Genomic DNA, 54658 nt, shown 5'->3' with positions numbered 1-54658 from the left:
TTCGATTCTTTCGTGGATGACGTTGGGGCCGCGCTTGTATCTCGTTGCGGGGATCGATAGTGGACACCCCTATCTGCTGCACCATATCGCCTGACGGCCAGACCAAGACATATTTGCATTAAACATGGGGGAATGCGCGCCATGAAGATTGGAACACCAAAAGAAACCTATGCCGGAGAGCGTCGGGTCGCGATGACCCCTGATAGCGCCGCCGCACTGCAAAAGCTGGGCCACACCTGTGTGGTCGAGACGGGCGCGGGCGAGGAGGCAGGATTTCTGGATGCCGATTACAAGGCTGCGGGCGTCGAGGTGGTCAAGACCGCTGCCGCCCTGTGGAAGGCTGCGGATGTGTTGGCCAAGGTGCGCGCCCCCGATGCGACCGAAATGAAACGGCTGCGCGAAGGGCAGACCCTGATTTCGTTCTTCAGCCCCGTGGCAGACGAAGCCAAGATGGCAAGCGCCGCCAAGAAAGGCGCGACCGTGGTGGCGATGGAGATGATCCCCCGCATCAGCCGCGCTCAGAAAATGGATGCGCTGTCGTCCATGGCCAATATCGCGGGCTACCGTGCGGTAATCGAGGCGGGCAACAACTTCGGCCGCTTCTTTACCGGGCAAATCACTGCTGCGGGCAAGGTGCCCCCGGCCAAGGTGCTGGTTGTCGGTGCGGGTGTGGCCGGACTGGCCGCCATCGGCACGTCCACATCGCTTGGCGCGATCACATATGCGTTCGATGTGCGTCCCGAAGTGGCCGAACAGGTCGAATCGATGGGGGCCGAGTTCGTCTACCTCGATTTTGAGGAAGAACAGACTGACGGGGCCGCCACGGGCGGATACGCCTCCGTCTCGTCCCCCGAGTTCCGCGAGGCCCAACTGGCCAAGTTCCGCGAATTGGCCCCCGAGGTCGATATCGTGATCACCACCGCCCTGATCCCCAACCGCGAAGCCCCCGAGTTGTGGACCGAGGACATGGTCGCGGCCATGAAGCCCGGGTCGGTCATCGTCGACCTTGCCGCCGAAAAGGGTGGTAACTGCAAGCTGACGGTCATGGACGAAAAGATCGTGACCGACAATGGCGTCACCATCATCGGCTACACCGACTTCCCGAGCCGGATGGCGACCCAGTCCTCGTCGCTTTATGCGACCAACATCCGCCACCTGATGACGGACCTGACGCCCGAAAAAGACGGCGTTATCAATCACAACATGGAAGATGACGTGATCCGGGGGGCAACCATCGCCCATGCAAGCGAGGTCACATTCCCGCCGCCGCCCCCCAAGGTGGCCGCCATCGCTGCTGCTCCGAAAAAGGAAGCGCCCAAGGACCTGACGCCCGAGGAAAAACGTGCCGCCGAGACGGCTGCCTTTCAGGCCCAGACCAAGAACCAGGTCATTCTGCTGGCCGTAGGCGCGGCTGTCGTCCTTGGCATCGGGATGATCCCCGGCATGCCGGCCAGCTTCATGCAGCACTTTATCGTGTTCGTTTTGTCGGTGTTCATCGGTTTCCAGGTGATCTGGAACGTGGCGCATTCGCTGCATACGCCGCTGATGGCGGTGACCAACGCGATCTCAAGCATCATTATCCTGGGCGCGCTGATTCAGATCGGATCGACCAGCGCTTTGATCACGCTGCTTGGGGGGCTCGGTATCTTCATGGCCGCCATCAACATCTTTGGCGGCTTCCTCGTCACCCGGCGCATGCTCGCCATGTTCCAGAAATCCTGAGGGGGCGCACTTCATGGAAAACGCATTCACCATTGCGGCCTATGTTGTCGCGGCCATTCTGTTCATCCTGTCACTTGGCGGTCTGTCGGGCCAGGAAAGCGCAAAGCGTGCCGTGTGGTACGGCATCGCGGGCATGGCCATCGCGGTTCTTGCCACGCTCATCGGTCCGGGTTCGGGTCTGTGGTTCGCATCGCTGGTCCTGATCGGGGGCGGCGCGGCGGTGGGCTATCAGCTCGCCACCAAGGTCGAGATGACGCAGATGCCCGAACTCGTGGCCATCATGCACTCGCTTGTCGGTCTGGCGGCGGTGTTCGTCGGCTTCAACGCGGATCTGATGATCAACTATATCGACGGGATCTATCAGGCCGAGGGGCTGGTGCTGGGCGCGGTGGCCGAGGACGGGCTGACCGTGGTCGGGCTGCCCAAGGAAGCCTATGAGGGGTTGTCCGTCTTTGGCCAGTTGATTGCCAAGAAGTCGGGCGTCGAGATCGGCATTCTACGCGTCGAACTGGTGCTGGGCATCTGGATTGGCGCGGTGACATTCACCGGGTCGGTGATCGCCTATGCCAAACTGGCGGGCGGGTCCTCGCTGTTGCCGTTCCAGGTGGACACCAGCGCGCAGAAGCTGCCGGGCGGGCACTACCTGAACGCCGGGGCGGCGGGTCTGTCGCTTTTGTTGACCTTCATGTATCTCGGGTCCGGCGGGACGTTCACGCTGGTTTTGTTGACGCTGTTGGGGCTGTTCATCGGCTATCACCTGATCATGGGGATCGGCGGGGCGGACATGCCTGTGGTTGTGTCGATGCTGAACTCCTATTCGGGGTGGGCGGCGGCAGCCATTGGCTTCAGCCTTGGCAATGACCTGCTGATCGTGGTGGGTGCGCTGGTCGGCTCGAGCGGCGCAATCCTGTCCTACATCATGTGCAAGGCGATGAACCGGTCCTTTGTGTCGGTTATTCTGGGTGGTTTTGGCGGCCCCGCGGGCGAGCAGATGGCGGTCGAGGGTGAACAGATTGCCATCGACGCGGATGGGGTTGCAACGGCGCTGAATGAGGCTGACAGTATCGTCATCATCCCCGGTTACGGCATGGCCGTGGCGCAGGCGCAGCAGGGCGTGGCCGAGTTGACGCGCAAGCTGCGCGCCAAGGGCAAGACCGTGCGCTTTGCGATCCACCCCGTGGCGGGGCGTCTGCCGGGGCACATGAATGTGCTCTTGGCCGAGGCCAAGGTGCCTTACGACATCGTGCTGGAAATGGACGAGATCAACGATGACTTCCCGGATACGGATGTGGCCATCGTGATCGGCTCCAATGACATCGTGAACCCGGCGGCCCAAGACGATCCGAACTCGCCCATCGCGGGCATGCCGGTGCTGGAATGCTGGAAGGCCAAACAGGTCTTTGTGTCCAAGCGCGGGCAGGGGACGGGATACTCGGGCATCGAGAACCCGCTGTTCTTCAAGGACAACACGCGGATGTTCTATGGCGATGCAAAGGCGTCCATCGACACACTGCTGCCTCTCATTGACTGACGCAGCTCTGATGCTCGCATAGCATTGGCGCAGTGGCGTCTCAGGGATGGCGGCCTTCGGGGCGCCATTCGCTGAGTCTGTTGCGCAACATTTACCGAGAAAACAGCGCATGGCCCGCCCCACGTCTTGCCCCATGCGCGCCAGATGCCAAACAAAACCCTTATGAGGATCAAGCACCGACATCGCATCGCAGCCAAGGCGACAGAGCCGGACGGCTTTGTGCACGCCATGGCACGCCATGTCGCGATGTATTTCCCCCGCTCGACCAAGCGGCTGGTGGTGTCGTTTGACAACGTGATGAGCCGGGCCGCCCCGCGCCCGCACTTCCCCTGGGGGGCCAATTTCGTGGACCGCATGGGGGCCTCGCATCTGGGGCTGATGATGGCAAGCCCGGATGATTGGTTTCGCCATGCGGATGTCTGGGCCTTCTTTGACAGGCTGCGCGACGATGCCTTCTTTGAAAAGTTCGACGAGGTTATATTCTATGGCAGTTCGATGGGGGGCTATGGCGCGCTGACATTTGCGCAGGCCGCGCCGGGTGCCCGTGTGGTTGCGATGGTGCCGCAAACACATCTGGACCCAGGCGTGGTGCCGTTCGAGACGCGATATGATGCAGGGTTCGAGCGGGGGAAGTGGTCTGGGCCTTACCTTGATGGGGTTGACGGCGCGCGGGCAGCATCGGTGGTCTATGTGCTGTTTGATCCGCATTTTGGCCCTGACGCGGCGCATGTTGCGCGGCTTGATCCGTCTAATCTGGTCGAGTTGCGGCTGCCGTGGAGCTTGCATCACTCTGGGCCGATCCTGAGCAAGACAGGGCGCATGAACGACGTGCTGGAGGCGGCCTTTGACGGCACACTGACGGCGACCTCGTTTCGCGCCATGGTCCGCGCGGGGGAACGCTGTGAAATGGGCGCGCGGCAAAGCCTGCGGGCGGGGCTGTCAAAGGGGCATCCCAAGCTTGTGATGCGTGCCCTGACCGGGCTCGCGCAATCGCATCCCGAATGGGAATTTCCCAAGATCAAAGAGCGGGCGCAGCGTCTTGTGGCGCATGCAGCGCGGACCCCAGAGACCCCGTAACACACCACATCTGTGGGGATTGTGAGGGGTCAGTATACAATTGTACCCCGTTAACATATTGAAAGTAGACATAAAAAGAGTTGGATTTAAACCCGCTTCAAGCTAGGTCTAAGCCGAACAGGCTTGGAGCAGACATGGCACCCGTCGAAGATCACCCTTTGCGCTATCAATTGGCCAACGAGCTGCATGCCCGCCCGTTTCCGTCGATGCATGCGCCATGTGCGGCGGCCTATGTGGCCTTCAAGCAGCCTGAGATGGCGGCCAGCCGGGATCGCGCTGCGGATCTGGATCACCTCCACAAGCTGCTGGATCGCCACGGTGTTGCGCATCCCCAACCCGGTGCGACCCACTATTACGGGCAGATCGGGCGCTATTGGCTGAAATGGGAACAGCACACTGAATTCGTGACCTACACCATCTTTTCCGATGGGGTGGAGGAGCGCGCCTTTGATCCGCGCGCCTTTGATCCGTTCCCCGAGGATTGGCTGGTAGACGCGCCGGGTCAGCGCGTGACCTCGATTCTGGTGCGGGTGGAGCCCCGGATGGAGGCAGAAACGATGCGCGCACGCCTGCGCGAGTGGTTTGTGCCCGAAAGCCTTGCGGTAAGTTCGGTGCTCGAGGATGCGGCGGTGATGGCAGGAGATTTCCGCATCGATCAGAACGGGCATATGCGCTTTGCCGTGTTCACCTCCGAAGGAACAGGTCAGCGCCGTGTGGGCCGCATCGTGCAGCGCCTGTGCGAGATCGAAACCTACAAATCCATGTCGATGCTGGGCTTTGCCCGTGTGCGCAGTCTGGGCGCGCAATTGGGCGCGCTGGATACGCGCGTGACCGAGTTGGTGGAAAGCATGTCGGTCGAAGGATCACGCGCCGAGGAAACCTTGCAGGCACTCCTTGCGATCTCGGCCGAGTTGGAAACGGTGTCCGCACAATCCTCGTTCCGCTTCGGGGCCACTTGGGCCTATGAGGCGATTGTGAACGAGCGGATTGCCGCCCTGCGCGAGGACCGGTTTGAGGGTCGCCAGACGTTTCGGGAGTTCATGGTGCGCCGTTATCAGCCCGCGATGCGCACGGTCCGGTCAGCGCAGGATCGGTTGGAGGCCATGAGTGCGCGCGGCGTGCGCGCCGCCAACCTGTTGCGCACGCGGGTAGATGTGGAACGCTCGGCGCAGAACCAGGCCTTGCTTGAGAGCATGGACAAGCGGTCGGACTTGCAGCTGCGGTTGCAGCGCACGGTTGAGGGTCTGTCTGTTGTGGCCATCAGCTATTACGCGGTCTCGCTGGCGGGTTACCTGTTATATCCGCTGGAGGGGCCGACGGGTCTGTCCAAGAACCTGCTGACGGCGCTGGTCACCGTGCCGGTGGTTCTGGGGGTCTGGTGGCTGGTGCGCCGATTGCGCCGCTCGGTCGAGAAATAGCGTCGGCGGGCTGGTCTGTTCCGGCTTTGCCGAAATGCACCCACCCGCCGACCCTTCGTACCCTATCGCTATCGTGCTGTGTGGGGCATCCGTGGATTCAGGTATTTTTGGCGAAAGGAAGGGGCAGGCGTGCCGCGCCCTATCGCCCTCTGATCCGTGGATCGAGCGCGTCGCGCAGACCGTCGCCGAGGTAGTTCACTCCAAGCACAGTGAGCGAGATCAGGATGCCGGGCAGGATCACCCGTTCGGGGTATTGTTCCATCCGTTGCACGGAGTCCGCCAGCAGTTTGCCCCATGTGGGAAAGTCGGACGGAAAGCCGACGCCAAGAAAGGACAGCGCGCTTTCGGTGATGATTGCGGTGGCGAGTCCCAGGGTGGCCGACACCATGATGGGCGACACCACGTTGGGCAGCAGATGCCGCCGGATGATCGCGCCGGACGTGGTCCCGATTGAGCGTGCGGCGAGGATGAATTCCCGTTCTTTCAGCGCCAGAATGTCGCCGCGTACGATCCGCGCGGTCTGCATCCAACTGGTCAGCCCAATGACCGAGACGATCAGGATGAACATGCCACCTTCGGGGCCGAAATTGGCCCGTAGTGGTTCGCGGAACAGTGTCACCGCCACCAGCAGCAGCGGCAGGATCGGCAAGGACAGCACCAGATCGGTGAACCGCATCAGCCAGAAGTCCGCCTTTTTGAAATAGCCTGATACCACGCCCACAAGCGTGCCGATCACCAGTGCCAGCACCATGGCGGCCCAGCCCACCGCCATGGACGCCCGCCCACCGGCGATCAGATTCGCAAGCATGTCGCGCCCCAGATTGTCGGTGCCCAGTGGGTTGCCCCAACCGACCTTGGCCGTGCTGTCCCAGAGTGCTGTGTAAATGGGGCGCATGTCCTTGTTTCGAATGTCCAGCTTTTGTGGGTCCAGCGTCCAGATGTAGGGTCCAAGCAGGACCGCCAGCGTGATAAAGATCAGGAAACCGCCGCCAAACAGCGCGCCTTTGTGGTGTTTGAACTGGTCCCACACGTCCTTCCACTGGCTGCGTGGTTCTTTGGGCGGTTCCTTGTCCTGAAGGGCCGCCAGCGTGTCGATTTCAAGGTCGGAACCTGCGGGGATGGGGTGATCAGTCATAGCGGATCCTCGGGTCGAGCACGCCGTAAAGCACATCGGCAATCAGGTTGAAGAGCACGATCAGGATCGCGAAGATAAAGGTCAGCGTCATTACCATTGGGATGTCATTGGCAAACAGCGCGGTGAGCAAAAGCTGCCCGATCCCGTTCACCTTGAACACGTTCTCAGTGATGATCGCCCCGCCAAAGATCGCAGGGACCCCAAGTGCTATGACGGTGATCACCGGGATCATCGAGTTGCGCAACACGTGCACCATCACGACTACGCCCTCTTTCAGCCCCTTGGCGCGGGCGGTGCGCACATAGTCCTGGCCAAGGTTGTCCAGCATGGAGGAGCGCATGTAGCGGCTGAGTTGGGCCGTGGTTTGCAGGGCCAGCACCATGACGGGCATGACCATCTGCATGAACTGGACCTTGAAGCTTTCCCAATCGGTCACGACATGCGTGGTGTCATAGATCGAGGGCAGCCACCCAAGCTGGACCGAGAACAGCACGATCAGCAGCGGGCCGGTAAAGAAGGGCGGGATCGAAAAGCCGATCATCGTGATGAACGTACCCGTTTGGTCGAACACCGAATATTGTCTGTAGGCCGAATAGATGCCGATGGGCAGGGCGATCAGGATGCCTACCACGTAGGACAGGCCCACCACCCACAGGGTTTGCGGAATGCGCTGGACCACGATGTCCATGACGGGGCTGCGGGTCTGCCACGAGATCACCCGCTGCTTGCCCTCGGCAAAGGAGGTGCCAAACCAGTGATCCACCAGCACCTGCGGTTCGATCCAGAAGAATTGTATGATCCACTTGAGGTACTGGATGTGGATCGGCTGGCCAAGACCAAGCGCCTCGCGCATCTTTTCCTTCACCTCGGGGGGCACGGTCAGTGGGACCTGCGCCATCGGATCACCGGGGGCGAGCTGCAGCAGCAGGAAAATAACAAGGCTGATGAACAAAAGCGTCGGGATCGACAGGATCAACCGGCGGATTGTGAAGGTCAGCATATATAGCCAGTCCTTTGTCGGAGGTCTTGATTATTGGTCGAGAGGGTAGGGTGGGCGATGTCGCCCACCCCAAAGTCGTTACTTGACGCGGTGCCAGTCGGCCACGTTCCACAGCTCGCTGTCCCAGACGTTCAGCTTCACGCCACCAAGTGAGTTGGCATGGGCCGACACCCGCCCACGGTGCACGAGCGGCACGATGGTATAGGTGTTCTTGGTCAGCATGTTGTTCATCTTGATCGCGATTTCGGCGCGCTTTTCGATGTCGCCTGTGCGGGCCAGCTCATCGATCAGCGCGTCATAGGCGGGATCACAGAAGCGGTTGATGTTCTCACCCTGCCACTGCGACGCGGGGCGGGGTTCGTTGCCGCACCGGTACTGCGCCAGATACTGCTGCGGATCCGTGCCGTTGAAGGTGTTGGCGTACATCTCCACATCTGCATAGAACTTCTGGAACGTGTCGGGCGAACCTGGGTCACCGCCGAAGAACACCGACGCATCAAGGTTGCGCAACTCGGTTTCAACACCGATCTCGCTCCACCACTGTTTGATCAGGGCCTGGAAGTCCTGACGCACGGCGTTGGTTGAGGTCTGGTAGAGCAGTTCCAGCTTCATGCCGTCCTTGTCACGGATGCCGTCACCGTCGGTGTCGGTCCAGCCGGCCTCTTCCAAGAGCGCCTTGGCACCTTCGAGGTCCTGTGCATAGCAGTGCTGGTCGCCACCGGCGAACATTTCGGGCGCGGGGACGAGGTCACAGGTGACCTTGCCTGCCTGACCATAGCCCACTTCGACCAGCAGTTCACGGTCGATGGCCTTGGACAGCGCCTCGCGCACGCGAATGTCGCTCAGGATCGGGTGCGGATGGGCGATGGTTGACCGCTCGCCTTCGGCCAGGTTGGGCGAGGGATCGGTCATGTTCATCTCGAGCCGCTCGACCAGCGGGCCGAAGCCTGCGATCGCCTTGCCCTTGCCCGCGCTTTCCATGCGCGCAATGACGTCGGGGGCCAGTTGCAGGTTCCAGGCATAGTCGAATTCGCCGGTTTCCAGCACCGAACGGCCCGCCGCTGCCGCATCACCGCCACCTTTGAAGGTCACGCTTGCAAAGGCAGGTTTGGCCGGATCGCGGTAGTTGTCGTTGGCCGAGAACTGGATCACGTCATTGGGACGGAAATCATCGACCACAAAGGGGCCGGTCCCGATGGGGTTGAAGTTCGCTTCGGTGCATTCAGGTGCCTTGGCCCCGAGGCAGTCGGCGAACTGTGCAGCCTGAATGATCGGGGACTGGCCGCCGACAAAGGGGCCGTAGGGGTTGGGTTTGGGCTGGTTGAAGGTGACCTTGATGGTCATGTCATCCACAGCCTCGACGTTTTCGACACCGTCAAAGAAGGCCGCCTGTGCGCAGCCGCCTTCGGGGTGCATGCAGTAGTCGGCGGTAAATTTCACATCAGCGGATGTGACGGGTGTGCCGTCAGACCATACCATGCCTTCGGCGATTTTCCATGTGATGGAGGTCAGGTCTTCGCTGACGCCGCCATTGCCTACGGTCGGGATTTCAGAGGCGAGGAAGGGGACCATCACGCCGGTCTCGTCATAGCGGGCCAGCGGTTCAAGCACGAGCGAAGCCGATTCAATATCCTTAGTGCCGCCTGACAGATAGGGGTTCAGGATCGAAGGCGCTTGCCAATAGATGATGCTGACTTCGCCGTCGGCTCCGCGCTCGGCAAAGGCTGCCGGCGCAAGCGCGGCGCTTGCCACTGCACCCATGAGAAGGGTTTTTATTGTCATGTCATACTCCTTGTTGGACGGCGGGCGCGCCCGCACATCAAATACGCCCCGTTGGTCGGGACGTCGGTTTAGACCGGAGGGGCACGCGTCATCTGACATCAGGTAACCCACGGTTTATCCGTGGTTTTTACGCTCGGCCCCCCAAGTGCATTGCCATATCGAAACAGAAGTTGCTGAAAATGCAAGCCTTGCGTGCGGTCAATCGGGAATTTCGGGTGTCTTATGTTTGACAGTGCCCGGACCTTCGCCCACTCTTTGGCTTGTTGGGCCGTTCTGGCTCAAAAACCGGGGAAATACTGCATGCTTGATCAACCGGGCCACGCGCCAATTGCCAATATCCAGGGTTTGCGGGTCGAATTTCAGACCAAGGACGGCCCTGTGCTGGGTGTCGAGGATGTCTCGTTCGAGGTTAATCCGGGCGAAACCGTCTGCATCGTGGGTGAGTCGGGATCGGGCAAATCGGTCTCTTCGCTCTCGCTCATGCGCCTTGTCGAATTTGGCGGGGGCAAGATCGCGGGGGGGCGCCTGATTTTTAATCGCAAGGATGCGGACGCGGTTGATCTGGCCGACACCGAACAGGAGTTGATGCGCACCATCCGCGGCAACGAAATCGGGATGATCTTTCAGGAACCAATGACCGCGCTGAACCCCGTCTTTACAGTTGGCAAACAGCTGACCGAAGGGGTGCGCCTGCACAAGGGCCTGAGCAAATCCGCGGCTGAAGCCCGCGCGCTGGAACTGATGAAACAGGTGCGCATTCCCGAACCCGAGCGCCGCCTCAAGCAATACCCTCACGAGTTGTCCGGTGGCATGCGCCAGCGCGTGGTGATCGCGATGGCATTGGCTTGCGAGCCGCGCCTGCTGATCGCGGATGAACCCACGACCGCGCTGGACGTGACCATTCAGGCCGAAATTCTGGCCCTGATGGACCGCCTCAAGCGCGAGACGGGCACAGCCGTGATGTTCATCACGCATGACATGGCGGTGGTTGCCCAGATGGCGGACCGCGTGGTTGTGATGTTCCGGGGCAACAAGGTCGAAGAGGGGCCTGTCGAACAGATTTTCGAGAACCCGCAACATGCCTATACCAAATCGCTGCTTGCCGCCGTCCCCAAGCTGGGCGAGATGCAGGGCACACAGTACCCCGAACCGATGAAGTTGATGGGGCGTGATCAAAAATCCATCGCCCCCATTTCCGGCACCAACGAGCCGCTGCTGAAGGTCACAGGGCTTACCACCCGCTTTCCGGTGCGCGGCGGCTTTTTCCGCCGTCTCGTGGCTAATGTGCATGCGGTCGAGGATTTGTCCTTTACCATCAACAAGGGTCAGACCCTCAGCCTTGTGGGCGAGTCGGGCTGTGGCAAATCCTCGGCGGGGCGGTCGATCCTGCGGCTGGTGGAGCCGCAGGCGGGCCATATCATGTTGGGTGATGTGGACGTGATGGAGCTGAATGACCGAGGTCTGCGCGAGGCGCGACGCGACATGCAGATGATCTTTCAGGACCCGTTTGCATCCCTGAACCCCCAAATGCAGCTGGCCGATCAGGTGGCCGAGCCGATGCACAATTTCGGCATGTTCAAGGGTGATGAGGGGCGCAAACGCGTCGAGATGCTGTTTGACCGGGTCGAGTTGCCGCGCAGCTTCATGCGTCGCTATCCCCACGAGTTGTCGGGCGGTCAGCGCCAGCGGGTCGCGATCGCGCGCGCCCTCGCGCTGAACCCCAAGCTGATTATCGCGGACGAGGCGGTGTCGGCGCTGGATGTGTCGGTGCAGGCCCAGGTGTTGAATCTGATGATGGAGTTGCAGGCCGATATGGGGCTGTCGTTCCTGTTTATCAGTCACGACATGGCCGTGGTGGAACGTGTCAGCCACCATGTGGGCGTGATGTATCTGGGCCGGATCGTGGAAATGGGACCACGCGCGCGCGTCTTTGAAAACCCCCAGCATCCTTATACCCAGGCCTTGATGAAGGCCGTGCCCATTGCCGATCCGCGCCAGCGCAAGGCCGAGAAAGACCTCAATTTCAAACCGATCCCGTCGCCTATTCATCCGGTCGATTATCAGCCCGCCCCCTCGGAATATGACGAGGTCGAACCGGGCCATTTCGTACTGACCACCGACAGCGGATATTGATGCGGGCCGCTCGCAAATTGTTACGGTTATTGGGGTTTGACGCGGTCCTTCTTAGTGGGATCAACGGACTGTTGCGTTCTTTTTGGATTTCAGCGCGGGTCTTGCTTGTGGCGGCACCGATAGTCGCTGGGTTGATCTATTTGGATGTCACAAGGAACGCCAATTGAGGTGGTGGAAATAGCACATTTGACCCAGATCACCCCGTTTGTGCCCTGCACCTCAATGGACAGGCAGATCGGGTTCTATCGTAACGTGCTTGGCTTTGGGCTGGGATTTCAGGCTGAAAACTACGCCTTTCTACGCCGCGATGCGGTAGCTGTTCGGCTGGTCGAAGTTGACGGCACTGTGGACCTGAGCGTAAGGGATCGTCAGGGATCGTTCTATGTCGATGTTGAAGGCCTTGATGCGGTCTATGCCGATATGCGGCCCACCCTTGCCACATTGCCCGAGGGCCGGGTGCGCGCGCCGTTTGATCAGCCATATGGGCAGCGCGAGTTCCACGTCGCGGACGAGGATTGCACGCTCATTTTTTTCGGAGAAGCGATATGAGTGCTCGACTGACCCCGCTGGAGTTGATGACCAAGCTGATCAGCTTTCCTACCGTCAGCCGCGACACGAACCTGCCATTGGTCGACTGGGTCGAGGGCTATCTGAGTGATCACGGGATCACGGCCCACAGATATTACCACCCCGATCAGCTCAAGGCGGCCCTGTTTGCGCATGTCGGCCCCGAGGTCGAGGGCGCGGTGGTCCTGTCGGGGCACACGGATGTGGTGCCTGTGGATGGCCAGCCGTGGGACACCGACCCCTTTGTCGTGACCCAAGTCGATGGCAAGTATTTCGGGCGCGGCACCTGCGATATGAAAGGCTATGACGCCCTTGCGATCTGGGCACTGGTCGAGGCGCATCATGCGGGCGTCACCACGCCGATGCAGCTTGCCCTGAGTTTCGATGAAGAGATTGGCTGCCTTGGTGCGCCACCCATGATCGAGGCGATGCAGGGCGTTGTGCCCAAGGGCGGCCCGGTTATCGTGGGCGAGCCGTCGATGATGAAGGCGGTCACCGGCCACAAGGGGGGGCAGGGCTTTGACACCCATGTGATCGGCTTCGAGGTCCATTCCTCGCTGCTGAACACCGGGGTCAGCGCGATCCTTGAGGGGGCCAGGATCATCGACTTTGCCAATCATCGCAATGCCGAGAATTTCGCCGCCACCCCGTCGCCGCTGGCGGCAATGTTCGACCCGCCCTGTACCACGTGGCATGTGGGGCAGGTCGAGGGCGGTACGGCCCATAATATCACCGCCAAGTCTTGCCGGTTCTCGATGGATTTCCGCGCGGTGCCCGGGGATGACACCACCGCCCTGAAAGAGGCATATCTTTCCCATGTGGCAGAGATCGAGCGTGGGATGCAGGCGATCCGCCCCGAGACGCGGGTGGAGGTCGATATCCGCTTTGATGTGCCGCCCTTGCAGCCCGAGACCGATGGCGTGGCCGAAGGTCTGGTGCGCGCCATTACGGGTGACAATGCGGGCCATGTGGTCAGCTACGGCACCGAAGCCGGGCAGTTTCAGGCGGCAGGCTATTCCGCTGTCGTCTGTGGTCCCGGCGATATCGCGCAGGCCCATCAACCCAATGAGTTCATCACCGTGGCCCAGTTCGAGGCGGGCCACGCGTTTATGCGCGATCTGGTGGCGCGGCTGGCGTGAGGTCGGGACCGGTCTGTTTTGGCCCGGGGCCAAAAGGCACCCGCCCACCGACCCTTGATGGGGCTAGCTGATGCGCTTTGCAATCCATGGTGACAGCCCCGTGACATGGGGTGGCCCGCAGCCTGTCGAGGCCGATGTGATCGTGATCGGCGGCGGTGTAATTGGTGTGTGCACGGCCTTGTTCCTGGCCCGTGATGGCCTGCGCGTTGTCTTGCTGGAAAAGGGGCGGATCGCGGGCGAGCAATCCTCGCGCAACTGGGGATGGATTCGGCAGCAGGGCCGCGACCCGGACGAATTGGGCATTATGGTCGAGTCCAACGCATTGTGGCGCGAGCTGGCAGGTGAAACCAATGTCGATATCGGTCTGCACACCGGCGGTGTGACCTATCTGGCGCGCACCCCCAAAAAGATGGCGGAATATGAGGCGTGGTTGCCTCATGCGCAGGCGCATGGTGTGGACAGCCGGGTGTTGTCGGCGGCTGAGGTGGTGGAGCTGATCCCGGGCATGTCGCGCCGTTATGCGGGCGCGCTTTATACCGCATCCGACATGCGCGCCGAACCTTGGGTGGCGGTGCCTGCGCTGGCCGGTGTTGCGGTGCGCGCGGGCGTGCGGATTGTCGAAAGCTGTGCGGTGCGTGCGCTGGATATGGCGGACGGCAAAGTGGCTGGTGTGATCACCGAACAGGGCCGGATCGCCGCACCCGAGGTTGTGCTGGCGGGGGGCGCGTGGTCATCCCTGTTCCTGCGCCGTCACGGGGTTGTCCTGCCGCAACTGTCCGTGCGTGCCACCGTGGCCGCGACCGCGCCCTTGCCGATGGTCTATCCTGGTGGCGCGGCAGATGAGGGTATCGCGTTTCGACCTCGTGCGGATGGGGGCTATTCTCTGGCGGCGGGGGGCTTTCACGAGCTGTTCATAGGCCCCGATGCGTTCCGATCCTTACCAAAATTCCTTGCGCAACTGCGCGCCGACCCATTCGGCACCCGGTTTCTGCCCGGCGCACCCAACGGGTTCCCGGATGCCTGGGGCACCCCGCGCACATGGTCCGAAGACGCGCAAAGCCCGTTCGAGCGGATGCGCATCCTTGACCCCCAGCCCAATGCGAGGAAGGTCGCCGACCTGACGCGTGATTTCGCGGCTCTGTTCCCCGACCTTGGCCGTGTGCGGATCAAGGCGGCGTGGGCGGGCATGATCGACACCATGCCCGATGTCGTTCCGGTCGTGGACCGGGTCGTGGCCCTGCCTGGCCTGACGGTGGGCACCGGCATGAGCGGTCACGGCTTTGGCATCGGCCCAGGCATGGGAAAGGTGCTTGCCGCTCTGGTCACGGGGGGCGAGGTGGGCCATGATCTGACACGGTTCCGTCTGAGCCGCTTTACCGATGGGACGCGGATGCGCATCGGCCCCTCTGTCTGATATCCGGAAAGGACACCCCATGCCGATCAAGAACCGTCTGGCCGAAACCCATGCCGAGATCACCGGATGGCGGCGGCATCTGCATGCCCATCCCGAGCTGGGATTCGCCGAACATCAGACATCCGCCTTCGTTGCGGACAAACTGCGCGAGATCGGTGTGGATGCGATTGAAACCGGCATTGCGCAGACGGGTGTGGTTGCCGTGATCAAGGGACGCACCGACACCAAGGGCCGCGTCATTGGTCTGCGTGCGGACATGGACGCGCTGCCGATCCTTGAGGCCTCTGGCGTCGACTATGCCTCGACCAATCCGGGCACCATGCACGCCTGCGGGCATGACGGGCACACCTCGATCCTGTTGGGGGTGGCGCAGTATCTGGCCGAAACCCGCAATTTTGACGGCACCGCTGTGTTGTTGTTCCAACCCGCCGAGGAGGGTGGCGGTGGTGGCCGCGAGATGGTGAATGAGGGCGTGATGGACCGCTTTGGCGTGCAGGAGGTCTATGGGCTGCACAACATGCCGGGTCTGCCCACGGGGCAATTTGCGATCCGATCCGGGGCGCTGATGGGCAGTGCGGATGAGTTCTATATCACAGTGACGGGCAAGGGCGGGCATGCCGCAGCACCTCATCAATCCATCGACCCCAACGTCACGGCGGCCCATATCATTCTGGGCCTGCAAAGCATCACCAGCCGCAATGTGGACCCGCTGCATGCCGCCGTCGTGTCGGTCTGCGCGCTCCATTCGGATGTGGATACACATAACGTGATCCCGCAGCAGACGCGAATGACGGGCACGGTCCGTGCACTGGAGGCAGAGGTGCGCGACATGGTCGAGGCGCGGGTCAAGGCCATCGCCAAGGCCACCGCCGAGGCCTATGATTGCGAGGTCGAGGTGGATTACCGTTTGGGCTATCCCGTCACCGTCAACCACCCCGATCACACCGAATATGCAATCGCCGCCGCCCGCGCTGTGGCGGGTGATGTGATCACCGACACGCCTCCGATCATGGCAGCCGAGGACTTTTCCTTTATGCTCAATGTACGACCCGGGGCATATATCTTCCTTGGCAACGGGGACGGGCCGATGGTCCACCACCCCGCCTATATTTTCGATGACGATGCGATCCCGGCGGGATGCAGCTGGTTCGTCGAACTCGTCGAACAGCGGATGCCCGCGCAATAACCCCTGCAGCAGGAGAGAGCCCATGCCGATCAAGAACCGCTTTGCCGAAATGCATGCCGACATCACCACCTGGCGGCGTGACATGCACGAACATCCCGAAATCCTGTTCGACACTCACCGCACCAGCGCGCTGGTTGCCGAAAAGCTGCGCGCCTTTGGCTGTGACGAGGTGGTCGAGGGGATCGGGCGCACCGGCGTGGTCGGCGTGATCAAGGGCAAATCCGACAGCGCGGGCAAGGTTGTTGGCCTGCGCGCCGACATGGACGCGCTGCCGATCCACGAGCAGACGGGCCTCGAGTATGCCTCGAAAACCCCGGACGCAATGCACGCCTGCGGCCATGACGGGCATACGGCGATGCTGCTTGGGGCGGCGCAATACCTGGCCGAGACGCGCAATTTCGACGGCACGGTCGTGGTGATCTTCCAGCCCGCCGAAGAGGGCGGCGGGGGCGGTCGCGAGATGTGCAAGGACGGGATGATGGACCGGTGGGGCATTCAGGAGGTTTACGGCATGCACAACTGGCCGGGCCGCCCCGTGGGTGAATTCGCGATCCGGCCGGGGCCGTTCTTTGCCGCCACCGACCTGTTGCAGATCGAGTTCGAGGGACTGGGCGGGCACGCGGCCAAGCCACAGGACACCATCGACACGACGCTTATGGCCTCTCACGCGGTGACCGCCCTGCAATCCATCGTCAGTCGCAATGCCGACCCGATCGAACGCATCGTGGTGTCGATCACCTCGTTCGAGACATCCTCCAAAGCCTTCAATGTCATTCCGCAAAGGGTTTCGATCATGGGCACGGTGCGCACGATGAGCGCCGAGATGCGCGATCTGGCTGAAAAGCGGGTGCTGGAGATTTGCGAGGGCATCGCGACCACTTTCGGGGGCGTGGCGCGCGTCGATTATCAGCGCAACTATCCGGTGATGGTGAACCATGACGATCAAACCGCATTCGCGGCTGATGTGGCGCGTTTGGTCTCGGGGCAATGCGACGAGGCTCCGCTGGTGATGGGGGGCGAGGATTTCGCCTTTATGCTCGAAGAGCGGCCCGGCGCCTATATTCTGGTGGGCAATGGCGACACGGCGATGGTCCATCACCCTGAATACAACTTCAACGACGAGGCGATCCCGGCGGGCTGTTCGTGGTGGGCCGAGATCGTGGAGCAGCGGATGCCGCTGGCGTCCTAAGCGGTGTCGAGCAGGGCGCGATAGATCGCGATGATGGCGTCCGCTTCCTGCTGAAGCTGGAAGTGGTCGACCATGTGGGCGCGGGCCTGGGCGCTCCATGTCGTCAGCGCCGCAGGGTCCGCCAGCAGCGCGTCGGTGGCCGCAACCATTTCGCCCACGTTCCCCGGCGCGATCAGGGTGCCGGTCTGCCCGTCTGCGATCAGCTCCTCGAAGGCGCCGACCCGTGTGCAGATCGCAGGTGCGCCGCAGGCCATCGCCTCAAGCGGGGTCAGCCCGAACCCTTCCCACCGCTGCGGCGCGATGTAGATATCAAGCGCCTGATAGAATTTCGGCGTCTCCCAAACCGGCACTTCTGGCAGGAACAGCAACCGCTCGGTCAGGCCCGCCGCGCGCACGCGCGCCTTGAGGTCGCCCAGAAACGCCTGATCCTTGTCCACGGCGCGGCCCATCACGATGGCGCAGGCGTCGGGGTGCCGGCCCAACACGTCGATCATCGCGTCCACAAAGACATCCGTGCCCTTTTGCGCGCGAATGCGGCCAAAACAGCCCATCAACGGACCCATGGGCAGGCCCAGTTCGGCGCGCAGAGCGGCTTTGTCGGGGCTGGGGGCAAAGACCTCGGTGTCGATGCCGTGATGGATCACGGTATTGGGCACGCTCAGATAGCTCGCAGTCTTGGCCGAGGTCGCAATGACTGCGTCCATGCGTGCCACGAGCGCCTTGGTCAGCCCGGTATGATTGCGCTGGCTGGCCGAGGTGAAAAGCAGCTTCAGCCGCTTGCCCAGCACCCGTTTGAGGGCGATCCCCGCGATCATCTCGACATTGCGCCGCGCGTGCCAGACCCGCGCACCCGACGGGCCGCGGTGCCCCATGGTGACCAGCTTTGACCAATGCACATTGGGCACATGGTCGGGCACTTCGGGCGCACAGGCGGTGATGGCGATCTGGCGCGCCTGCAAGGGCACCAGCCGGATCACTGTCGAGGTCACGCCCGACAGGCGCCGTTTGAAATTCGGCGCTATCACATCGATTTGGGACAGGTCAGTCATGCAGATCCTTAGCGTGGGTGTCGGCCAGAGAGAAGAGGCGCGCGGCCAGTTCCCCAAGCGGCGCATCGCCCGACTGCACCAGCGGGCGGGCGTTGACGGCCAGCGTGGCGGCGCGATCGGGGTCGCGCAGCAGCGCATGGACGGCTGGTGTCAGCGCCGCTCCGTCTGCGACCTCCACACTCGCATCCGCGGCGAGAAAACGTGCGTAAGCCTCGGTGAAATTCGTGTAGTGTGGCCCGTGCAGGATGGCGCAATCGGCAGCCGCGGGTTCAAAGGGTGTGTGCCCGCCCACATCGGTGAACGAGCCGCCCAGAAATACTATGGGCGATAGCGTGTACCACAGGTCGGTCTCGCCGATGGTGTCGGCCAGATAGATCTGAGCGGTGGCGGCATCGCCGTCCCCGGTGCTGCGTTGGGCCAGCGTCAGCCCGGCCTTGGCCACCAGCGCGCGGACCGCAGCGGCCCGGTGGGGATGGCGCGGCACGAGGATCAGGCACAGATCGGGATCGTCCGCCAAGAGGCGGGCATGGCTGGCAAGCACGACCTCTTCCTCGCCCGGATGGGTCGAGGCGGCGACCCACAGGGGGCGGTTGCCAAGGTCCGCATGCGCGCGCGCGCGCGTCACCGCATCGATCATCGGCGGACCCATCATGGATTTGAGGTTCGCGCCCTGTTGGGCATTCTTCAGCCCCATGGCGCGCAGGTGATCGCGGCTGCGCGCGTCCTGACAATGGGCCATCACGATCCCGCGCAGCACATAAGCGGCGGTGCCGGGAAAGCGTTGCCAGCCTTGCGCGCTGCCGTCGGACAGCCGTGCATTCAGCAAGGCGACGGGAATGTCGGCCTCCGCACACATATCGAGTAGATTGGGCCACAGTTCGGATTCCACCAGCACGCACAGATCGGGGCGCCAGTTGCGCAGGAACCGCGCCATCGGCCCACGCCCGTCCAGCGGGCTGAACTGGTGTATCGCGCCTTGGGGCATGCGGCCTGCGACGGCTTCAGCCGAGGTGGCGGTGCCCGAGGTCAGCAACAGGCGCGGGTCGGGGTGATCCCGTGTGATGCGGTGCAGGACAGGCAGCACCGACTTGGCCTCGCCCACACTGGCCCCATGAAACCAGATCAGCGGCCCGTTGGGGCGCAATTGGGTGGCATGGCCCAGACGTTCGTGGGCCCGTTCGGCACTGACACCGCCCGCACGCAACTTGGCCACCGCCCGGCGCGTCGCAAAGGGCAGTGCGAGGGCGCTCAGTGCGCGGTAAAGCCGAAACAGGGCCGTGGGCCGCATGGGGCTCAGCCGCCCGTGTGGCTCATGTGCCGTGGCATCTGACCATCCAGTCGCTGCCGGGAATAATCAAAATCGTGGCCCTTGGGTTTCATGCCAATGGCCGCGCGGATCGCATCCTGCAATGGCGCGTCATCGTCGGGATGGGCGCGTAGCGGCGCGCGCAGATCGGCCATGTCCTCCTGGCCCAGACACAGGTAAATCTCGCCCGTGCAGGTCAGGCGGACCCGGTTGCAGCTTTCACAGAAATTGTGGGACAGGGGCGTGATAAAGCCGATCTTCTGGCCCGTCTCCTCAAGACGCACATAACGCGCAGGCCCGCCGGTATTTTCGGCCAGATCGGTGACGGTGTAGTGATCGGCGTAGCGGGCGCGCACGTCCTTGAGGGACCAGTACTGGCCAAGGCGGTCCTCGTTGCCCAGATCGCCCATCGGCATGACCTCGATCCAGGTCAGGTCCATCTCGCGCTCGGCGCACCAGCGGGTGATGGTCTCAAGCTCGTTTTCGTTGAAATCCTTCAGGGCAACGGCATTGATCTTGACCTTGAGGCCCGCAGCCAGCGCCGCATCCACACCGCGCAACACCTGGGGCAGGCGGCCCCACCGTGTGATCTCGGCGAATTTGGTCTCGTCAATGGTGTCGAGCGAGATGTTCACCCGGCGCACCCCGGCGGCATAAAGATCGGTCGCAAAGCGCTCCAGCTGGCTGCCATTGGTGGTCAGCGTCAACTCCTTGAGCGTGCCCGCCTCAAGATGGCGGCCCATGGCGTTGAAGAACGTCATTATATCGCGGCGCACCAGCGGCTCGCCACCCGTAATCCGCAGCTTTTGCACGCCCAGACCGATGAACGCCGAACACATGCGGTCCAGCTCTTCGAGGGTCAGCAGCTCTTTCTTGGGCAGAAAGGTCATGTTTTCCGACATGCAATAGACACAGCGGAAATCGCAGCGGTCGGTGACGGAGACGCGCAGATAGGTAATCGCACGCGCAAAGGGGTCAATCAAAGGAGCGGTCATAAGTTAAGTGGTATGTGCGCACGGCCCCGCCTGCAAGGGCCATTGCGTGTCAATCTGGGCAGAGTATGGTGGATCCATGAGATGGATCTTGGTGAGTTTGGTCTGCATGGCAGGCTGCGGGATACTGCCTGAACAGGGCCGGGATGCGCCTGCGGGGGGTGTGGTTGGCGTCGACGATGCCGCCGTGCGCCCGCAATCACGTCCCGATGACCTGGACGTGGTGGAGGCGGTGCCGGATGAGGCCCCCACGCCCGTGCGTCGCGGGAAACTGGGTACGACTGTCGCATCCCTTGGTGATGCGGCGCAGCCCGGTTTGTGGTTGAAAACACCACTTGTCCGCGCCGAACAGCCGGGCCGCATCCGCTCGGTCGAGACGGGGCAAAGCGTGGCTGTAACCCTGATCCCGATTGAAGGGCCCGAGACCGCCGGCAGTCGTTTGTCATTGGCGGCGATGCAGGCGATCGGGGCGTCGCTTACCGGATTGCCCGAAGTCGAAGTGACCGCAGACGGCTGATTTATCCGTTTGTAGGCAGATACTTGGCCGCCTCTTTGGCCGCGAACGGTTTCATCGCATCCCCATGCGCGTCAAGAAAGGTGCGGGCGCGCGCCGCGTCATGTTTGCCCAACTCGCGCACCCACCATGCAATCGCTTTCTGAATAAACCATTGCTGGTCGGGGACATAGCCCGCGGCCCATCCCAACACCCGCTCGCGCACTTCAACCTCATGCGGCTTGGGAAAGTTCTGCTTGGTCCATGGCAGGGTCATCACAAGTGCTGCGCGCCGGGTCCACAGGTGGTCCGAGGTGGTCCATGCCTCGACCTCCTCGATACGGGTCGGGTCGGCCACAAGCCGCTTTTGCCCCGCCATGCAGGCGTGATCGGCAATGGCCCAACTGTCGAATTCGGGCACCCATGATGAGATCAGTGCCCAGGCATCGTCATCGGGCCGAATACGGGCCTGGGTCAGCAATTTGGCGGCGGCCAATCGCGCCTCGTAGAGATTCGTGCGCCACAACCCGTCCGCCAGCGCAACACGGGCAGGAAGGTCCAGGGCCTGACGCCACGCTTTTGTCAGGTCATTCAGGATCGGATTTGGCACGCCCAGATGGTCGCGTTTCGATTTGTGATAGGCTTTGGCATCTGCGGCGCGTTGCGCATCTGCGTGGGCCGATATCTCGGCCAATGCGTCATCTGGCGTCATGGCTTGGGCCCGTCGATATGGGTGTCAAATCCGTCGATGGTTTGCGTGTTGCGTGTTGCCCAATAGGCCTTGATACCCTCCGGGCCTTTGTCGTCCGCCCATTTGGCCAGCACGTCCCGTTCGCCCGCATAGTCCATGAAGGGCACCGCATACCCACAGGAGGTTTGGACGAGATCAATGCTCAGATCATAAATCTGGCGCGCGCCATGTGAGGGCGGGAAGTGGGTATTGAGATCGGCAAACTCCGCATCGCGCGGATGCAGCGTGTGCGCACTGCCATAGGTGCGCAGGACCATGGGCCGCACCTCAAATCCGCACCACATCAGCGTCATGCGATTGACCGAAGCCAGATGCCCCGCCGTTTCATTGCCCGACCCGGTCAGGTTACGCCAGATGATCCGGTTGGGGCCAAGCACGCGCAGACTGTCCATGCCCTTGGGTGAGATGTTGACGCGTCCATCCTGCGCGGCAGAGCCCACGAAAAACATGTGCTGCGCCGCGATAAAGGCCGCCAGATCGTCGCTGATCTGATCAAATTGCTTGGCCATTATTCCACCGTCACGGATTTGGCGAGGTTGCGGGGTTGGTCTACATCCGTGCCTTTGGCCACCGCTGTGTGATAGGCCAGCAATTGGGCAGGCACGGCATAGACGATGGGGGCGATGATGTCGGGGCAATCGGGCATTGTGATATCAGCCCACACGCCGTCTCCGGCTTCTTTCAAACCGTCATTATCGGTGATCAACACGACCTTGCCCTTGCGCGCCATGACTTCCTGCATGTTCGACACGGTCTTGTCGAACAACGTGTCCTTGGGGGCCATCACCACGACGGGCACGTGTTTGTCGATCAGGGCGATGGGGCCATGCTTGAGTTCACCTGACGCATAAGCTTCGGCGTGTATATAGCTGATTTCCTTTAATTTCAGCGCACCTTCAAGGGCGAGCGGGTACATTTGCCCGCGGCCCAGAAACAGGATATCGCGCGCTTCGGACAGTTTGCGGGCCGTTTTGGCCATCGCATCGTTCTGCGCAATCGCGAGGTTGATCATGGCGGGGATCGCGCGCAATGCTGCAACATGCCCGGACATTTGCGCCGCACTGATGGTACCGCGCGCCTGCGCCGCTTTCAGCACCAGCATCAGCAGAACGGTCAACTGGCAGGTGAACGCCTTGGTGGAGGCCACGCCCACTTCGACCCCGGCAAAGATCGGCAGGGCCAGATCGCTTTCGCGCGCAATCGAGCTTTCGGGGACGTTGATGACCGACACGATCTTGTCGGCCTTGCCCTCGCAATAGCGCAGCGCGGCCAGCGTGTCCGCGGTTTCGCCCGACTGGCTGACGAACAGCGCCAGCGTGCGCCCCGGAATGGGTGGCTCACGGTAGCGGAATTCAGAGGCCACATCGACCTCGACCGGCAGCCGCGCGATCTGTTCAAACCAGTATTTCGCCGTCAGGCACGCATAATAGGCAGTGCCGCAGGCCACCATGGTCAGCCGGTCGATGGACGTGAAATCTATGCCAGGATCGGGCAGGGTGATCTGATCATCCGACCCCAGATAGTTGGCAAGTGTCGCGCTCAGCACTGTGGGCTGTTCGGCGATTTCCTTGGCCATGAAGTGTTTGTGTCCGGCCTTGTCGATGCGGGCATCGTCGATCTGGATCTGACGGACCTCACGATTTGCGAGAGCACCATGCGCGTCGCGGATTTCGACGCCTGCGCGGGTCACGACGGCGCGGTCGCCTTCCTCAAGATAGGTGATCCGGTCGGTCAGTGGCGCAAGCGCGATGGCATCCGAGCCGACAAACATCTCGCCCGCGCCATGCCCGATGGCGAGAGGGGAGCCCTTGCGCGCCGCCACGATCAGGTCACTTTCGCCATCGAAAAGAAACGCCAGCGCAAAGGCCCCTTCGAGCCGGTCAATCGTCTTGAATGCCGCCTCCACCGGGGACAGCCCCTTGTTCAGATGGTGTTGCGCCAGCATGGCGACGGTTTCGGTGTCTGTCTCGGTCTCGAACTGCAACCCGACCTCGGCCATCTCGGCCCGCAACTCGCGGAAGTTTTCGATGATCCCATTGTGGACAACCGCCACAGACCCCGCGCGATGGGGGTGGGCGTTGGTCTCGCTTGGGCCGCCATGGGTGGCCCACCGCGTGTGGCCGATCCCGGACTTGCCTGCCAGCGGGTCATGCACCAGCCGATCGCTCAGATTGACCAGCTTGCCCACTGCGCGGCGGCGGTCCAGCACCCCATCATTGATAGTCGCAATGCCAGCACTGTCATAACCGCGATATTCGAGCCGTTTCAGCGCCTCAACAAGGATTGGCGCGACTTCGTGGCTGCCCAGAACACCTACAATTCCACACATTTTCAGCTGCCTCTGCTTTGCTTGGCCTTTTGAGCCTTTAACATGTCGAACAATTTGCGTGCCATGCCGGGTTTTTCCACCTGCGGCGCACGGCCCAATGCCAGCGCGCCATCTTCCACGTCAGAGGTGATCACCGAGCCTGATGCGGTCATCGCCTCGGCCCCGATAGAGACGGGCGCGACCAGCATGGTATTGGACCCGATAAAGGCGCGCGCGCCAATCTCGGTCCGGTGCTTCATCACGCCGTCATAATTGCAGGTGATCGCCCCGGCCCCGACATTCGCCCCGGCCCCGACAAAAGCGTCGCCGATATAGCTGAGGTGGTTGATCTTGGCCCCGCTATCCAACGTGGCGTTTTTCACCTCGACAAAGTTGCCCACGCGCACGCCCTCGGCCAGTTCGGCACCCGGGCGCAGGCGGGCATAGGGGCCCACGATGGCGTCGCGCGACACATGACACCCCTCCAGATGCGAAAAGGCGCGGACGGTGGCGCCGGTTTCGACCGTGACGCCGGGACCAAAGACCACATTGGGTTCGATTACCGCGTCCCGCCCGATGGTGGTGTCCAGCGACAAAAAGACAGTGTCGGGGGCCATGAAGGCAACCCCGTCTTCGATCAACTGCGCGCGTGCCTTTGCCTGAAACAGCGCATTGGCGGCGGCCAGTTCGGCGCGGCTGTTGATGCCAAGGGTCTCGGCTTCGGCACATTCGACTACACCCACCCTGCGCCCCTGAGCGCGGGCGAGGGCGGGCAGGTCGGTCAGGTAATATTCGCCTTGGGCGTTGTCATTGCTGACCTGCGACAGCAACTCCAGCAGCAACGGTGCCGGGGCTGCCAGCACACCAGAGTTGCACAGGGTCACCGCGCGTTCGTCCTCGGTGGCGTCCTTGAATTCGACGATGCGCGCAAGCTGATCGCCGTCCATGATCAAACGGCCATAGCGACCCGGATCCGCAGCCTCGAACCCCAGCACCGTGACATCCGCCTCGGAGGCGACCAGCGTTTCCAGTGTTTCGGGGCTGATGAAGGGGGTGTCGCCGAACAGGACAATGGCGAGCCCCTCAAAGCCCGCCAAAGCATCACGGGCCTGCGCCGCGGCATGCCCGGTGCCTAACTGTTCGGCCTGCAACACCACCTGTGCTTCGGCGTCAAAATCCAACGCGGCAGCCCGCACCTGATCCACGCCATGCCCGGCGACAACGATTGTGCGCTCGGGTTCCAGCACGGCCCCCGCGCGCATCGCGTGATGCAGCATCGGTGCGCCCGCAATGGGATGCAGCACCTTGGGCAGATCCGACTTCATCCGTGTGCCCTTGCCTGCGGCCAGAATGACTAATGCAACGCTCATAGAATGCCTCTTTGGCCAAATCTCTTTGTCTTTTTGTTGCGCCCTGTTTATCCGCTGGACGCGCACACGCAAGCGCAGGCCCCATCAAACAAGATTGCGGGTTGCAACATCACGGCGGCAACCATCCGCCGAAGGGAGACGGGCATGACAGCGGTGATTTTCGATCTGGACGGGACGTTGGCGGATACAAGCGGGGATTTGCTGGCCGCTGCGAACGTGTGTTTCCGCGATATGGGGTTGGGGGATGTGCTGGGACCAACGGATGCGGGTGTGGCCTTGCGCGGGGGGCGTGCGATGTTGCGCGCCGGTCTGATGCGCGTCGGTCAGATGGAGGAGGCGACAATTGATCGCTACTACCACATGTTGCTTGAGGCGTATGGGGCCGACATTTCCACCCACACCGTGATCTATCCCGGTGCGATGGCCGCCGTCGAGACGTTGAAATCCCAGGGCCACGCAGTGGGCATTTGCACCAACAAACCCGAAGGGTTGGCAGAACAGCTGCTGCGCGACCTTGGCGTGCGGGATGCCTTTGGCAGTCTGGTCGGGGCTGATACGCTGCCGGTGCGCAAACCCGACCCCGAACCGCTGTTCGAGGCGACCCGCCGTCTTGGCGTTGATCCGCGCGCCTGCCTTCTGGTGGGTGACAGCGATACGGATCGCAACACCGCGCGTGCTGCCGGAGTCCCGTCGGTGCTGGTGACATTTGGCCCCTCGGGCGAGGATATGGTGGCGCTTGAGCCCGAAGCCTTGCTAGAGGATTTTGCAGCCCTGCCATCCGTCGCCGCTGCCCTTTTGGGTCGCTAGGAAACGACAGCCCCGATTTCAAAGCCTCAAATCGCGCGCCTTTGCCTTGACGCACCCCCGCGATCTCCAGCAGACATAAGCCATGACAGAACGATTTACCGGCAGCTTCACACAGCAAGACCCCATCCCCGAGGCCGGGATTGCAGCAGCACTTGCTGTCCTGCGCCATGGGCGTTTGCACCGCTACAACACGGCCCCTGACGAGCTGTCCGAAACCGCGCTGCTGGAACAGGAATTTGCGGCCACCGTGGGGGCGAAATACTGCCTTGCCGTTGCCTCGGGTGGCTATGCGATGGGGACCGCCCTGCGGGCCCTTGGCGTGGGTCCGGGTGACAGGGTGTTGTCCAATGCGTTCACGCTTGCGCCGGTGCCGGGTGCGATTGCGTCCGTGGGCGCGACCCCGGTCTTCGTGGGCGTGACCGAAGGGCTGACCATCGACCTTGATGATCTCGCAGCCAAGCTGGACCAAGCCCGCGTCCTGCTGCTCAGTCATATGCGCGGGCACATTTGTGACATGGATCGGTTGATGGCGATGTGTGACGCGGCAGGTGTGCAAGTGGTCGAGGATTGCGCACACACCATGGGAGCGGCCTGGCACGGGGTGCCATCTGGGCGACATGGTGTGATCGGCTGCTATTCCTGTCAGACCTACAAACACGTCAATTCGGGCGAGGGCGGATTTCTGGTGACGGACGATCCGCATCTGGCTGCAAAATCCGTCATGTTATCCGGCAGCTACATGCTGTTCGAACGCCACCTCGCGGCCCCCCCGCCCGAGGCCTTTGCCGATCTGAAATACACCACGCCCAATATCTCGGGGCGGATGGATAACCTGCGCGCCGCCATCCTGCGTCCGCAAGTGGCCGACCTGGCAACGCAATGCGCCCGCTGGAACGAACGATACTATGCGCTTGAAGCCGGATTGCGCAACACGCCCGGTCTGCACATCGTTGAACGACACGAGAAGGAAACCATCGTCGGCTCTTCCATTCAGTTTCTGTTGCTGGACTGGGCGGCGGATCGGGTGGTCGAGGTGATTGACCGCTGCAAGGCACGCGGGGTCGAGCTTAAATGGTTTGGGGCGCCCGAACCTGTGGCCTTTACCAGCCGCTATGACAGTTGGCGTTATGCCCCGTCCGCACCGATGGCCGCCAGCGACCGCATCCTCGCCGGGGTGGTTGATATGCGGGTTCCACTGACCTTCAGCCTTGAGGATTGCGCCCTTATCGCGCGGATCATCCGGTCCGAAGTCTCGGCCGTCTATCAGTTGACGGCCGTCGCGGAATAAAGCGACACCTTCGCTGAACTGCGCAGGGTCTCGCGACCACGGGCTGCATCGTTCAACGCGTCATTGCGCTGATCAAAGATGTGTTTGACCCGAAACCTCTTGAAAATGATGGGACGCGAGGCGGAAAACACGTCCCCGCCATTCGCGTCTGGATCGGTAACCGCAACGGGAGAATGTGCGGGTGTGGCGGCTTGGTTCCGCTTGAGACGAAAGAACGCTCGACAGACAAGAGTGGCGGGCATATATTTAATGAACAAGTGTTCATTAAAAGCAGGGAGGCGCGCAATGTTCACCCATTCCATGACGTTTGATCTGGGCGAGGATGTGAATGCGCTGCGCGAGATGGTGCATCGGTGGGCGCAGGATCGGGTCAAACCGATGGCGGCCAGAATTGATCAGACCAACACCTTTCCCCCCGAACTCTGGCCCGAAATGGGTGCGCTTGGCCTGCTTGGTATCACGGTGGATGAAGAGTTTGGCGGCGCGGGCATGGGCTATGTCGCGCATACGGTGGCGGTCGAGGAGCTGGCGCGGGCAAGCGCCTCGGTTTCCCTTAGCTATGGTGCGCATTCCAACCTGTGCGTTAATCAAATCAGCCTGAACGGATCGCCCGCTCAAAAAGCGCGATACCTGCCGGGGCTGGTCAGTGGTGCCCATGTAGGCGCACTTGCCATGTCCGAAGCGGGGGCCGGATCGGACGTGGTCTCCATGAAACTGAACGCGGAAAAGCGCAACGACCGCTACATCCTGAACGGCACCAAATACTGGATCACCAACGGCCCCGATGCGGACACGCTGGTGGTCTATGCCAAGACCGAGCCCGAGGCGGGCCCCAAGGGCATCACCGCATTCCTCATCGAAAAGTCGATGAAGGGTTTTTCGACCTCGCCCCATTTTGACAAGCTGGGGATGCGCGGCTCGAACACGGCCGAACTGATCTTTGAAGACGTCGAAGTCCCCTTTGACAACGTGCTGGGTGAAGAAGGGCGGGGCGTGTCTGTGCTGATGTCCGGTCTGGATTACGAACGGGTCGTGCTGGCGGGCATCGGCCTTGGCATCATGGCTGCCTGCATGGACGAAATCATGCCCTACCTGTCCGAACGCCGCCAGTTCGGCCAGCCCATCGGATCATTCCAGCTGATGCAGGGCAAGATTGCGGATATGTACACGGCGATGAATTCGGCGCGCGCCTATGTCTACGAAGTTGCCAAGGCCTGTGATCGCGGCACGGTCACACGGCAGGATGCGGCGGCCTGCTGCCTTTATGCCTCGGAGGCCGCGATGAGCCAGGCGCATCAGGCGGTGCAGGCGATGGGCGGGGCCGGGTTCCTGAATGATGCACCCGTGGCCCGTATTTTCCGTGACGCCAAGTTGATGGAGATCGGGGCAGGCACGTCTGAAATCCGGCGGATGCTCGTGGGGCGCGAACTGGTCACGGCGATGGGGTGATGCCACGCCCGGTCCTGATCACCACGGCCAGCCTCGTGCTGGTTGCGGCCCTTGGGGGCTACTGGCTTGGCCAGCGCCAGCTGGATCTGGACGCAACGGATGTGATCAACGCCGTGGCTGCACAGCATGTGGCCAGGCACGGCGGCACAGTCGCGGACTGCCTTGGTTGGGCAGGTACGGGGCAGGTGGTATTTCAGGTGCGCTGCGGTGAGATCATGTATCATGTGGACCGTCTTGGCACCGTACGGATCGCACCGGAGGACGGCATATGAACATGGCCGCGCAATGCTTGTCGCATCCTGCCGAGACGCTCGCGATCATCGATCTGACGGATGGTGCGCGCCGTGACGTGACCACGGGCGCGCTGACAGAGATGACGAACGGGCTGGCGCGCGCCCTGATGGATCGCGTGGCACCGGGCGACCGGGTTGGCGTGCTGCTGTCGCAGTCCCCATGGTGCGCAGCAGCACATCTGGCGATCTGGAAAATCGGTGCGATTTCAGTGCCTTTGTTCAAACTCTTCAAGCATGAAGCACTCGCGTCCCGCATGTCGGATGCCGGGGTTGACCTTGTGCTGAGTGATGCTGAAGGTGCGGCTTTGGTGGGAGGACTGGCAGAGTGCTGGGAGGCAAGCGCGGTGGGTATTGTGGGGGCAGCTGTGCCGTTTGCGCAGGCCACTTCGGACACGCCCGCCGTGTTGATCTACACCTCCGGCACGACCGGCACACCCAAGGGCGCGTTGCATGGTCACGGGGTGCTCGATGGGCACGTACCGGGCGTCAGCCTCAGCCATGATGACCTTGGTCAGCCGGGCGATTGCCTGTGGACCCCTGCGGACTGGGCGTGGATAGGCGGGCTGTTTGATGTGCTGATGCCGGGGCTTGTACTTGGGGTGCCTGTAGTCGCGGCCCGGATAGGGAAATTTGACCCAGAGCAGTGCATGAATATCACCCGACAAGTTGCTGTTAAAAATGTATTTTTTCCACCAACTGCCTTGCGTATGCTCAAGACCGCGGACGCCCGCATTCCCGGTCTGCGCTCTGTCGCCAGCGGGGGGGAGCCGCTTGGGGCCGAGATGCTCGCGTGGGGTCAGAACGCGCTTGGGCTGACCATCAATGAATTTTACGGCCAGACCGAGTGCAATATGGTCGTCTCAAACTGCGCGGCCCGCCTTCCAGTGCGCCCCGGCTACATGGGGCGGGCCGTGCCGGGGTTTGACGTCGAAGTAATTGATATGGATGGGGAAATAACGGCAGATGAGGGTGATATCGCCGTGCGGCGCGGTGCCCCATCCATGATGCTGGAATATTGGAACCGCGCGGACGAAACGGCTGCCAAGTTCCGAGGTGATTGGATGCTGACCGGAGATCGCGGGCAGAAGGACGGCCCCGACATCCGCTTTGTCGGGCGCGATGATGATGTGATTACTTCGGCGGGCTACCGCATCGGCCCCGCCGAGATCGAGGATTGTCTGCTGACCCATCCGGACGTGGCCACGGTGGGGGTCGTCGGCAAACCCGACCCGTTGCGCACCGAAATCGTCAAAGCCTATGTCGTGCGCAAGCCGGACGCAGACGTGACAGCGGACATATTGCGCGACTTTGTGAAAGAGCGCCTTGCAAGCTATTCATACCCAAGGGAAATCACCTTTTTGAATGAATTGCCCATGACGGTCACCGGCAAGGTGATCCGCAAAGAACTCAAAGCCCGCGCCGCCGCGGAAATCGGAGACAGACCATGAAACTCACCTCGCAGGCGCTGCCCTCATCAGAGGCGTTCAAGGCCAATACGGCCGCCCATCTTGCCGCGCTGAAGGACGTACAGACCGCTGCGCAGGCTGCCGCGATGGGGGGTGGTGAAAAATCCCGCGAACGGCATTTGAGCCGGGGCAAGATGCTGCCCCGTGACCGGGTCGCCAACCTGCTTGATCCCGGCAGCCCGTTTCTTGAGGTGGGCGCGACGGCGGCGCACGGCCTTTATGGCAGTGCGGCCCCTTGTGCGGGTGTGATCGCGGGCATCGGGCAGGTCATGGGACAGGACGTGATGATCCTGTGCAACGATGCGACGGTGAAGGGCGGCACCTACTACCCCATGACCGTCAAAAAGCACCTGCGCGCCCAGGAAATTGCGGAACAGAACCATCTGCCCTGCATCTACCTCGTCGACAGCGGCGGTGCGAACCTGCCCAATCAGGACGAGGTGTTTCCCGACCGTGATCATTTCGGGCGCATTTTTTTCAATCAGGCGCAAATGTCGGCCAAGGGGATTGCGCAGATTGCCGTGGTGATGGGATCGTGTACCGCCGGAGGGGCCTATGTGCCCGCGATGTCGGATGTGACGATCATCGTGCGTGATCAGGGCACGATCTTTCTGGCGGGGCCACCGCTGGTCAAGGCTGCGACGGGCGAGGTCGTGAGCGCCGAGGATCTGGGCGGCGGTGACGTACACACGCGGCTGTCGGGCGTCGCTGACTATCTGGCCGAGGATGACGCCCATGCCCTCGCTCTGGCCCGCCGCGCCGTGGGGCATCTGAACCGTACCAAGCCCGCCACCGTGCAGTGGCAATCGCCCGAAGCGCCCGCCTATGACCCTGACGAAATTCTGGGCGTGGTCCCCGCCGATCTGCGCACCCCTTACGACATTCACGAGGTGATCGCGCGGCTGGTTGATGGGTCGCGCTTTGATGCGTTCAAGGCGCGCTTTGGCGAGACACTCGTCTGTGGGTTCGCCCATATCAAGGGCTGCCCCGTGGGCATCATCGCCAACAACGGTGTGCTGTTTTCCGAAGCGGCCCAAAAGGGCGCGCATTTTATCGAACTTTGTTCGCAACGCCGTATCCCCTTGGTGTTCCTGCAAAATATCACCGGCTTCATGGTGGGGCGCCAATACGAGAACGAAGGGATCGCCCGGCACGGGGCCAAGATGGTCACGGCTGTTGCCACCACATCTGTGCCAAAGGTCACGATGCTGGTGGGTGGCTCGTTCGGGGCGGGCAATTACGGGATGGCGGGGCGCGCCTATTCGCCCCGGTTCCTGTGGTCCTGGCCCAATAGTCGCATTTCGGTCATGGGCGGCGCGCAAGCCGCAGGCGTGCTGGCCACCGTCAAGCGTGACGCGATCGAGCGGGGCGGGGGCGCGTGGTCAGTAGAGGAAGAGGCCGCCTTCAAGCAACCCACAATCGATATGTTCGAGGAACAGGCCCATCCGCTTTATGCCTCGGCCCGGTTGTGGGATGACGGCGTGATCGATCCGCGCAAGGCGCGCGATGTGCTGTTCCTGTCGCTGAGTGCGGCGCTGAATGCCCCGATTGAGGAAACACGCTTTGGCGTGTTCCGGATGTGATGCGGGCCATGAGAAAAGTTTGCAAACTGATGATCCCGACCTTGCAAAATGGAGAGGCCGCCCATGTTTGACACGATCCTGATTGCGAACCGGGGCGAGATCGCGTGCCGTGTGATGGAAACGGCCCAGGCCATGGGGGTGACCTGTGTGGCCGTCTATTCGGACGCGGATGCGCAGGCCAAGCATGTGGCGATGGCGGACCGCGCGGTCCATATCGGCGGCGCGGCCCCGGCTGACAGCTATCTGCGCGGTGATGTGATTATTCAGGCCGCATTGGACACGGGCGCGCGGGCGATCCATCCCGGCTATGGCTTTCTGTCCGAGAACCCGGATTTCGTCGAAGCGGTCGCGGCCGCGGGCCTCACCTTTATCGGCCCCTCGGCCAAGGCCATCCGCGCCATGGGTCTCAAGGATGCGGCGAAGATACTGATGGTTGAGGCGGGCGTGCCGGTCGTGCCGGGCTATCACGGGGCGGATCAGGATGACGCGCTGCTGGCGGATGAAGCGGCCAAGATGGGCTATCCGGTGCTGATCAAGGCCGTCGCGGGGGGCGGGGGCAAGGGCATGCGTCTGGTTGAGGCGGCGGAGGGCTTTACCGACGCGCTGGCCAGCGCCCGCTCCGAGGCAAAGACCGCCTTTGGCAACCCGGATGTGCTGGTCGAGAAATTTGTAACCCATCCGCGCCATATCGAGGTGCAGATCTTTGGCGACGGCACCCGCGCCGTCCACCTGTTCGAGCGGGACTGTTCCCTGCAACGCCGCCACCAGAAAGTGATCGAAGAGGCTCCGGCCCCCGGCATGACGCCCCAGATGCGTGCGGCCATGGGTGACGCGGCGGTGAAAGCGGCCGAAGCCATTGGTTACAAAGGCGCGGGCACGGTTGAATTCATCGTGGACGGGTCCGGCCCCCTGCGCACTGACGGGTTCTTTTTCATGGAGATGAACACCCGTCTTCAGGTCGAACATCCCGTGACCGAGGCCATCACGGGCGTCGATCTGGTCGAGTGGCAATTGCGCGTGGCCGCTGGCGAAGGGTTGCCCAAGGCGCAAGACGAATTGCACATCGACGGCCACGCTTTCGAGGCGCGCCTATATGCCGAAAACGTCCCCGCAGGGTTTCTGCCCGCGACCGGCACACTGACCCATCTGGCGTTCCCCGAAACAGCGCGGGCCGACAGTGGGGTGCGCGCAGGCGATGAGATCAGCCCGTTTTACGATCCGATGATTGCCAAGGTGATTGTGCACGGCCCCACCCGCGCCGTGGCCTTGCGCCGCTTGTCTGCGGCCTTGGCTGGCACCCAGGTGGCGGGCACGGTCACGAACCTCGCCTTTCTGGGCGCACTTGCGGATCACGCGGGTTTCGGTCGGGGCGAGGTCGACACAGGGCTGATCGCGCGTGATCTTGCCGATCTTACGGCGGTCAACGCGCCGCAGGCCCGCCACGCGGTGGCTGCCGCCATGGCCCTGACCCGGCTCGATGCGCCGGGGCTGATGGCCGGGTTCACCCTTTGGGGCGCGAACACCCAGACGATTGGGCTGAAGTGGGGGGATGACGTTCTGGACGTGCAGGTGCAGGTTCTTGGACCTGACACGCAGCAGTGGCAGGTTGGGGGGCATTCCCTGACCGCCGTGCGCCGGCATGGAACCTGGCGCATCGACGGCGATCCCGCTCCGGAGGTGGCCTGCGCGGAGGGCACGGCCACCGTGTTTGACGCCTATGGCATCACCTATGCCCATATCGACCCGCTGGATGTCGCGGCGAGCGTGGGCGGGGATGGCAATGTGATCCTCGCCCCCATGCCCGGCGTATTGAGGGCGGTGTTTGCAACCGAAGGGGCGCTGGTGGCCAAGGGCGACAGGTTGGCCGTTCTCGAAGCGATGAAGATGGAACACGCCCTGCTTGCCGCGCGCGACGGGGTGGTGGCCGAAGTGCTCGCCGCGACGGGCGATCAGGTCGTGGCCGGGGCGGCGCTTGTCCGGCTCGAGGATGAGGGTGACGCGTGAGCGACCTGCACCTCACTGGCTATGTCTACAGCGTCTACACTCGGGCCGCGCGGATGGGGCTGCATCTGGCTGGGTGCACCTATGGCTATACCGAGGTCGATCCGTTCGAGGCGGCGGGGGCACGCGCCACGGGTCATCCGATGGGCCGGGTGCCGACGCTGTATGTCGACGGGGCAACAATCTACGAGACGGCGGCGATCCTGCGCTGGTGCGAGGCCCATCGCGGCAAGGGCGCGCCGCCCGTTGTGCAAGCCCGCGTGGCGCAGGTCGGCGGGATTGTTGATTCCTACGGCTACTGGCCGCTGGTACGACAGGTGTTTTCCCATGGCTGGTTTCGCCCCGTCATGGGCGAAGAGGCGGACCCCGATCAATTGCGTGCAGGGCTTGAGGCGAGCGGCGTGGTGCTGGACATGCTCGATTCGATTGCGAAAGGTGGCGACGTGCTTGACGGCGTCACGTTGACCTCTGCTGATTGCCACCTCGCACCCATGGTCGATGCCTTTCAGATGGTGCCAGAGGGGGCGGCGGCGCTGGCCGAGCGACCTGCACTTGACCGCTGGTTCAACGCGCTGGCCGCGCAGCCCGCATTTCTCGACACCCGGCCCGACTGGCCAGACCCCCGCAAGGAGAAACCATGATCACGCTCCATCACTGCCCGCAAAGCCGGTCGATGCGCACGCTGTGGCTGCTTTATGAACTCGACATCCCGTTTCGGGTCACGGTCCACCCCTTCGACAAATCGCTGCGCCGCCCCGAATTTCTGAGCCTCAGTCCGGCGGGTCGGGTGCCTGCCCTCGAAATCGACGGCGAGCGGATGTTCGAGACGGGCGCGATCACGCAATACCTGTGCGAACGCTTCAGCCCCGACCGGATGGGGCGCGGTGTGGACAGCCCGGACCGGATGGCGTGGCTCGTTTGGGTGCATTTTGCCGAAACGATCAGCCAGCATGTGGCGGCCCTGACCCAGCAACACATCATGCTCTATGAAGATCACATGCGCAGTGCCATCGTAATGAAGCTGGAGGCGGCGCGGATTGCCAAATGCTATGACGCGATTGAGGCGCGGCTGTCCACGCCGGTGGAAAACCGCGACTATCTGCTGACCTCCGGGTTCAGTGCGGCTGACATCTCGGTCGGGCAGGCGGTTTACATGGCACGGCATTTCGCGCCGCTCAACAATCACCCCGAGACGGCGGCATGGTATGCGCGGATCACCGCACGGCCCGCGTTTACGTCGTGCTTGCCCCAGACGGGGGGTGGCCTTTACGCTCGGGACTTCTATCCGGTCTGGGAGGGATAAGATGGCAGGACGTGTCGAAATCTACGAAGTGGGCCCGCGCGATGGTTTGCAAAACGAAGCAAGCGAGATCGCGGTGGCGGACAAGGTCGCGCTGATCGATTGTCTCAGCGGGGCGGGGTTCAGGCGTATCGAGTGCGCCAGTTTCGTAAGTCCCAAATGGGTGCCCCAAATGGCAGGCAGCGGCGATGTGCTGGCCAAGATCATGCGTGCGGAGGGGGTGCGCTATGGCGCGCTGACGCCCAACATGCGCGGCTACGAGGATGCGCTGGCGGCAGGGGCGGATGAGGTGGCCGTGTTTGCCTCGGCCAGCGAAGGATTCTCCAAGGCCAATATCAACGCCACCATTGAGGAGTCGCTTGATCGCTTTGCCCCTGTCATCGCAGCCGCGCGCGCCATTGATCTGCCGGTGCGGGGCTATGTGTCTTGCGTGGTCGAATGCCCCTATGACGGCGCGGTGGACCCTGCTGCTGTGGCGCAGGTCGCGGATCGGCTGTTTGCGATGGGCTGTTACGAGATCAGCCTTGGGGACACTATCGGGCGCGGCACGCCGGATGCGATTGCACGCATGCTGCTGGCGGTGCGCGATGTGGTCCCCGTGGGCCGCTTGGCGGGCCATTACCATGACACCGGGGGCCGGGCGATGGACAATATCGATGTCTCGCTCAGTCTGGGTGTGCGGGTGTTTGATGCGGCTGTGGGTGGGTTGGGCGGATGCCCTTTCGCGCCGGGAGCTGCCGGAAATGTGGCGACCGAAGCGGTTGCGTTGCACCTGTCCCGGCTTGGCTATGACACAGGCCTCGACATGGACAGGGTGGTCGAGGCCGCCGCCCTTGCCAAAGCGATGCGCAGCTAGGGCCGCAGCTCAAAGGGACCGACATGCCTGACACGATTTCAATCATAACGGACGCGCGCGGTGTTGCGACGCTGACGCTGAACCGGCCTGAAAAACACAATGCGCTCAGTGCGGTGATGCTGGCCGAATTGACCCAGGCAGCGACGGATTTGGGCCGCGATCCGGCGGTGCGGGTGGTGGTGCTGACGGGCGTGGGCAAGAGTTTCTGTGCAGGCGGTGATCTGGACTGGATGCGCGCCCAGATGCAGGCCGGTGCGGCGACCCGCGCGCGCGAGGCGGGCAAGCTGGCGCATATGCTCCAGGCGTTGAACACCATGCCCAAACCGTTGATCGGCGCGTTGCAAGGCAACGCCTTTGGCGGCGGGGTGGGCATGGCCTCGGTCTGTGACGTAGCCGTCGGGGTTGATCACCTGAAAATGGGGCTGACGGAAACGCGACTTGGGATCATTCCGGCCACCATCGGCCCTTATGTGCTGGCGCGCATGGGCGAGGGGCGCGCGCGCCGCGTGTTCATGTCGGCGCGCCTGTTTGGTGCGGCGGAGGCGGTTGATCTGGGGCTGCTGGCGCGCGCCGTGCCTGCGGATGATCTGGACGCGGCGGTTGAGGCCGAGGTTGTGCCTTACCTGTCCTGCGCCCCCGGAGCGGTGGCGGCGGCCAAGGCGCTGGCCCGCGATCTGGGCCCGCGCATTGACGATGACACCATTGCAATGACGATCAAGGCCCTGAAGTCACGGTGGGAAACGGAAGAGGCGGCCGAGGGCATTGGCGCCTTCTTTGACAAGCGCCGCGCGGCGTGGATGTTGGACTAGGTCCCGGCAAAGTCCGAGCGGCGCGCCCGCAACGCATCCGACACAAACCGGGTGAAGGCGGCAATGCGTGGCACCGCGCGCAGATCCGCATGGGTCAGCACCCATATCGGTGGGTAGGCAAACAGCGGCAAGCCGGGCACGCGCCCCAGATCGGGGTCGGTGTCGCCCAGGAAACAGGGCAGGCGTGTCGCCCCAAGGCCCGCACGCACCGCGCCCGATATGGCCACCATGTCATCCATCTGCATCGCGATACGCAGGTTGGGATAGGCTTCGCTCACCGCCTTTTGTGGCCCCTCCCAACGTACAAATCGCAGCCAGTCCAGCCGCTTGTCTGGATCATCGGCCAAACGCGCAAGATAGGCGTGGCTGGCGAAGACGGCGGAATTCTGGGTCGCAACCTGCCGGCCCACAAGGTCAGGGTCGGGGGACGATGAGATACGGATGGCCACCTCTGCCTCGCGGTGGGCAAGGTTCAGCGGTTTGTTGGCCCCGAGCGCGATCAAATCCACTTCGGGATGAGCGCGCGCAAAATCGCCAAAGATCGGGGCAAGCATCGTCTGGATCATCAATTGCGGTGCCGTCACCGTCAGTGGTCCGCTGATTGAGGTATCGCGCGATGCAATCGCGCGGGTCAGAGTGGCATGTTCGACCTCGAACGCCTCGGCGGTGCGCGCCGCGTCCTCACCGGCCTGTGTCGGCACATATCCTGTGGGGCGGCGATCAAACAGGGGCGTGCCAAGGGCCGCCTCGGCGGCGGCAATCCGACGGGCCACGGTGGCATGGTTCACCTTGAGGGTGCGGGCTGCCCCGCTCAGCCCGCCGTTGCGCACCGTTTCAAGTACAAAGCGCAGATCGCCCCAATCCATATCACGTCCGCTCATCAGAGTTGTCTTTCCTGATCGTTTTTGCACAGGTGGGGCATCACAATCCCTAATTCCCGGACAGCACCAGTACGCGTATCAACAGAGGCGAGATCAGGAACAAAGGACAAAATATGACCACCCATGCCGTTGCGATGTTTCGGGTTACGAACGCCGAAAGTTTGACCGCCTACCGTGAAAAAGCCGCCGACGCTTTGGCGCGCCATGGAGGACAGGTGGTGCAGGCCTCGCCCGATCTCAAGGTGCTTGAGGGCAATCCGGTGGTGCCGGATGCGATTGCGGTTGTGTCTTTTCCCGACCGGGCCGCTGCCGAGGCCTGGATATCGGACCCCGACCTGGCGGATGTGCATGCGTTGCGCCGTGGGGCGGGCAACTCGGAAATCATACTGCTTTAGGCCGGTTTTCACCATCTGGACCGCAGAGGGCGCACCGCCACATAAAAGGCGCGCCCTTTATACCCTGAATTGCGTCCCGAAACTGACGTAAGGTAATTTTCTTTTGATTTAGCGTCATTTTTCGTTACTTTCAGAACAACCGCGCGCTCGCTTGGACATTTTTGGGCGTGTGCGGCCTGATGGAAGTATACCACGCATGACGCACGCCTCTTTTGATTTCAGTAACTTGGTCGAATTTGACGCCCTTGCGCAGTCTATTGCGGCGCGGCTGAACTGTAGTCTGAGCTTGATCAGCATCACGAACGGGGACGCGTTGCAGGCGATGGGGCACTCAGGTCACGAGCCCGACATCGCGCAAAGATCGGTGGCCGCGCGTGACACGATCTGCATTCATACGATGCGGGCCGGTCAACCTCTCAAGATCGCTGACGTGCGCGCAGATCCCAAGTTTCGGAGCGCGCCCACGGTCGAGGCGTTGAATATCGGGGCTTATCTGGGGGTGCCTCTGCGTGTGGACTGTGGCGATGTCGTTGGCGCGATGTGTGCGATTTCACGCGAACCGCGCATCTGGCAGGATGCGGAGGTGTCCTATTTGCAGGCGGTGGCCGATCTGGCCGAAAGCAAGATTGAACGGCTCACACTGCGCTATGAGCACGGTGCCCTCAGCCGGGCGCTGGCCGAGAATGACGCGATCCTTTCGACCCTTGCCGAGACGCGCGGCAAGGCGGTGACGGTGCATAACGAAGACGGCGACCTGGTCTTTGCCAATGCGACGTTGCGCACCGATCTGCATCTGAGCTTTCAGGAGCTTCTGGCGTTGCCGCGCGCTGCGCAGCAGCTGGTTGCACAGGGCGTGGAGGCTGGAGCGGTCGAAGTGAACGTGCCGGGCCGTCCGACGCACGCGCTTTTTGCCCATGTCTTCGCGGTCAAGGACGGTCTGACCCTTGCCGAATGGCACCGCGACGCCTGACCTGACGGGAAACGGCGCGGATGCGTCGAAATCACCCGGTGATTTCCGTCACTTCCGCCTTTGGGTTTATTGACCCTGCCGGGCGGCACGCGTACACCCGTGATCAGTCAACCTTGCCACTTGACCTCGCACGCTTATATCGCGTGCGCCTCAAAAGGAGCCAAACGTGGAAGAGATGTTGCGGGAGTACCTCCCGATCCTCGTATTTCTGGCCGTCGCCATTGGCCTCGGTCTTGTGCTGATCCTCGCTGCTGTGGTGGTTGCGGTACGCAACCCGGACCCGGAAAAGGTGTCGGCCTACGAGTGTGGGTTCAACGCCTTTGACGATGCCCGGATGAAGTTCGATGTGCGCTTTTATCTGGTGTCGATCCTATTCATCATCTTTGACCTCGAAATAGCGTTCCTGTTTCCGTGGGCCGTTGCCTTCAAGGATGTCAGCATGGCCGGGTTCTGGTCGATGATGGTCTTTCTGGGCATTCTGACGGTCGGCTTCGCCTATGAATGGAAAAAGGGGGCGCTGGAATGGCAGTAACGGATACAGGTTCGCTTGGCCCCGCTTATGCAGGCGGCGACAAGGATCATGCGACCCAGGCCCTGAATGCCGAGTTGCAGGACAAGGGCTTTTTGCTCACCTCCACCGATGACATCATCAACTGGGCGCGCACCGGGTCGTTGCATTGGATGACCTTTGGTCTGGCCTGCTGCGCGGTCGAGATGATGCACACCTCAATGCCCCGCTATGACCTTGAGCGGTTCGGCACCGCCCCGCGCGCCAGCCCGCGCCAGTCGGACCTGATGATCGTGGCCGGCACGCTGACCAACAAGATGGCCCCGGCCCTGCGCAAGGTCTATGACCAGATGCCGGAGCCGCGTTATGTGATTTCGATGGGGTCCTGCGCCAATGGGGGCGGGTACTATCACTACAGCTATTCCGTGGTGCGCGGCTGTGACCGGATCGTGCCGGTTGATGTCTACGTGCCCGGCTGCCCACCCACGGCCGAGGCGTTGCTTTATGGCATCCTGCAATTGCAGCGCAAAATCCGCCGCACCGGCACCATCGTACGCTAAGAGGACACGCATGAGCCAAGCGCTGAACGAACTGGGCACTTATATCGAGGGCAAGCGCCCCGATTGCGTGCTGGCCTGGGATGTGACCCATGGCGAGCTGAATGTGGATGTGGCCCCTTCCAGCATCCTTGGGCTGGTCGAGTTCCTGAAAGTCGACTCCACCTGCCGGTTCTCGTCGCTGGTGGACATCACGGCGGTGGACTATCCCGGCCGGGCCAAGCGGTTCGACGTCGTTTACCATTTTCTGTCGATGTACCAGAACCACCGCATCCGCCTGCGGGTGTCGATCCGTGAGGATCAGATGATGCCGTCGATCACGGATCTGCACCCCTCGGCCAACTGGTTCGAGCGCGAAGTATTCGACATGTTTGGCATCCTGTTCTCGGGCCACCCCGATCTGCGCCGCATCCTCACCGATTACGGCTTTCGGGGCTATCCGCTGCGCAAGGATTTTCCGACTACGGGCTATACCGAAGTGCGCTATGACGAGGTCGAAAAACGGGTGGTCTATGAACCCGTCAGCCTTGTGCAGGAATACCGCCAGTTCGACTTTATGAGCCCGTGGGAGGGTGCCGAATACATCCTGCCCGGTGACGAAAAAGAAGCGGAGGCCAAGTGATGGGCACGCTGATCTGGATTCTGATCGCGGCTGCGACCATCGTTCCGATGTTCAAGCTGTTGCCCCATTTCGGCATCAATCAATATTGGGCCTTTGTTTGCGCGCTGCCCATCGGCGGCACCATCGCGCTGCTGTGGTTTATGGCCCTCAAATTGCAGGAACTGGAGAAGCGGTGATGACCTTCCCTTTTGACGGCTTGCGCGAGGTGACAGCATGATGGACGGCACCAAAGGTTTCGAAGACGCCCTCACCGGCGAGCAGAAAATCCGCAATTTCAACATCAACTTCGGGCCTCAGCACCCGGCGGCACACGGCGTGTTGCGCCTCGTGCTTGAACTGGATGGCGAAGTGGTCGAACGGTGTGACCCGCATATCGGTCTGCTGCACCGTGGCACCGAAAAGCTGATGGAATCACGCACCTACCTGCAAAACCTGCCCTATTTCGACCGGCTCGACTATGTGGCCCCAATGAACCAGGAACATGCCTGGTGTCTGGCCATCGAAAAGCTGACGGGCGTCGAGGTGCCTCGCCGCGCCTCGCTGATCCGCGTGCTGTTCTGCGAGATCGGGCGCGTGCTGAACCACCTGCTGAACATCACCACGCAGGCGCTGGATGTGGGCGCGCTGACCCCGCCGCTCTGGGGCTTTGAAGAGCGTGAGCAGTTGATGATTTTCTACGAACGGGCGTGCGGTGCGCGCCTCCACGCGGCTTATTTCCGCCCCGGCGGCGTGCATCAGGACCTGCCTGACGAATTGCTCGACGATATCGAGGAATGGGCGCACAAGTTCATGTCTGGCTTCATGGAAGACATCGACGGGCTGCTGACCGAAAACCGCATCTTCAAACAGCGCAACGCCGATATCGGGATCGTCACCGAAGAAGACATACTCGAATACGGCTTCTCGGGCGTGATGGTGCGCGGCTCGGGCCTTGCATGGGATTTGCGCCGCGCGCAACCCTATGAATGCTATGACGAATTCGACTTCCAGATCCCGGTGGGCAAGAATGGCGATTGCTATGACCGCTACCTTGTCCGGATGGAGGAGATGCGCCAATCCGTCAGCATCATCAAACAGGCCATCGGCAAGCTGCGTGATTGCCCCGGCGATATTCTGGCCCGTGGCAAGATCACCCCACCAAGCCGGACGGACATGAAAACGTCGATGGAATCGCTGATCCACCACTTCAAACTCTACACCGAAGGCTTCCACGTGCCCGAGGGCGAAGTCTATTGCGCCGTCGAAGCCCCGAAGGGGGAGTTCGGTGTCTATCTGGTGGCGGATGGCTCCAACAAACCCTACCGCGCCAAGATCCGCGCGCCGGGCTTCCTGCACCTGCAAGCAATGGATTACATGAGCACAGGACACCAACTGGCTGATGTTGCTGCGATTATCGGAACAATGGATGTGGTGTTCGGAGAGATCGACCGGTGATCCAGCCCTTCATCTTGCCAAATAAACTCCCGCCGGAGGCACCTGCCGCTTCCACGCAGACAAAGGGACAACACTGATGCTACGTCGTCTCCACGCAGAACAACCCGACACCTTCGCCTTCACCCCCGCCAATCAGGCCTGGGCCGAGGCGCAGATCACCAAGTACCCCGAAGGCCGTCAGGCCAGCGCCATCATTCCGCTGCTGTGGCGCGCGCAGGAGCAAGAGGGCTGGTTGACCCGCCCCGCGATCGAGGCGATCGCGGATATGCTTGATCTGGCCTATATCCGCGCGCTCGAAGTGGCTTCGTTCTACTTCATGTTCCAGTTGCAACCCGTTGGTTCTGTTGCGCATATCCAGGTCTGCGGCACCACGTCCTGCATGATTTGCGGGGCCGAGGACCTTGTGGCGGTCTGCAAGGATAAGATCGCCGCCAAGTCGCATCAGCTGAGCGCGGATGGCAAATTCAGCTGGGAAGAGGTCGAATGCCTCGGGTCCTGCGCCAATGCGCCCATGGCCCAGATCGGCAAGGACTATTACGAGGATCTGACCGCCGCCCGCATGGGCGAGATCATCGACGAACTGGCCGCGGGGCAGGTGCCCACGCCGGGGCCGCAGAACGGGCGCTATGCGGCAGAGCCTCTGTCCGGTCTCACCACCCTCAAGGATGCCGACAGCGGGCGCACGAAATACAATGCCTCTGTCCAGTTGGCGACGGATATCGGCGACACGGTCAAACGTATTGACGGGACCGAAGTGCCGCTGCTCGCCCCATGGGGCAAAGCAAACGAGAATGTCGCCCCAAGCGGGGACATGATGCCCCCCGACAGTCGAGCGGGAAAACAGGGTGGACGCGTCGCGTCTGCAAAGCCTGCTGCGATCGCGGCCAAGGGCAAAAGCAGGCCAGAGGGTGACCGCGTCGCGTCAAAACCCGCCAACTCTCCTGTCGCCACAGGGCCGGGCACCAAGCCCGCCACGCTTGATGCCGCCCGCGCGGGCGGCCCCGACAATCTCAAGATGATTAAGGGCGTCGGTCCCAAACTCGAGACGTTGCTGCACCGCCTTGGCTTTTACCATTTCGATCAGATCGCTGCGTGGAGCGGGGACGAAATCGCGTGGGTCGATCAGAACCTCGAAGGATTCAAGGGCCGCGTCAGCCGCGACAATTGGGTCACTCAGGCCACCGCCTTGGCGGCAGGAGAAGAGACAGAATTTTCCAAACGTGCCAAAAAAGAGGGCACGTACAAGAAGTAGGAGCCTCTAGACGGGGAAGGGACGGTCATGGACAAGAAACAAGGTATGGTAAGTTGCGCACTCGGCTGTTGGCTGGTCGCAGCTCTTGGCGGGGCACTGGCAGCGGTGTTGCTGATGGTGGTCGGGACATGGACGTTCATGCAGGCGGTGTTTGCAGCAGGCGTCGTGTTTGTAATCGCGGGCCTGCTTTTGAACTTCATAATGTGTCGCCCCTTGCCCGCATTGGGCGAAGCACAGGCTGGCAAAGCGGATGATGCGGCCCCCGAAAAACCCAAAGCGGTTGCGACCCCTGCACCGGCCCAAGCTGCGGCACCGGCCAAGGCGGCTGTGACCGCGTCCGAACCGGTCGCGGCTCAGGCCGAAGTTTCAGAGGATAAAGGCACCGCCAAGGCTGCCCCCAAAGCCAAGGCAAAACCAAAGGCCGCGGCCAAGCCGAAAGCCGAAGCCAAGCCGAAAGCTGCCGCCAAAACCAAGGCAAAAGCCGCCCCCGCCGTGGCCGGTGAGGGCAAGAAGCCCGAAACCCTCGGCGCGGCCCGCGCAGGCGGCCCCGATAACCTCAAGCAGATCAAGGGGGTCGGCCCAAAGCTGGAATCGTTGCTGCATTCGATGGGCTTTTACCATTTTGACCAGATCGCGACCTGGGGCACGGACGAAATTGCGTGGGTCGACCAAAACCTCGAAGGGTTCAAGGGCCGCGTCAGCCGCGACGCATGGGTCGATCAGGCCAAGACGCTCGCTGCGGGCGGGACCACCGAGTTTTCGAAGAAAGTCAAAAAGGGCGGCGTTTACTAAGGCATGTCCGCCCCGCTTGATCCCAAACAGGCCCGTCAGGGCCGTATCGCGGCCCTCGTCATTGCGGGGGCCGCTTTGCTGTCGATCTTTGCGCCTGTGATCGTCGGTGTCTTGGGTCTGCCACCCCGGTTCGAGATACTTTTGCTGCTTTTCGCACTGGCTGCGTTCATTTGGGCACTGGTGGTGGCGCTCAGGATTTGGCAAAACAGCCGGGACACATGAAACGGCCCGGCGCGGGGCCGCACCGAGAGGATCTGACATGCTGGCCGACCAGGATCGTATCTTTACCAACTTGTACGGAATGCACGACCGCACGCTGAAAGGCGCGCAGGCGCGGGGCCACTGGGATGGCACTGACAAGCTGATCCAAAAAGGGCGCGACTGGATTGTGCAGGAAATGAAGGATTCGGGCCTGCGCGGGCGCGGCGGCGCGGGCTTTCCCACGGGTCTCAAATGGTCGTTCATGCCCAAGGAAAGCGACGGTCGCCCCAGCTATCTGGTTGTGAACGCCGACGAATCCGAACCCGGCACCTGCAAGGACCGTGAGATCATGCGCCATGATCCCCACACCCTGATCGAAGGGTGCCTGATCGCCTCCTTCGCGATGAACGCCAATGCTTGCTACATCTATATCCGCGGCGAATACATCCGCGAGAAAGAGGCGCTGCAAGCTGCCATCGACGAAGCCTATGATGCTGGTCTGGTTGGCAAAAACGCCGCCGGGTCCGGTTGGGATTTCGAGATTTACCTGCACCACGGGGCAGGGGCCTATATCTGCGGCGAGGAAACCGCACTGCTGGAATCGCTTGAGGGCAAGAAGGGCATGCCACGCATGAAGCCGCCATTTCCCGCGGGTGCGGGCCTTTATGGCTGCCCCACTACGGTGAACAACGTCGAATCCATCGCTGTCGTGCCCACCATCCTGCGTCGGGGCGCGTCTTGGTTTTCCTCGTTTGGCCGTCCCAACAATGCGGGCACCAAACTGTTTGCGATTTCGGGCCATGTGAACAATCCCTGCGTGGTCGAGGAGTCGATGAGCATCTCGTTTGAGGAACTGATCGAAAAGCATTGCGGCGGCATTCGTGGCGGGTGGGACAACCTCAAGGCGGTGATCCCCGGCGGGTCGTCTGTGCCATGTGTGCGCGGTGAAAACATGCGCGATGCGATCATGGATTTCGACGCGCTCAAGGAAAAGGGGTCGTCCCTTGGAACCGCTGCGGTCATCGTGATGGATCAGAGCACGGACATCATCAAGGCGATCTGGCGGCTGTCCAAATTCTACAAACATGAATCCTGCGGGCAATGCACGCCCTGCCGCGAAGGCACAGGCTGGATGATGCGCGTGATGGACCGGTTGGTCAAAGGCGAGGCGGAGGTTGAGGAAATCGACATCCTTCTGGACGTGACCAAACAGGTCGAGGGCCACACGATCTGTGCGCTTGGCGATGCGTCGGCTTGGCCGGTTCAAGGGCTGATCAAGAATTTCCGCGACGAGATCGAAGACCGGATCAACCACAAGAGGATCGCGGCGGAGTAGGAGACTTTCATGCTGAACAATATTGGCTTGCCTGGCATCCTGTTGTTATTGTTTTTGATAATATTCCCACTGATGTTCTGGAAAATCTTTACCAAGGCTGGCTTCAGCGGTTTTTGGGATTTGTTCTCTATTTTGCCAGGTGGAGTGTTTGTGCTGCTACTGGTGTTGGCGTTGGTCGACTGGCCGGCAAATCGCAAATCTGACGCGTAGTCTTTGGCAGCAAAAAGTCACGAGAGGTCCTCAGTCTGACGCGTGTGCTGCTGTGAGTGACGAACTACGAAAGGTGGTTTTTTGGGCGAAATGCCTAGTGGTCTGATCGAAGGTCTCGCAATTCCGTCGCAGCGTAACAGATAAATTCTTGCTGTCGCCGTGACCACGCAGCGCTTTCATCGCGCGAAAATCCATGGCAATAGAGGTCAGTCCACGGCTGACGGCACCCGCCCGCGGCCCAAGAACAGCGCTGAGGCGCGGAGAAGATATGATGACGACGAGCATGACCACATTTCCCCTTCGAAACGCGCGGATGACAGGTGCCCTTTTGATCGCGGCCCTTGCCTTATCAGCCTGCGCAGAGCGCAAGGCCGACCGTGTGGCTTTTGACGGGCAGTTCTTCCGCTCGAATGCGAGCAAGGTCGACAAGCAGCGCAACCAGTTCGAAATCTCGGTCAGCCCGGTATCGGCGTCGCTGGAAGGCGCGCGCGAGGCGGGGCGGTATGAGGCGACCCGCTATTGCATCGGGATCTTTGGATCATCGAATGTTGACTGGATCGAAGGCCCTGACGCCGAGGATGGAACCTTGCGCATTTCCGGTGACAAGCTGCTGTTGCGCGGCACCTGCGCGCCAGAGTGACCACAACCCGAGCAGATGGCGACAAATTGCGCGCTAACGGGTTGTGCAAACCCATGATATTGCATAGCACAAAGGTGTTTTCCCACCTTGCGTTACACCGACGCGACAAGTGGAGAGATATGATGCGCGCAATGACCATAGCCTTGATCCTTAGCCTGACTGCCGGAACCGTTTCGGCGAAACCGCTTTTGCGGGATGTTCCCGAAATCGATGACACGATTCTGGCTGTCGGCATCGCGGACGAGATCCGCAAGAATTGCCCCGACATTTCGGCGCGGGTCTTTCAGGCGTACCGCATCGTGACGGGTTTGAAATCGACGGCCCGTGATCTGGGTTATTCGGATGAAGAAATCGACGCCTACCGCAAGTCTGACACCGAAAAGGCCCGCCTCAAACGCGAGGGCAAAACCTATCTCACGCAGCAGGGCGTGACGGCGGGCGATCCGGCCAGCTATTGCGCCGCAGGGCGTGACGAAATCAAAAAAGGCGGCCAGATTGGCGCCCTACTGAGGATGAACTGACGTATGAGCAACCTCCGCAAGATCATCATTGACGGCAACGAGGTCGAAGTGGACGGGGCCATGACCCTGATCCAGGCCTGCGAAGAGGCGGGCATCGAAATCCCCCGTTTCTGCTATCACGAGCGTCTGTCCATCGCGGGCAACTGCCGGATGTGTCTTGTCGAGGTCGTGGGCGGCCCGCCCAAGCCCGCCGCCTCCTGTGCGATGCAGGTCAAGGATCTGCGCCCCGGCCCCGAAGGCCAGCCCCCCGTCGTCAAGACCAATTCGCCCATGGTCAAGAAGGCCCGCGAGGGCGTCATGGAATTTCTGCTCATCAACCACCCGCTGGATTGCCCGATCTGCGATCAGGGTGGCGAGTGTGATTTGCAGGATCAGGCGATGGCCTATGGCGTCGATTTTTCCCGCTTCCGTGAACCCAAGCGCGCGTTGGATGATCTGGACCTTGGCCCGTTGGTCGAGACCCACATGACCCGCTGCATTTCCTGCACCCGCTGCGTGCGTTTCACGACCGAGGTCGCCGGCATCACCCAAATGGGCCAGACGGGGCGCGGTGAGGATGCCGAGATCACGTCCTATCTGGGCGAGACGCTGGAATCGAACCTGCAAGGCAACATCATTGATCTGTGCCCCGTTGGTGCGCTGGTGTCCAAGCCTTATGCCTTCACCGCCCGCCCGTGGGAACTGACCAAGACCGAAAGCATCGATGTGATGGACGGCATGGGGGCCTCGATCCGCGTTGATACCAAGGGCCGTGAAGTGATGCGTTTTTTGCCGCTCAACCATGACGGCGTGAACGAGGAATGGATTTCGGACAAGACCCGGTTCGTCTGGGACGGTTTGCGCCGCCAGCGGCTGGACAAGCCCTATATTCGCGAAAACGGCAAGCTGCGCGCCGCCACATGGCCCGAAGCACTTGGCAAGGCGGCTGCCGCGATCAAGGGCGCATCTCGTCTGGCCGGCCTCGTCGGCGATCTGGCCCCGGTCGAGGCGGCCTATGCGCTCAAGGCACTGATCGAAGGGCAGGGCGGTATCGTCGAATGCCGCACCGACGGAGCCAAGCTGCCAAGCGGCAACCGCGCCGCCTATGTGGGCACAGCCACCATCGAAGAAATTGACGATGCGGAGATGATCCTGCTGATTGGCACCAACCCCCGCATTGAAGCACCCGTACTCAATGCGCGCATCCGCAAGGCTTGGACCAAAGGGGCCAAGGTCGCGATGATCGGCGAAGCAGTTGATCTGACCTATGACGTCACCAACATTGGCACTGATCGCGCGGCGCTCGAAAATCTGTCGAAAATGGATCACTCCGACAAGCTGGGCAAGCGCGGTGTGATGATTGTCGGCCAAGGGGCCCTCCAAGGCGAAGACGGCGCGGCGGTTCTGGCCATGGCGCAGGCTACGGCCGCGGCTGCGGGTGCCAAGCTGATGGTGTTGCACACGGCTGCGTCCCGTGTCGGGGCAATGGATGTCGGGGCCACCAATGACAACGGCATGGCCGCGATTGATGGGGCCGATGTGATCTACAACCTCGGTACGGACGAGATCGAAATCGGCGACGGCGCTTTTGTGATCTACCAGGGCAGTCACGGGGACCGCGGTGCGCACCGCGCCGATGTGATCCTGCCCGGTGCCGCCTATACCGAAGAGGGCGGGTTGTTTGTCAACACCGAAGGACGGCCACAGCTTGCGGCGCGTGCGAGCTTTGCACCGGGTGAGGCCAAGGAAAATTGGGCGATCCTGCGCGCGCTTTCGGGAGAGATGGACGCGATACTGCCCTTCGACAGCCTTGGTGCGCTGCGCCATCAAATCGTCCAAGCGCATCCGCATCTGGGTGACATCGATGTGATCACCGAGAACGAAGACGAGGCCCTGACGCAAGGCACGCTTGGATCGGGCACTTTCGCGTCACACATCACCGACTTCTACCTGACCAACCCCATCGCACGGGCCAGCCAGTTGATGGCCGAACTCAGCGCGAACGCCAAGGCGCGCCGGACCAAAGCGATGGCCGCCGAATGAAGGCTGCGTGGATCATATCCATGATGCCGCTTGCCGCCTGTGAAACGGTGCCCACAGCCGAGCAGTTCATCCCTGACTATCGCGGGGTCGAAACGCAATTGCTCGCAGATGATCTGGTGCAGTTCAACGTCTCCATGACCAACGCGCTGAGCGCGCAGGACGTGGCCAACTATGCAGAATGCGCTGCCGCGGGATATACGCTGATCCGGGGCTGGGGCTTTGCGCGTCATTTGCGCACAAATGTGAATGAAGAGGCTGGCGTGTGGGCGGCGGATGCTGTTTACACCATCTCGCCAGCCCTGCCACGTGGGATCAAGACCATCGACGCCGAAGTCGTGGCCGCATCCTGCGCGGAGAAGGGAATACCGACGGTGTGAGGATACATGGCTGACTTCTTTACCACTCCTGGCGGCATCGCCGTCCTGATCCTTGCCCAAGTGCTTGCGGTTGTAGCGTTCGTCATGGTTTCGCTGCTGTTTCTGGTCTATGGTGACCGCAAAATCTGGGCTGCGGTCCAGATGCGGCGCGGGCCAAACGTGGTGGGCACCTTTGGCCTGCTGCAAACTGTGGCGGATGCCGTAAAATACATTGTCAAAGAGGTTGTGGTGCCTGCGGGCGCGGACAAGACCGTGTTCATGCTCGCACCTATGACCAGCTTTGTGCTCGCGATGGTGGCCTGGGCCGTGATCCCGTTCAACGATGGTTGGGTGCTGAGCGATATCAACGTCGCAATCCTTTATGTGTTCGCGATTTCCTCGCTTGAAGTCTATGGCGTGATCATGGGTGGATGGGCGTCGAACTCGAAATATCCCTTCCTTGGTTCGCTGCGCTCTGCGGCGCAGATGATTTCCTATGAAGTGTCCATCGGGTTGATCATCATCGGGGTGATCCTGTCCACCGGCTCGCTGAACTTCGGGGCTATCGTGAACGCGCAGGACACTGGATATGGGTTCTTTGGCTGGTACTGGCTGCCGCATCTTCCCATGGTTTTCCTGTTCTTCATCAGTGCGTTGGCCGAAACGAACCGCCCACCTTTTGACTTGCCCGAGGCCGAGTCCGAACTGGTGGCGGGCTATCAGGTCGAATACTCATCGACCCCGTTCCTGCTGTTCATGGCCGGGGAATATATCGCGATCTTCCTGATGTGTGCGCTGATGTCGCTGCTGTTCTTTGGCGGCTGGCTGTCGCCCATTCCCGGCCTGCCGGATGGCGTGTTGTGGATGGTGGGCAAGATGGCGTTCTTCTTCTTCCTGTTTGCGATGATCAAGGCGATCACGCCGCGCTACCGCTATGACCAGCTGATGCGCCTTGGGTGGAAGGTGTTTTTGCCCTTCAGCCTTGTCTGGGTCGTGTTCGTGGCCTTTGCGGCCAAGTTTGACTGGTTCTGGGGCATCTATGCCCGTTGGGCGACAGGAGCGTAAAGATGGGTCTTGCAGATGCGATCTCGGGAAGTTCAGAACATGATCTGGCAGATCTGACGGCCTTTATTGTGGCCGAATGCGAGATGTGTACGCAGGATGCAGACGGGTCCAGAGTGGACATAGACAACGATGACGTGATCGCCGCCTTCAAGGCGTGGGCGGGCTTGAAACGAGATGGACAGGACGACTGACATGACTCAGATCGATTATGGCCGCGCGGCGAAATACTTTCTGCTTCAGGATTTCTGGGTGGGCATGAAGCTGGGCCTGAAATACTTTTTCGCGCCCAAGGCGACGCTGAACTACCCGCACGAAAAGGGGCCGCTGAGCCCGCGTTTCCGGGGCGAGCACGCGCTGCGCCGCTATCCCAATGGCGAAGAACGCTGCATTGCCTGCAAGCTGTGCGAGGCAGTCTGCCCCGCTCAGGCCATCACCATCGACGCTGAACCGCGCGAAGACGGCAGCCGCCGCACCACCCGCTATGATATCGACATGACCAAGTGCATCTATTGCGGCTTTTGCCAAGAGGCGTGCCCGGTCGATGCCATCGTCGAGGGGCCGAATTTCGAGTTCAGCACCGAAACCCGCGAAGAGCTGTATTACGACAAGGACAAGCTGCTGGCCAATGGCGAGCGGTGGGAAGCCGAAATCGCGCGCAACCTCGAACTGGATGCCCCCTACCGATGAGCGAGCCGATCAACCCCTTTGCTGCGATGCTTGAGCAGGTGCAGGAAATGACCAAGTCGTTTCCGCAAATGCAGGCGTTCGACCCCAAGGCGCTTGAGGCGATGTGGCCGACCATGCCCAAAGAGGTGATGGAGCAGTGGTTCGGCAATGCGCTGAACGAGGACGGGCTGGATGCCAGAACCAGGCTGCTGTTGACCCTTGCGGGCCTCACCATGCAGGGCGCGCAAGCTGATACGGCGGTGCGCCAGACGGTGCGCCACGCGCGCGCAGCCGGTGCCACAGACCAGCAGATTTCCGAGACCCTGGGCATGATGGCGATGTTTGCCGGTGTGCCCGCGGTGACCCGTGCCACCGGGCTCGCCCAAGAAGTCATGGCCGAAGATAAGGACAAGACATGAGTGTATTTGCCTTTTACCTTTTCGCGATCAGCGTGATCACCGGGGGGCTGTTCACCGTCATCAGCCGCAACCCGGTCCACTCCGTCTTGTGGTTGATCCTCTCGTTCCTCTCGGCGGCGGGCCTGTTCGTCCTGCTTGGGGCCGAGTTCGTCGCGATGTTGCTTATCATCGTTTATGTGGGCGCGGTCGCCGTGTTGTTCCTGTTCGTGGTGATGATGCTGGATGTGGATTTCGCCGAACTGAAGGCCGAGATGGCGCGCTATATGCCACTGGCCCTGCTGATTGCGGTCGTGATCCTGATGCAGTTCGTGATGGCCTTTGGCGCGTGGGAAAGCAATGCGGCCGCCGAGGGCTTGCGTGCCCAGTTGACGCCCGTGGATCGCCACAACACCGAAGCCCTGGGCATGATCCTTTATGATCAGTACTTCCTGTTGTTCCAGCTTGCTGGCCTGATCCTGCTGGTTGCGATGATCGGGGCGATTGTGCTGACGCTACGCCACCGTTCGGATGTGAAACGGCAGGATGTGGTCGCCCAGATGATGCGCGACCCTGCTGTTGCGATGGAGCTGAAAGACGTCAAACCGGGGCAGGGACTGTAAGGCATGACGGCGCGGGTCGCATATATCCTCTCGGGTGTCCTGGCGCTGGTCGGCGCGCAAGCGGCGGCGCTGACGCTGGCCCAGTGCGACCGGACCACCCACATCTCGCATGGGGGTGAGGCGGATCATGTCGATCTTGGCCAAGGCCGTGTGATGTGGCGCGACTGGTGGAGCCAGGAGGGGACTGCGACGTCGTTTACCCTCGTGGACTGCACGCCCGGCACAGCGCTGAGCTTTCGCAGCCAGGAAGAGAATATGGGCACGCGCCTGCCATTCAACCGCACCGAAAGGGCGCTGGCCGTGATTGCGCAGCATGAGCAGGGCGCGCGCGCCTTTGCGACCTTTCCCCGTATCGCGCAGGACCTTGATGGGATTGCCCGCGATATCACCATTGCCACCCTGCGCGCAGAGCCTTGCGCCTGTGCCGCGCTTTATCCAGAGGCGCGCGGGGAAAAAACAGAGTTCAAGCTTGCCGGGTAAGTCCTGCTGGCCAGATTAGGAAAGACCGATGATCGGACTAGAACATTACCTCACAGTCGCAGCGACGCTGTTCGTCATCGGCATCTTCGGGCTGTTTCTGAACCGCAAGAACGTGATCATCCTGTTGATGAGCATCGAATTGATGCTGCTGGCGGTGAACATCAATCTGGTGGCATTCTCGTCCTTCCTTGGCGATCTGGTGGGGCAGGTGTTCACCCTGTTCGTCCTGACGGTCGCCGCCGCCGAGGCGGCCATCGGCCTTGCGATCCTTGTGTGCTTCTTCCGCAATCGGGGCACCATCGCTGTCGAAGACGTCAACGTGATGAAGGGGTAAGCCGATGAACCTGCTGCTGGACTATATCTGGATGCTGCCGGTCGCAATCGGTGTGGCCGGTGTCTATTACTTTGCGATGCAAGACATCGCCCCTGCGCCCGCCCGTGCGCGCGTGCAGACCAAGACCAAGGGATAAGCCGATCATGGAAACCATCATCCTCTTTGCCCCTCTGGTCGGCGCGCTGCTGTGCGGCTTTGGCTGGCGCGCGTTTGGAGAAACGGCGGCCTGCTGGATCGCAACAGGCCTGTTGTTCCTGTCCGCGGCCCTGTCGTGGATCGTCTTCCTGACCTTTGACGGCACCACCGAAAGCATCCAGATCCTGCGCTGGATCGAAAGCGGCAGCCTCAGCACCGATTGGGCCATCCGCCTTGATCGGCTGACGGCCATCATGCTGATCGTGATCACGACCGTGTCCAGCCTCGTGCACCTTTATTCCTTTGGATACATGGATAACGACCCACAATGGCGCGAAGGCGAGACGTACAAGCCCCGCTTCTTTGCCTACCTGTCGTTCTTTACCTTTGCGATGTTGATGCTGGTGACAGCCGACAACCTTGTGCAGATGTTCTTTGGTTGGGAGGGGGTCGGCGTCGCTTCCTACCTGCTGATCGGATTCTATTACCGCAAGCCAAGCGCCAATGCGGCGGCGATCAAGGCATTCGTGGTCAACCGGGTTGGTGATTTCGGCTTTGCGCTTGGCATCTTCGGGCTGTTTTTCCTCACCGATTCGATCAAGTTCGACGATATCTTTGCCAATGTGGCCACGCTGGCGGACACGCAACTGACCTTCCTGTGGACCGAGTGGAACGCGGCCAACCTGATCGCCTTCCTGCTGTTTGTCGGGGCCATGGGAAAATCGGCACAACTGTTCCTGCACACGTGGTTGCCGGACGCGATGGAGGGGCCGACGCCAGTGTCCGCCCTGATCCACGCCGCGACCATGGTGACGGCGGGCGTTTTCCTTGTCTGTCGCATGTCGCCAT

60 protein-coding genes (1 of these 60 running past the window's edge) are annotated in these 54658 nt (G+C 61.8%); 47 read left to right on the top strand and 13 right to left on the bottom strand.

Annotation, left to right across the window (positions count from 1 at the left end):
- The first annotated feature begins 141 nt into the window (after positions 1-141).
- From Q0859_RS06285 to Q0859_RS06270, 4 genes are all read left to right on the top strand, one after another.
- The gene (locus Q0859_RS06285; protein WP_299148753.1) at positions 142-1722 is read left to right on the top strand and encodes a Re/Si-specific NAD(P)(+) transhydrogenase subunit alpha; all 1581 of its coding nucleotides are present in this window, start codon (positions 142-144) and stop codon (positions 1720-1722) included.
- Between the two features lie 13 nt (positions 1723-1735).
- Positions 1736-3253: an NAD(P)(+) transhydrogenase (Re/Si-specific) subunit beta gene (locus Q0859_RS06280; RefSeq protein WP_299148751.1), complete on the top strand. Its 1518-nt coding sequence runs from the start codon at positions 1736-1738 to the stop codon at positions 3251-3253.
- Positions 3254-3415: 162 nt separating this feature from the next.
- Positions 3416-4330, top strand: coding sequence for a hypothetical protein (locus Q0859_RS06275; protein WP_299148750.1), 915 nt, complete (start codon positions 3416-3418; stop codon positions 4328-4330).
- A gap of 134 nt (positions 4331-4464) precedes the next feature.
- Positions 4465-5748 carry a DUF3422 domain-containing protein gene (locus Q0859_RS06270; protein WP_299148748.1) on the top strand — a complete coding sequence of 428 codons (1284 nt, stop codon included), beginning with the start codon at positions 4465-4467 and terminating at the stop codon, positions 5746-5748.
- Positions 5749-5887: 139 nt separating this feature from the next.
- On the opposite strand, the gene Q0859_RS06265 is transcribed toward Q0859_RS06270, so the two are convergent.
- The 3 genes from Q0859_RS06265 to Q0859_RS06255 form a co-directional block, all read right to left on the bottom strand.
- A complete protein-coding gene (locus Q0859_RS06265; protein WP_299148746.1) occupies positions 5888-6883 on the bottom strand; it encodes an ABC transporter permease in 996 nt (331 codons plus the stop codon).
- The gene (locus Q0859_RS06260) at positions 6876-7883 is read right to left on the bottom strand and encodes an ABC transporter permease (RefSeq protein WP_299148744.1); all 1008 of its coding nucleotides are present in this window, start codon (positions 7881-7883) and stop codon (positions 6876-6878) included. Before Q0859_RS06260 ends, Q0859_RS06265 begins: the two co-directional genes overlap by 8 nt.
- A 78-nt stretch (positions 7884-7961) precedes the next feature.
- Entirely contained in the window at positions 7962-9665 is a 1704-nt protein-coding gene (locus tag Q0859_RS06255) for a peptide ABC transporter substrate-binding protein (RefSeq protein WP_299148742.1), read from the bottom strand.
- 300 nt (positions 9666-9965) lie between these two features.
- Here Q0859_RS06255 and Q0859_RS06250 point away from each other — a divergent pair, with 300 nt between their 5' ends.
- The 6 genes from Q0859_RS06250 (at position 9966) to Q0859_RS06225 (ending at position 17293) form a co-directional block, all read left to right on the top strand.
- Complete coding sequence (locus Q0859_RS06250) at positions 9966-11798, top strand: ABC transporter ATP-binding protein (RefSeq protein WP_299148740.1); 1833 nt, start codon at positions 9966-9968, stop codon at positions 11796-11798.
- Positions 11799-11942: 144 nt separating this feature from the next.
- Positions 11943-12347, top strand: a complete 405-nt coding sequence (locus Q0859_RS06245) for a VOC family protein (RefSeq protein WP_366523181.1) — start codon at positions 11943-11945, stop codon at positions 12345-12347.
- Positions 12344-13504, top strand: a complete 1161-nt coding sequence (argE, locus tag Q0859_RS06240) for an acetylornithine deacetylase (protein ID WP_299148736.1) — start codon at positions 12344-12346, stop codon at positions 13502-13504. Before Q0859_RS06245 ends, argE begins: the two co-directional genes overlap by 4 nt.
- Positions 13505-13574: 70 nt before the next feature.
- Positions 13575-14918: an FAD-binding oxidoreductase gene (locus Q0859_RS06235; RefSeq protein WP_299148734.1), complete on the top strand. Its 1344-nt coding sequence runs from the start codon at positions 13575-13577 to the stop codon at positions 14916-14918.
- Positions 14919-14937: 19 nt separating this feature from the next.
- On the top strand, positions 14938-16104 hold the full coding sequence (locus Q0859_RS06230; RefSeq protein WP_299148731.1) for a M20 aminoacylase family protein: 1167 nt from the start codon (positions 14938-14940) through the stop codon (positions 16102-16104).
- A gap of 22 nt (positions 16105-16126) precedes the next feature.
- On the top strand, positions 16127-17293 hold the full coding sequence (locus Q0859_RS06225; protein WP_299148729.1) for a M20 aminoacylase family protein: 1167 nt from the start codon (positions 16127-16129) through the stop codon (positions 17291-17293).
- Here Q0859_RS06225 and Q0859_RS06220 read toward each other — a convergent pair.
- Genes Q0859_RS06220 through moaA form a run of 3 tightly spaced genes read right to left on the bottom strand, consistent with a single transcriptional unit; the run spans position 17290 to position 20643 of the window.
- Entirely contained in the window at positions 17290-18342 is a 1053-nt protein-coding gene (locus Q0859_RS06220) for a glycosyltransferase family 4 protein (RefSeq protein WP_299148727.1), read from the bottom strand. The genes Q0859_RS06225 and Q0859_RS06220 overlap by 4 nt on opposite strands.
- On the bottom strand, positions 18335-19630 hold the full coding sequence (locus Q0859_RS06215) for a 3-deoxy-D-manno-octulosonic acid transferase (protein ID WP_299148725.1): 1296 nt from the start codon (positions 19628-19630) through the stop codon (positions 18335-18337). The genes Q0859_RS06220 and Q0859_RS06215 overlap by 8 nt, the downstream gene beginning before the upstream one ends.
- A gap of 5 nt (positions 19631-19635) precedes the next feature.
- The gene (gene moaA, locus Q0859_RS06210; protein WP_299148722.1) at positions 19636-20643 is read right to left on the bottom strand and encodes a GTP 3',8-cyclase MoaA; all 1008 of its coding nucleotides are present in this window, start codon (positions 20641-20643) and stop codon (positions 19636-19638) included.
- A 76-nt stretch (positions 20644-20719) separates the two neighbouring features.
- Between moaA and Q0859_RS06205 the strand changes: the two genes are divergently transcribed.
- Positions 20720-21157 carry a hypothetical protein gene (locus tag Q0859_RS06205; protein WP_299148719.1) on the top strand — a complete coding sequence of 146 codons (438 nt, stop codon included), beginning with the start codon at positions 20720-20722 and terminating at the stop codon, positions 21155-21157.
- A 1-nt stretch (position 21158) separates the two neighbouring features.
- On the opposite strand, the gene Q0859_RS06200 is transcribed toward Q0859_RS06205, so the two are convergent.
- From Q0859_RS06200 to glmU, 4 genes are read right to left on the bottom strand one after another with little or no spacing between them, the layout of a single operon-like run.
- Positions 21159-21845, bottom strand: coding sequence for a DNA alkylation repair protein (locus Q0859_RS06200; protein ID WP_299148716.1), 687 nt, complete (start codon positions 21843-21845; stop codon positions 21159-21161).
- Positions 21842-22393: a pyridoxamine 5'-phosphate oxidase family protein gene (locus tag Q0859_RS06195; RefSeq protein WP_299148713.1), complete on the bottom strand. Its 552-nt coding sequence runs from the start codon at positions 22391-22393 to the stop codon at positions 21842-21844. The genes Q0859_RS06200 and Q0859_RS06195 overlap by 4 nt, the downstream gene beginning before the upstream one ends.
- Entirely contained in the window at positions 22393-24213 is a 1821-nt protein-coding gene (gene glmS, locus Q0859_RS06190) for a glutamine--fructose-6-phosphate transaminase (isomerizing) (protein ID WP_299148710.1), read from the bottom strand. The genes Q0859_RS06195 and glmS overlap by 1 nt, the downstream gene beginning before the upstream one ends.
- A 2-nt stretch (positions 24214-24215) precedes the next feature.
- On the bottom strand, positions 24216-25562 hold the full coding sequence (gene glmU, locus Q0859_RS06185) for a bifunctional UDP-N-acetylglucosamine diphosphorylase/glucosamine-1-phosphate N-acetyltransferase GlmU (protein WP_299148708.1): 1347 nt from the start codon (positions 25560-25562) through the stop codon (positions 24216-24218).
- A 144-nt stretch (positions 25563-25706) separates the two neighbouring features.
- Here glmU and Q0859_RS06180 point away from each other — a divergent pair, with 144 nt between their 5' ends.
- Both Q0859_RS06180 and Q0859_RS06175 read left to right on the top strand, forming a co-directional pair.
- Complete coding sequence (locus Q0859_RS06180) at positions 25707-26369, top strand: HAD-IA family hydrolase (RefSeq protein ID WP_299148706.1); 663 nt, start codon at positions 25707-25709, stop codon at positions 26367-26369.
- An 82-nt stretch (positions 26370-26451) separates the two neighbouring features.
- Positions 26452-27657 (top strand): DegT/DnrJ/EryC1/StrS family aminotransferase, encoded by a 1206-nt coding sequence (locus Q0859_RS06175; protein ID WP_299148704.1) that lies wholly within the window; start codon positions 26452-26454, stop codon positions 27655-27657.
- Here the strand turns inward: Q0859_RS06175 and Q0859_RS06170 are convergent.
- Positions 27633-27899 carry a hypothetical protein gene (locus Q0859_RS06170; protein ID WP_299148701.1) on the bottom strand — a complete coding sequence of 89 codons (267 nt, stop codon included), beginning with the start codon at positions 27897-27899 and terminating at the stop codon, positions 27633-27635. The two genes, Q0859_RS06175 and Q0859_RS06170, sit on opposite strands and share 25 nt — an antisense overlap.
- Positions 27900-27942: 43 nt before the next feature.
- Here Q0859_RS06170 and Q0859_RS06165 point away from each other — a divergent pair, with 43 nt between their 5' ends.
- The 9 genes from Q0859_RS06165 (at position 27943) to Q0859_RS06125 (ending at position 37414) form a co-directional block, all read left to right on the top strand.
- The gene (locus Q0859_RS06165) at positions 27943-29106 is read left to right on the top strand and encodes an isovaleryl-CoA dehydrogenase (RefSeq protein WP_299148699.1); all 1164 of its coding nucleotides are present in this window, start codon (positions 27943-27945) and stop codon (positions 29104-29106) included.
- Positions 29106-29378: a hypothetical protein gene (locus tag Q0859_RS06160; RefSeq protein ID WP_299148697.1), complete on the top strand. Its 273-nt coding sequence runs from the start codon at positions 29106-29108 to the stop codon at positions 29376-29378. The genes Q0859_RS06165 and Q0859_RS06160 overlap by 1 nt, the downstream gene beginning before the upstream one ends.
- Entirely contained in the window at positions 29375-30847 is a 1473-nt protein-coding gene (locus Q0859_RS06155; RefSeq protein ID WP_299148693.1) for an AMP-binding protein, read from the top strand. Before Q0859_RS06160 ends, Q0859_RS06155 begins: the two co-directional genes overlap by 4 nt.
- The gene (locus Q0859_RS06150; RefSeq protein WP_299148691.1) at positions 30844-32448 is read left to right on the top strand and encodes a carboxyl transferase domain-containing protein; all 1605 of its coding nucleotides are present in this window, start codon (positions 30844-30846) and stop codon (positions 32446-32448) included. The genes Q0859_RS06155 and Q0859_RS06150 overlap by 4 nt, the downstream gene beginning before the upstream one ends.
- 63 nt (positions 32449-32511) lie before the next feature.
- Positions 32512-34452: a biotin carboxylase N-terminal domain-containing protein gene (locus Q0859_RS06145; RefSeq protein WP_299148689.1), complete on the top strand. Its 1941-nt coding sequence runs from the start codon at positions 32512-32514 to the stop codon at positions 34450-34452.
- Complete coding sequence (locus Q0859_RS06140; protein ID WP_299148687.1) at positions 34449-35090, top strand: glutathione S-transferase family protein; 642 nt, start codon at positions 34449-34451, stop codon at positions 35088-35090. The genes Q0859_RS06145 and Q0859_RS06140 overlap by 4 nt, the downstream gene beginning before the upstream one ends.
- A complete protein-coding gene (locus tag Q0859_RS06135; protein ID WP_299148685.1) occupies positions 35087-35752 on the top strand; it encodes a glutathione S-transferase family protein in 666 nt (221 codons plus the stop codon). Before Q0859_RS06140 ends, Q0859_RS06135 begins: the two co-directional genes overlap by 4 nt.
- A gap of 1 nt (position 35753) precedes the next feature.
- On the top strand, positions 35754-36605 hold the full coding sequence (locus tag Q0859_RS06130) for a hydroxymethylglutaryl-CoA lyase (RefSeq protein WP_299148683.1): 852 nt from the start codon (positions 35754-35756) through the stop codon (positions 36603-36605).
- A 23-nt stretch (positions 36606-36628) separates the two neighbouring features.
- Positions 36629-37414 carry a crotonase/enoyl-CoA hydratase family protein gene (locus Q0859_RS06125; RefSeq protein ID WP_299148681.1) on the top strand — a complete coding sequence of 262 codons (786 nt, stop codon included), beginning with the start codon at positions 36629-36631 and terminating at the stop codon, positions 37412-37414.
- Here the strand turns inward: Q0859_RS06125 and Q0859_RS06120 are convergent.
- Positions 37411-38295 (bottom strand): LysR family transcriptional regulator, encoded by an 885-nt coding sequence (locus tag Q0859_RS06120; RefSeq protein ID WP_299148679.1) that lies wholly within the window; start codon positions 38293-38295, stop codon positions 37411-37413. The two genes, Q0859_RS06125 and Q0859_RS06120, sit on opposite strands and share 4 nt — an antisense overlap.
- 113 nt (positions 38296-38408) lie before the next feature.
- Here Q0859_RS06120 and Q0859_RS06115 point away from each other — a divergent pair, with 113 nt between their 5' ends.
- The 12 genes from Q0859_RS06115 to Q0859_RS06060 all read left to right on the top strand — a co-directional run bounded on the left by Q0859_RS06115 (position 38409) and on the right by Q0859_RS06060 (position 46572).
- On the top strand, positions 38409-38690 hold the full coding sequence (locus Q0859_RS06115; protein WP_299148677.1) for a DUF1330 domain-containing protein: 282 nt from the start codon (positions 38409-38411) through the stop codon (positions 38688-38690).
- 196 nt (positions 38691-38886) lie between these two features.
- Entirely contained in the window at positions 38887-39660 is a 774-nt protein-coding gene (locus Q0859_RS06110; protein ID WP_299148674.1) for a GAF domain-containing protein, read from the top strand.
- A gap of 166 nt (positions 39661-39826) precedes the next feature.
- Positions 39827-40192, top strand: a complete 366-nt coding sequence (locus tag Q0859_RS06105; protein ID WP_299148672.1) for an NADH-quinone oxidoreductase subunit A — start codon at positions 39827-39829, stop codon at positions 40190-40192.
- A complete protein-coding gene (locus Q0859_RS06100; protein WP_222520373.1) occupies positions 40183-40728 on the top strand; it encodes an NADH-quinone oxidoreductase subunit B in 546 nt (181 codons plus the stop codon). The genes Q0859_RS06105 and Q0859_RS06100 overlap by 10 nt, the downstream gene beginning before the upstream one ends.
- A gap of 10 nt (positions 40729-40738) precedes the next feature.
- Positions 40739-41347 carry an NADH-quinone oxidoreductase subunit C gene (locus Q0859_RS06095; RefSeq protein ID WP_299148667.1) on the top strand — a complete coding sequence of 203 codons (609 nt, stop codon included), beginning with the start codon at positions 40739-40741 and terminating at the stop codon, positions 41345-41347.
- Entirely contained in the window at positions 41347-41523 is a 177-nt protein-coding gene (locus Q0859_RS06090; protein WP_299148665.1) for a hypothetical protein, read from the top strand. The genes Q0859_RS06095 and Q0859_RS06090 overlap by 1 nt, the downstream gene beginning before the upstream one ends.
- Before the next feature lie 40 nt (positions 41524-41563).
- The gene (locus tag Q0859_RS06085) at positions 41564-42781 is read left to right on the top strand and encodes an NADH-quinone oxidoreductase subunit D (protein WP_299148664.1); all 1218 of its coding nucleotides are present in this window, start codon (positions 41564-41566) and stop codon (positions 42779-42781) included.
- A 76-nt stretch (positions 42782-42857) separates the two neighbouring features.
- Positions 42858-44033, top strand: a complete 1176-nt coding sequence (locus Q0859_RS06080) for an NADH-quinone oxidoreductase subunit E (protein ID WP_299148662.1) — start codon at positions 42858-42860, stop codon at positions 44031-44033.
- Positions 44034-44060: 27 nt separating this feature from the next.
- On the top strand, positions 44061-44825 hold the full coding sequence (locus Q0859_RS06075) for an endonuclease (protein ID WP_299148660.1): 765 nt from the start codon (positions 44061-44063) through the stop codon (positions 44823-44825).
- Positions 44826-44828: 3 nt separating this feature from the next.
- Positions 44829-45047, top strand: a complete 219-nt coding sequence (locus tag Q0859_RS06070) for a DUF5337 family protein (RefSeq protein ID WP_299148657.1) — start codon at positions 44829-44831, stop codon at positions 45045-45047.
- 37 nt (positions 45048-45084) lie between these two features.
- A complete protein-coding gene (gene nuoF / locus Q0859_RS06065; RefSeq protein ID WP_299148656.1) occupies positions 45085-46362 on the top strand; it encodes an NADH-quinone oxidoreductase subunit NuoF in 1278 nt (425 codons plus the stop codon).
- A gap of 9 nt (positions 46363-46371) precedes the next feature.
- Positions 46372-46572, top strand: coding sequence for a hypothetical protein (locus Q0859_RS06060; protein ID WP_299148654.1), 201 nt, complete (start codon positions 46372-46374; stop codon positions 46570-46572).
- A 30-nt stretch (positions 46573-46602) separates the two neighbouring features.
- Here the strand turns inward: Q0859_RS06060 and Q0859_RS06055 are convergent, their stop codons facing one another.
- A complete protein-coding gene (locus tag Q0859_RS06055; protein ID WP_299148652.1) occupies positions 46603-46857 on the bottom strand; it encodes a hypothetical protein in 255 nt (84 codons plus the stop codon).
- Between Q0859_RS06055 and Q0859_RS06050 the strand changes: the two genes are divergently transcribed.
- From Q0859_RS06050 to nuoL, 13 genes are all read left to right on the top strand, one after another.
- The gene (locus Q0859_RS06050) at positions 46856-47212 is read left to right on the top strand and encodes a hypothetical protein (protein WP_299148650.1); all 357 of its coding nucleotides are present in this window, start codon (positions 46856-46858) and stop codon (positions 47210-47212) included. The two genes, Q0859_RS06055 and Q0859_RS06050, sit on opposite strands and share 2 nt — an antisense overlap.
- 122 nt (positions 47213-47334) lie before the next feature.
- On the top strand, positions 47335-47733 hold the full coding sequence (locus Q0859_RS06045) for a DUF5333 domain-containing protein (RefSeq protein ID WP_299148647.1): 399 nt from the start codon (positions 47335-47337) through the stop codon (positions 47731-47733).
- Between the two features lie 3 nt (positions 47734-47736).
- Positions 47737-49755 carry an NADH-quinone oxidoreductase subunit NuoG gene (gene nuoG / locus Q0859_RS06040; RefSeq protein ID WP_299148645.1) on the top strand — a complete coding sequence of 673 codons (2019 nt, stop codon included), beginning with the start codon at positions 47737-47739 and terminating at the stop codon, positions 49753-49755.
- Between the two features lie 20 nt (positions 49756-49775).
- Positions 49776-50132 carry a hypothetical protein gene (locus tag Q0859_RS06035; RefSeq protein WP_299148643.1) on the top strand — a complete coding sequence of 119 codons (357 nt, stop codon included), beginning with the start codon at positions 49776-49778 and terminating at the stop codon, positions 50130-50132.
- Between the two features lie 6 nt (positions 50133-50138).
- Positions 50139-51176, top strand: a complete 1038-nt coding sequence (gene nuoH, locus Q0859_RS06030; RefSeq protein ID WP_299148641.1) for an NADH-quinone oxidoreductase subunit NuoH — start codon at positions 50139-50141, stop codon at positions 51174-51176.
- Positions 51177-51178: 2 nt separating this feature from the next.
- A complete protein-coding gene (locus Q0859_RS06025; protein WP_299148639.1) occupies positions 51179-51367 on the top strand; it encodes a hypothetical protein in 189 nt (62 codons plus the stop codon).
- A 1-nt stretch (position 51368) separates the two neighbouring features.
- Positions 51369-51863, top strand: coding sequence for an NADH-quinone oxidoreductase subunit NuoI (gene nuoI, locus Q0859_RS06020; protein WP_299148637.1), 495 nt, complete (start codon positions 51369-51371; stop codon positions 51861-51863).
- The gene (locus Q0859_RS06015; RefSeq protein ID WP_299148635.1) at positions 51860-52261 is read left to right on the top strand and encodes a carboxymuconolactone decarboxylase family protein; all 402 of its coding nucleotides are present in this window, start codon (positions 51860-51862) and stop codon (positions 52259-52261) included. Before nuoI ends, Q0859_RS06015 begins: the two co-directional genes overlap by 4 nt.
- Positions 52258-52860: an NADH-quinone oxidoreductase subunit J gene (locus Q0859_RS06010; protein WP_299148633.1), complete on the top strand. Its 603-nt coding sequence runs from the start codon at positions 52258-52260 to the stop codon at positions 52858-52860. The genes Q0859_RS06015 and Q0859_RS06010 overlap by 4 nt, the downstream gene beginning before the upstream one ends.
- A 3-nt stretch (positions 52861-52863) precedes the next feature.
- Positions 52864-53340 (top strand): hypothetical protein, encoded by a 477-nt coding sequence (locus tag Q0859_RS06005; protein ID WP_299148631.1) that lies wholly within the window; start codon positions 52864-52866, stop codon positions 53338-53340.
- A gap of 28 nt (positions 53341-53368) precedes the next feature.
- Positions 53369-53674 (top strand): NADH-quinone oxidoreductase subunit NuoK, encoded by a 306-nt coding sequence (nuoK, locus tag Q0859_RS06000; RefSeq protein WP_008553673.1) that lies wholly within the window; start codon positions 53369-53371, stop codon positions 53672-53674.
- A gap of 4 nt (positions 53675-53678) precedes the next feature.
- Positions 53679-53810: a hypothetical protein gene (locus Q0859_RS05995; protein ID WP_299148589.1), complete on the top strand. Its 132-nt coding sequence runs from the start codon at positions 53679-53681 to the stop codon at positions 53808-53810.
- Positions 53811-53817: 7 nt separating this feature from the next.
- A protein-coding gene (gene nuoL, locus Q0859_RS05990; protein ID WP_299148587.1) for an NADH-quinone oxidoreductase subunit L crosses the window boundary here: on the top strand, positions 53818-54658 show its 5' end (the start). The gene runs 1268 nt beyond the window's last position; the window shows 841 of its 2109 coding nt (coding positions 1-841); its start codon is at positions 53818-53820; its stop codon lies beyond the right edge, outside the window.

The sequence above is a fragment of the uncultured Tateyamaria sp. genome (assembly GCF_947497045.1).
GTDB lineage: Bacteria > Pseudomonadota > Alphaproteobacteria > Rhodobacterales > Rhodobacteraceae > Tateyamaria.
This window is presented reverse-complemented; position numbering and strand designations above follow the sequence as displayed.

What these genes read in the sequence shown, in the direction of transcription:
- Q0859_RS06010 (WP_299148633.1), top strand. Translation starts at nt 52,258, where the DNA reads ATGAGTGTATTTGCCTTTTACCTTTTCGCGATCAGCGTGATCACCGGG.
- Q0859_RS06150 (WP_299148691.1), top strand. Translation starts at nt 30,844, where the DNA reads ATGAAACTCACCTCGCAGGCGCTGCCCTCATCAGAGGCGTTCAAGGCC.
- Q0859_RS06145 (WP_299148689.1), top strand. Translation starts at nt 32,512, where the DNA reads ATGTTTGACACGATCCTGATTGCGAACCGGGGCGAGATCGCGTGCCGT.
- argE (WP_299148736.1), top strand. Translation starts at nt 12,344, where the DNA reads ATGAGTGCTCGACTGACCCCGCTGGAGTTGATGACCAAGCTGATCAGC.
- Q0859_RS06230 (WP_299148731.1), top strand. Translation starts at nt 14,938, where the DNA reads ATGCCGATCAAGAACCGTCTGGCCGAAACCCATGCCGAGATCACCGGA.
- Q0859_RS06045 (WP_299148647.1), top strand. Translation starts at nt 47,335, where the DNA reads ATGCGCGCAATGACCATAGCCTTGATCCTTAGCCTGACTGCCGGAACC.
- Q0859_RS06280 (WP_299148751.1), top strand. Translation starts at nt 1,736, where the DNA reads ATGGAAAACGCATTCACCATTGCGGCCTATGTTGTCGCGGCCATTCTG.
- Q0859_RS06175 (WP_299148704.1), top strand. Translation starts at nt 26,452, where the DNA reads ATGACAGAACGATTTACCGGCAGCTTCACACAGCAAGACCCCATCCCC.
- nuoG (WP_299148645.1), top strand. Translation starts at nt 47,737, where the DNA reads ATGAGCAACCTCCGCAAGATCATCATTGACGGCAACGAGGTCGAAGTG.
- Q0859_RS06220 (WP_299148727.1), bottom strand. Translation starts at nt 18,342, where the DNA reads ATGACTGACCTGTCCCAAATCGATGTGATAGCGCCGAATTTCAAACGG.
- Q0859_RS06235 (WP_299148734.1), top strand. Translation starts at nt 13,575, where the DNA reads ATGCGCTTTGCAATCCATGGTGACAGCCCCGTGACATGGGGTGGCCCG.
- Q0859_RS06110 (WP_299148674.1), top strand. Translation starts at nt 38,887, where the DNA reads ATGACGCACGCCTCTTTTGATTTCAGTAACTTGGTCGAATTTGACGCC.
- Q0859_RS06260 (WP_299148744.1), bottom strand. Translation starts at nt 7,883, where the DNA reads ATGCTGACCTTCACAATCCGCCGGTTGATCCTGTCGATCCCGACGCTT.
- glmS (WP_299148710.1), bottom strand. Translation starts at nt 24,213, where the DNA reads ATGTGTGGAATTGTAGGTGTTCTGGGCAGCCACGAAGTCGCGCCAATC.
- Q0859_RS06075 (WP_299148660.1), top strand. Translation starts at nt 44,061, where the DNA reads ATGGACAAGAAACAAGGTATGGTAAGTTGCGCACTCGGCTGTTGGCTG.
- Q0859_RS06285 (WP_299148753.1), top strand. Translation starts at nt 142, where the DNA reads ATGAAGATTGGAACACCAAAAGAAACCTATGCCGGAGAGCGTCGGGTC.
- Q0859_RS06255 (WP_299148742.1), bottom strand. Translation starts at nt 9,665, where the DNA reads ATGACAATAAAAACCCTTCTCATGGGTGCAGTGGCAAGCGCCGCGCTT.
- Q0859_RS06100 (WP_222520373.1), top strand. Translation starts at nt 40,183, where the DNA reads ATGGCAGTAACGGATACAGGTTCGCTTGGCCCCGCTTATGCAGGCGGC.
- nuoK (WP_008553673.1), top strand. Translation starts at nt 53,369, where the DNA reads ATGATCGGACTAGAACATTACCTCACAGTCGCAGCGACGCTGTTCGTC.
- Q0859_RS06050 (WP_299148650.1), top strand. Translation starts at nt 46,856, where the DNA reads ATGACCACATTTCCCCTTCGAAACGCGCGGATGACAGGTGCCCTTTTG.
- Q0859_RS06155 (WP_299148693.1), top strand. Translation starts at nt 29,375, where the DNA reads ATGAACATGGCCGCGCAATGCTTGTCGCATCCTGCCGAGACGCTCGCG.
- Q0859_RS06270 (WP_299148748.1), top strand. Translation starts at nt 4,465, where the DNA reads ATGGCACCCGTCGAAGATCACCCTTTGCGCTATCAATTGGCCAACGAG.
- Q0859_RS06250 (WP_299148740.1), top strand. Translation starts at nt 9,966, where the DNA reads ATGCTTGATCAACCGGGCCACGCGCCAATTGCCAATATCCAGGGTTTG.
- Q0859_RS06245 (WP_366523181.1), top strand. Translation starts at nt 11,943, where the DNA reads ATGTCACAAGGAACGCCAATTGAGGTGGTGGAAATAGCACATTTGACC.
- Q0859_RS06200 (WP_299148716.1), bottom strand. Translation starts at nt 21,845, where the DNA reads ATGACGCCAGATGACGCATTGGCCGAGATATCGGCCCACGCAGATGCG.
- nuoI (WP_299148637.1), top strand. Translation starts at nt 51,369, where the DNA reads ATGACTCAGATCGATTATGGCCGCGCGGCGAAATACTTTCTGCTTCAG.
- Q0859_RS06195 (WP_299148713.1), bottom strand. Translation starts at nt 22,393, where the DNA reads ATGGCCAAGCAATTTGATCAGATCAGCGACGATCTGGCGGCCTTTATC.
- Q0859_RS06005 (WP_299148631.1), top strand. Translation starts at nt 52,864, where the DNA reads ATGACGGCGCGGGTCGCATATATCCTCTCGGGTGTCCTGGCGCTGGTC.
- Q0859_RS06055 (WP_299148652.1), bottom strand. Translation starts at nt 46,857, where the DNA reads ATGCTCGTCGTCATCATATCTTCTCCGCGCCTCAGCGCTGTTCTTGGG.
- Q0859_RS05995 (WP_299148589.1), top strand. Translation starts at nt 53,679, where the DNA reads ATGAACCTGCTGCTGGACTATATCTGGATGCTGCCGGTCGCAATCGGT.
- Q0859_RS06205 (WP_299148719.1), top strand. Translation starts at nt 20,720, where the DNA reads ATGAGATGGATCTTGGTGAGTTTGGTCTGCATGGCAGGCTGCGGGATA.
- Q0859_RS06225 (WP_299148729.1), top strand. Translation starts at nt 16,127, where the DNA reads ATGCCGATCAAGAACCGCTTTGCCGAAATGCATGCCGACATCACCACC.
- Q0859_RS06165 (WP_299148699.1), top strand. Translation starts at nt 27,943, where the DNA reads ATGTTCACCCATTCCATGACGTTTGATCTGGGCGAGGATGTGAATGCG.
- Q0859_RS06130 (WP_299148683.1), top strand. Translation starts at nt 35,754, where the DNA reads ATGGCAGGACGTGTCGAAATCTACGAAGTGGGCCCGCGCGATGGTTTG.
- Q0859_RS06060 (WP_299148654.1), top strand. Translation starts at nt 46,372, where the DNA reads ATGCTGAACAATATTGGCTTGCCTGGCATCCTGTTGTTATTGTTTTTG.
- nuoF (WP_299148656.1), top strand. Translation starts at nt 45,085, where the DNA reads ATGCTGGCCGACCAGGATCGTATCTTTACCAACTTGTACGGAATGCAC.
- Q0859_RS06120 (WP_299148679.1), bottom strand. Translation starts at nt 38,295, where the DNA reads ATGAGCGGACGTGATATGGATTGGGGCGATCTGCGCTTTGTACTTGAA.
- Q0859_RS06025 (WP_299148639.1), top strand. Translation starts at nt 51,179, where the DNA reads ATGGGTCTTGCAGATGCGATCTCGGGAAGTTCAGAACATGATCTGGCA.
- Q0859_RS06090 (WP_299148665.1), top strand. Translation starts at nt 41,347, where the DNA reads ATGGGCACGCTGATCTGGATTCTGATCGCGGCTGCGACCATCGTTCCG.
- Q0859_RS06215 (WP_299148725.1), bottom strand. Translation starts at nt 19,630, where the DNA reads ATGCGGCCCACGGCCCTGTTTCGGCTTTACCGCGCACTGAGCGCCCTC.
- Q0859_RS06160 (WP_299148697.1), top strand. Translation starts at nt 29,106, where the DNA reads ATGCCACGCCCGGTCCTGATCACCACGGCCAGCCTCGTGCTGGTTGCG.
- Q0859_RS06125 (WP_299148681.1), top strand. Translation starts at nt 36,629, where the DNA reads ATGCCTGACACGATTTCAATCATAACGGACGCGCGCGGTGTTGCGACG.
- Q0859_RS06265 (WP_299148746.1), bottom strand. Translation starts at nt 6,883, where the DNA reads ATGACTGATCACCCCATCCCCGCAGGTTCCGACCTTGAAATCGACACG.
- Q0859_RS06035 (WP_299148643.1), top strand. Translation starts at nt 49,776, where the DNA reads ATGATGCCGCTTGCCGCCTGTGAAACGGTGCCCACAGCCGAGCAGTTC.
- Q0859_RS06070 (WP_299148657.1), top strand. Translation starts at nt 44,829, where the DNA reads ATGTCCGCCCCGCTTGATCCCAAACAGGCCCGTCAGGGCCGTATCGCG.
- glmU (WP_299148708.1), bottom strand. Translation starts at nt 25,562, where the DNA reads ATGAGCGTTGCATTAGTCATTCTGGCCGCAGGCAAGGGCACACGGATG.
- Q0859_RS06115 (WP_299148677.1), top strand. Translation starts at nt 38,409, where the DNA reads ATGACCACCCATGCCGTTGCGATGTTTCGGGTTACGAACGCCGAAAGT.
- Q0859_RS06180 (WP_299148706.1), top strand. Translation starts at nt 25,707, where the DNA reads ATGACAGCGGTGATTTTCGATCTGGACGGGACGTTGGCGGATACAAGC.
- Q0859_RS06095 (WP_299148667.1), top strand. Translation starts at nt 40,739, where the DNA reads ATGAGCCAAGCGCTGAACGAACTGGGCACTTATATCGAGGGCAAGCGC.
- Q0859_RS06135 (WP_299148685.1), top strand. Translation starts at nt 35,087, where the DNA reads ATGATCACGCTCCATCACTGCCCGCAAAGCCGGTCGATGCGCACGCTG.
- Q0859_RS06085 (WP_299148664.1), top strand. Translation starts at nt 41,564, where the DNA reads ATGGACGGCACCAAAGGTTTCGAAGACGCCCTCACCGGCGAGCAGAAA.
- moaA (WP_299148722.1), bottom strand. Translation starts at nt 20,643, where the DNA reads ATGACCGCTCCTTTGATTGACCCCTTTGCGCGTGCGATTACCTATCTG.
- nuoH (WP_299148641.1), top strand. Translation starts at nt 50,139, where the DNA reads ATGGCTGACTTCTTTACCACTCCTGGCGGCATCGCCGTCCTGATCCTT.
- Q0859_RS06015 (WP_299148635.1), top strand. Translation starts at nt 51,860, where the DNA reads ATGAGCGAGCCGATCAACCCCTTTGCTGCGATGCTTGAGCAGGTGCAG.
- Q0859_RS06170 (WP_299148701.1), bottom strand. Translation starts at nt 27,899, where the DNA reads ATGCCCGCCACTCTTGTCTGTCGAGCGTTCTTTCGTCTCAAGCGGAAC.
- Q0859_RS06275 (WP_299148750.1), top strand. Translation starts at nt 3,416, where the DNA reads ATGAGGATCAAGCACCGACATCGCATCGCAGCCAAGGCGACAGAGCCG.
- Q0859_RS06080 (WP_299148662.1), top strand. Translation starts at nt 42,858, where the DNA reads ATGCTACGTCGTCTCCACGCAGAACAACCCGACACCTTCGCCTTCACC.